This is a genomic window from Falsiroseomonas sp. HW251, assembly GCF_050563545.1.
Lineage (GTDB): Bacteria > Pseudomonadota > Alphaproteobacteria > Acetobacterales > Acetobacteraceae > Falsiroseomonas.
In genome coordinates this window covers 1-55,449 of the sequence record NZ_JBNXUM010000038.1, presented here as the reverse complement: position 1 = coordinate 55,449, position 55,449 = coordinate 1, and the positions used below count along the sequence as shown (strand labels likewise).

The 55,449-nt window shown below is 69.9% G+C and carries 58 protein-coding genes and 1 tRNA gene (1 of these 59 only partly in view); 38 read left to right on the top strand and 21 right to left on the bottom strand.

The annotated features are described in order from the left end of the window. The 19 genes from ACLF3M_RS30810 to ACLF3M_RS30720 all read left to right on the top strand — a co-directional run. Positions 1-134 carry the final stretch of a hypothetical protein gene (locus ACLF3M_RS30810; protein WP_430660849.1) on the top strand. It extends 1,996 nt beyond the left edge of the window, so 134 of the gene's 2,130 nt are visible here — the last part of the coding sequence; its start codon lies off the left edge, out of view; its stop codon occupies positions 132-134. 108 nt (positions 135-242) lie between these two features. Further along, a complete protein-coding gene (locus ACLF3M_RS30805; protein ID WP_430660848.1) occupies positions 243-971 on the top strand; it encodes a GntR family transcriptional regulator in 729 nt (242 codons plus the stop codon). Between the two features lie 13 nt (positions 972-984). After that, the gene (locus ACLF3M_RS30800) at positions 985-2,151 is read left to right on the top strand and encodes an ABC transporter substrate-binding protein (RefSeq protein WP_430660847.1); all 1,167 of its coding nucleotides are present in this window, start codon (positions 985-987) and stop codon (positions 2,149-2,151) included. 3 nt (positions 2,152-2,154) lie between these two features. Further along, a complete protein-coding gene (locus ACLF3M_RS30795; RefSeq protein ID WP_430660846.1) occupies positions 2,155-3,018 on the top strand; it encodes a branched-chain amino acid ABC transporter permease in 864 nt (287 codons plus the stop codon). Then, complete coding sequence (locus ACLF3M_RS30790; RefSeq protein ID WP_430660845.1) at positions 3,015-4,025, top strand: branched-chain amino acid ABC transporter permease; 1,011 nt, start codon at positions 3,015-3,017, stop codon at positions 4,023-4,025. Before ACLF3M_RS30795 ends, ACLF3M_RS30790 begins: the two co-directional genes overlap by 4 nt. Then, positions 4,022-4,774, top strand: a complete 753-nt coding sequence (locus ACLF3M_RS30785; RefSeq protein WP_430660844.1) for an ABC transporter ATP-binding protein — start codon at positions 4,022-4,024, stop codon at positions 4,772-4,774. The genes ACLF3M_RS30790 and ACLF3M_RS30785 overlap by 4 nt, the downstream gene beginning before the upstream one ends. Further along, positions 4,767-5,471 (top strand): ABC transporter ATP-binding protein, encoded by a 705-nt coding sequence (locus ACLF3M_RS30780; protein WP_430660843.1) that lies wholly within the window; start codon positions 4,767-4,769, stop codon positions 5,469-5,471. Before ACLF3M_RS30785 ends, ACLF3M_RS30780 begins: the two co-directional genes overlap by 8 nt. A 52-nt stretch (positions 5,472-5,523) precedes the next feature. After that, positions 5,524-5,745 (top strand): hypothetical protein, encoded by a 222-nt coding sequence (locus ACLF3M_RS30775; RefSeq protein WP_430660842.1) that lies wholly within the window; start codon positions 5,524-5,526, stop codon positions 5,743-5,745. Positions 5,746-5,791: 46 nt separating this feature from the next. After that, positions 5,792-6,622, top strand: coding sequence for an urease accessory protein UreD (locus tag ACLF3M_RS30770; protein WP_430660841.1), 831 nt, complete (start codon positions 5,792-5,794; stop codon positions 6,620-6,622). A gap of 41 nt (positions 6,623-6,663) precedes the next feature. Continuing rightward, complete coding sequence (locus ACLF3M_RS30765) at positions 6,664-6,966, top strand: urease subunit gamma (protein ID WP_430660840.1); 303 nt, start codon at positions 6,664-6,666, stop codon at positions 6,964-6,966. Continuing rightward, positions 6,963-7,268, top strand: a complete 306-nt coding sequence (locus ACLF3M_RS30760) for an urease subunit beta (protein WP_430660839.1) — start codon at positions 6,963-6,965, stop codon at positions 7,266-7,268. The genes ACLF3M_RS30765 and ACLF3M_RS30760 overlap by 4 nt, the downstream gene beginning before the upstream one ends. Continuing rightward, positions 7,268-8,977, top strand: a complete 1,710-nt coding sequence (gene ureC / locus ACLF3M_RS30755; protein ID WP_430660838.1) for an urease subunit alpha — start codon at positions 7,268-7,270, stop codon at positions 8,975-8,977. The genes ACLF3M_RS30760 and ureC overlap by 1 nt, the downstream gene beginning before the upstream one ends. 8 nt (positions 8,978-8,985) lie before the next feature. After that, positions 8,986-9,531: an urease accessory protein UreE gene (locus ACLF3M_RS30750; protein ID WP_430660837.1), complete on the top strand. Its 546-nt coding sequence runs from the start codon at positions 8,986-8,988 to the stop codon at positions 9,529-9,531. Further along, the gene (locus tag ACLF3M_RS30745) at positions 9,506-10,210 is read left to right on the top strand and encodes an urease accessory protein UreF (RefSeq protein WP_430660836.1); all 705 of its coding nucleotides are present in this window, start codon (positions 9,506-9,508) and stop codon (positions 10,208-10,210) included. Before ACLF3M_RS30750 ends, ACLF3M_RS30745 begins: the two co-directional genes overlap by 26 nt. Beyond that, the gene (gene ureG, locus ACLF3M_RS30740; protein ID WP_430660835.1) at positions 10,207-10,830 is read left to right on the top strand and encodes an urease accessory protein UreG; all 624 of its coding nucleotides are present in this window, start codon (positions 10,207-10,209) and stop codon (positions 10,828-10,830) included. Before ACLF3M_RS30745 ends, ureG begins: the two co-directional genes overlap by 4 nt. Positions 10,831-10,900: 70 nt before the next feature. After that, entirely contained in the window at positions 10,901-11,362 is a 462-nt protein-coding gene (locus ACLF3M_RS30735) for a RidA family protein (protein ID WP_430660834.1), read from the top strand. A 125-nt stretch (positions 11,363-11,487) separates the two neighbouring features. Continuing rightward, positions 11,488-13,077, top strand: coding sequence for an ABC transporter substrate-binding protein (locus ACLF3M_RS30730; protein WP_430660833.1), 1,590 nt, complete (start codon positions 11,488-11,490; stop codon positions 13,075-13,077). Positions 13,078-13,082: 5 nt separating this feature from the next. Continuing rightward, positions 13,083-13,610 (top strand): cupin domain-containing protein, encoded by a 528-nt coding sequence (locus tag ACLF3M_RS30725; protein WP_430660832.1) that lies wholly within the window; start codon positions 13,083-13,085, stop codon positions 13,608-13,610. Further along, positions 13,607-14,992, top strand: coding sequence for an amidase (locus ACLF3M_RS30720; protein ID WP_430660831.1), 1,386 nt, complete (start codon positions 13,607-13,609; stop codon positions 14,990-14,992). Before ACLF3M_RS30725 ends, ACLF3M_RS30720 begins: the two co-directional genes overlap by 4 nt. Here the strand turns inward: ACLF3M_RS30720 and ACLF3M_RS30715 are convergent. Genes ACLF3M_RS30715 through ACLF3M_RS30685 form a run of 7 tightly spaced genes read right to left on the bottom strand, consistent with a single transcriptional unit; the run spans position 14,989 to position 21,039 of the window. Further along, positions 14,989-15,741 (bottom strand): SDR family NAD(P)-dependent oxidoreductase, encoded by a 753-nt coding sequence (locus ACLF3M_RS30715; protein WP_430660830.1) that lies wholly within the window; start codon positions 15,739-15,741, stop codon positions 14,989-14,991. The genes ACLF3M_RS30720 and ACLF3M_RS30715 overlap by 4 nt on opposite strands. Beyond that, positions 15,738-17,006 carry an ABC transporter substrate-binding protein gene (locus tag ACLF3M_RS30710; protein WP_430660829.1) on the bottom strand — a complete coding sequence of 423 codons (1,269 nt, stop codon included), beginning with the start codon at positions 17,004-17,006 and terminating at the stop codon, positions 15,738-15,740. Before ACLF3M_RS30710 ends, ACLF3M_RS30715 begins: the two co-directional genes overlap by 4 nt. 11 nt (positions 17,007-17,017) lie before the next feature. Beyond that, positions 17,018-17,851, bottom strand: coding sequence for a carbohydrate ABC transporter permease (locus tag ACLF3M_RS30705; RefSeq protein WP_430660828.1), 834 nt, complete (start codon positions 17,849-17,851; stop codon positions 17,018-17,020). Further along, a complete protein-coding gene (locus tag ACLF3M_RS30700; protein WP_430660827.1) occupies positions 17,844-18,713 on the bottom strand; it encodes a carbohydrate ABC transporter permease in 870 nt (289 codons plus the stop codon). The genes ACLF3M_RS30705 and ACLF3M_RS30700 overlap by 8 nt, the downstream gene beginning before the upstream one ends. 3 nt (positions 18,714-18,716) lie before the next feature. Beyond that, on the bottom strand, positions 18,717-19,064 hold the full coding sequence (locus ACLF3M_RS30695) for a hypothetical protein (protein ID WP_430660826.1): 348 nt from the start codon (positions 19,062-19,064) through the stop codon (positions 18,717-18,719). Between the two features lie 5 nt (positions 19,065-19,069). Continuing rightward, positions 19,070-19,909, bottom strand: a complete 840-nt coding sequence (locus ACLF3M_RS30690; RefSeq protein WP_430660825.1) for a DUF6772 family protein — start codon at positions 19,907-19,909, stop codon at positions 19,070-19,072. Then, a complete protein-coding gene (locus ACLF3M_RS30685) occupies positions 19,906-21,039 on the bottom strand; it encodes a mandelate racemase/muconate lactonizing enzyme family protein (protein ID WP_430660824.1) in 1,134 nt (377 codons plus the stop codon). Before ACLF3M_RS30685 ends, ACLF3M_RS30690 begins: the two co-directional genes overlap by 4 nt. 83 nt (positions 21,040-21,122) lie before the next feature. Here ACLF3M_RS30685 and ACLF3M_RS30680 point away from each other — a divergent pair, with 83 nt between their 5' ends. Genes ACLF3M_RS30680 through ACLF3M_RS30670 form a run of 3 tightly spaced genes read left to right on the top strand, consistent with a single transcriptional unit; the run spans position 21,123 to position 23,871 of the window. Next, positions 21,123-21,863 carry a FadR/GntR family transcriptional regulator gene (locus ACLF3M_RS30680; protein ID WP_430660823.1) on the top strand — a complete coding sequence of 247 codons (741 nt, stop codon included), beginning with the start codon at positions 21,123-21,125 and terminating at the stop codon, positions 21,861-21,863. A gap of 26 nt (positions 21,864-21,889) precedes the next feature. Beyond that, entirely contained in the window at positions 21,890-23,182 is a 1,293-nt protein-coding gene (locus tag ACLF3M_RS30675) for an ABC transporter substrate-binding protein (protein ID WP_430660822.1), read from the top strand. Continuing rightward, positions 23,179-23,871: a ribonuclease activity regulator RraA gene (locus ACLF3M_RS30670; RefSeq protein WP_430660821.1), complete on the top strand. Its 693-nt coding sequence runs from the start codon at positions 23,179-23,181 to the stop codon at positions 23,869-23,871. Before ACLF3M_RS30675 ends, ACLF3M_RS30670 begins: the two co-directional genes overlap by 4 nt. Here ACLF3M_RS30670 and ACLF3M_RS30665 read toward each other — a convergent pair. The 6 genes from ACLF3M_RS30665 to ACLF3M_RS30640 form a co-directional block, all read right to left on the bottom strand. After that, the gene (locus ACLF3M_RS30665) at positions 23,864-24,253 is read right to left on the bottom strand and encodes a putative quinol monooxygenase (protein WP_430660820.1); all 390 of its coding nucleotides are present in this window, start codon (positions 24,251-24,253) and stop codon (positions 23,864-23,866) included. The genes ACLF3M_RS30670 and ACLF3M_RS30665 overlap by 8 nt on opposite strands. Further along, a complete protein-coding gene (locus ACLF3M_RS30660) occupies positions 24,253-25,068 on the bottom strand; it encodes an alpha/beta fold hydrolase (RefSeq protein ID WP_430660819.1) in 816 nt (271 codons plus the stop codon). The genes ACLF3M_RS30665 and ACLF3M_RS30660 overlap by 1 nt, the downstream gene beginning before the upstream one ends. A gap of 104 nt (positions 25,069-25,172) precedes the next feature. Further along, positions 25,173-25,907, bottom strand: a complete 735-nt coding sequence (locus tag ACLF3M_RS30655) for a DUF899 domain-containing protein (RefSeq protein ID WP_430660818.1) — start codon at positions 25,905-25,907, stop codon at positions 25,173-25,175. Positions 25,908-25,912: 5 nt separating this feature from the next. Then, the gene (locus ACLF3M_RS30650) at positions 25,913-26,860 is read right to left on the bottom strand and encodes a DUF1579 family protein (RefSeq protein ID WP_430660817.1); all 948 of its coding nucleotides are present in this window, start codon (positions 26,858-26,860) and stop codon (positions 25,913-25,915) included. 48 nt (positions 26,861-26,908) lie between these two features. Next, entirely contained in the window at positions 26,909-27,346 is a 438-nt protein-coding gene (locus tag ACLF3M_RS30645; RefSeq protein ID WP_430660816.1) for an SRPBCC family protein, read from the bottom strand. After that, a complete protein-coding gene (locus ACLF3M_RS30640; RefSeq protein ID WP_430660815.1) occupies positions 27,343-27,675 on the bottom strand; it encodes an ArsR/SmtB family transcription factor in 333 nt (110 codons plus the stop codon). The genes ACLF3M_RS30645 and ACLF3M_RS30640 overlap by 4 nt, the downstream gene beginning before the upstream one ends. A gap of 126 nt (positions 27,676-27,801) precedes the next feature. Here ACLF3M_RS30640 and ACLF3M_RS30635 point away from each other — a divergent pair, with 126 nt between their 5' ends. The 4 genes from ACLF3M_RS30635 to ACLF3M_RS30620 all read left to right on the top strand — a co-directional run bounded on the left by ACLF3M_RS30635 (position 27,802) and on the right by ACLF3M_RS30620 (position 32,462). Beyond that, positions 27,802-28,911 (top strand): amidohydrolase family protein, encoded by a 1,110-nt coding sequence (locus tag ACLF3M_RS30635; RefSeq protein WP_430660814.1) that lies wholly within the window; start codon positions 27,802-27,804, stop codon positions 28,909-28,911. Next, positions 28,908-29,321 carry a Rieske (2Fe-2S) protein gene (locus ACLF3M_RS30630; protein ID WP_430660813.1) on the top strand — a complete coding sequence of 138 codons (414 nt, stop codon included), beginning with the start codon at positions 28,908-28,910 and terminating at the stop codon, positions 29,319-29,321. The genes ACLF3M_RS30635 and ACLF3M_RS30630 overlap by 4 nt, the downstream gene beginning before the upstream one ends. Positions 29,322-29,403: 82 nt before the next feature. Further along, complete coding sequence (locus ACLF3M_RS30625; protein WP_430660812.1) at positions 29,404-31,197, top strand: feruloyl-CoA synthase; 1,794 nt, start codon at positions 29,404-29,406, stop codon at positions 31,195-31,197. 32 nt (positions 31,198-31,229) lie between these two features. Beyond that, positions 31,230-32,462 (top strand): ABC transporter substrate-binding protein, encoded by a 1,233-nt coding sequence (locus tag ACLF3M_RS30620; protein WP_430660811.1) that lies wholly within the window; start codon positions 31,230-31,232, stop codon positions 32,460-32,462. A 196-nt stretch (positions 32,463-32,658) separates the two neighbouring features. Here the strand turns inward: ACLF3M_RS30620 and ACLF3M_RS30615 are convergent, their stop codons facing one another. The 3 genes from ACLF3M_RS30615 to ACLF3M_RS30605 are packed head-to-tail and all read right to left on the bottom strand — an operon-like array spanning position 32,659 to position 35,530. After that, positions 32,659-33,633: a Bug family tripartite tricarboxylate transporter substrate binding protein gene (locus ACLF3M_RS30615; protein ID WP_430660810.1), complete on the bottom strand. Its 975-nt coding sequence runs from the start codon at positions 33,631-33,633 to the stop codon at positions 32,659-32,661. Between the two features lie 11 nt (positions 33,634-33,644). Next, positions 33,645-34,673, bottom strand: coding sequence for a D-2-hydroxyacid dehydrogenase (locus tag ACLF3M_RS30610; protein WP_430660809.1), 1,029 nt, complete (start codon positions 34,671-34,673; stop codon positions 33,645-33,647). A gap of 2 nt (positions 34,674-34,675) precedes the next feature. Beyond that, on the bottom strand, positions 34,676-35,530 hold the full coding sequence (locus tag ACLF3M_RS30605; RefSeq protein ID WP_430660808.1) for a TauD/TfdA dioxygenase family protein: 855 nt from the start codon (positions 35,528-35,530) through the stop codon (positions 34,676-34,678). Between the two features lie 137 nt (positions 35,531-35,667). Here ACLF3M_RS30605 and ACLF3M_RS30600 point away from each other — a divergent pair, with 137 nt between their 5' ends. After that, positions 35,668-36,345, top strand: coding sequence for an RraA family protein (locus tag ACLF3M_RS30600; protein ID WP_430660807.1), 678 nt, complete (start codon positions 35,668-35,670; stop codon positions 36,343-36,345). A 30-nt stretch (positions 36,346-36,375) separates the two neighbouring features. On the opposite strand, the gene ACLF3M_RS30595 is transcribed toward ACLF3M_RS30600, so the two are convergent. The 3 genes from ACLF3M_RS30595 to ACLF3M_RS30585 form a co-directional block, all read right to left on the bottom strand. Next, the gene (locus ACLF3M_RS30595) at positions 36,376-36,939 is read right to left on the bottom strand and encodes a DedA family protein (protein WP_430660806.1); all 564 of its coding nucleotides are present in this window, start codon (positions 36,937-36,939) and stop codon (positions 36,376-36,378) included. Positions 36,940-37,233: 294 nt separating this feature from the next. Continuing rightward, positions 37,234-37,899 (bottom strand): hypothetical protein, encoded by a 666-nt coding sequence (locus ACLF3M_RS30590; RefSeq protein WP_430660805.1) that lies wholly within the window; start codon positions 37,897-37,899, stop codon positions 37,234-37,236. An 854-nt stretch (positions 37,900-38,753) separates the two neighbouring features. Continuing rightward, a tRNA-Gln gene (locus ACLF3M_RS30585) sits at positions 38,754-38,827 on the bottom strand. A 157-nt stretch (positions 38,828-38,984) separates the two neighbouring features. Here ACLF3M_RS30585 and ACLF3M_RS30580 point away from each other — a divergent pair. Beyond that, entirely contained in the window at positions 38,985-40,061 is a 1,077-nt protein-coding gene (locus ACLF3M_RS30580) for a Ppx/GppA phosphatase family protein (protein ID WP_430660804.1), read from the top strand. A gap of 18 nt (positions 40,062-40,079) precedes the next feature. Then, entirely contained in the window at positions 40,080-40,748 is a 669-nt protein-coding gene (locus ACLF3M_RS30575; protein WP_430660803.1) for an RlmE family RNA methyltransferase, read from the top strand. Here ACLF3M_RS30575 and ACLF3M_RS30570 read toward each other — a convergent pair. Both ACLF3M_RS30570 and ACLF3M_RS30565 read right to left on the bottom strand, forming a co-directional pair. Beyond that, a complete protein-coding gene (locus ACLF3M_RS30570; protein ID WP_430660802.1) occupies positions 40,745-40,954 on the bottom strand; it encodes a hypothetical protein in 210 nt (69 codons plus the stop codon). The two genes, ACLF3M_RS30575 and ACLF3M_RS30570, sit on opposite strands and share 4 nt — an antisense overlap. Positions 40,955-40,964: 10 nt before the next feature. Continuing rightward, entirely contained in the window at positions 40,965-41,708 is a 744-nt protein-coding gene (locus ACLF3M_RS30565) for a TSUP family transporter (protein ID WP_430660801.1), read from the bottom strand. A gap of 70 nt (positions 41,709-41,778) precedes the next feature. On the opposite strand from ACLF3M_RS30565, the gene ACLF3M_RS30560 reads away from it, so the two are divergent. The 9 genes from ACLF3M_RS30560 to rpsG all read left to right on the top strand — a co-directional run bounded on the left by ACLF3M_RS30560 (position 41,779) and on the right by rpsG (position 55,393). Beyond that, a complete protein-coding gene (locus ACLF3M_RS30560; protein WP_430660800.1) occupies positions 41,779-42,687 on the top strand; it encodes a LysR substrate-binding domain-containing protein in 909 nt (302 codons plus the stop codon). Positions 42,688-42,935: 248 nt separating this feature from the next. Further along, positions 42,936-43,370, top strand: coding sequence for a 50S ribosomal protein L11 (gene rplK, locus ACLF3M_RS30555; RefSeq protein WP_430660799.1), 435 nt, complete (start codon positions 42,936-42,938; stop codon positions 43,368-43,370). A 4-nt stretch (positions 43,371-43,374) separates the two neighbouring features. After that, positions 43,375-44,073: a 50S ribosomal protein L1 gene (rplA, locus tag ACLF3M_RS30550; RefSeq protein ID WP_430660798.1), complete on the top strand. Its 699-nt coding sequence runs from the start codon at positions 43,375-43,377 to the stop codon at positions 44,071-44,073. A 353-nt stretch (positions 44,074-44,426) separates the two neighbouring features. Next, the gene (gene rplJ, locus ACLF3M_RS30545; RefSeq protein ID WP_430660797.1) at positions 44,427-44,954 is read left to right on the top strand and encodes a 50S ribosomal protein L10; all 528 of its coding nucleotides are present in this window, start codon (positions 44,427-44,429) and stop codon (positions 44,952-44,954) included. A gap of 77 nt (positions 44,955-45,031) precedes the next feature. Beyond that, entirely contained in the window at positions 45,032-45,415 is a 384-nt protein-coding gene (gene rplL / locus ACLF3M_RS30540) for a 50S ribosomal protein L7/L12 (RefSeq protein ID WP_430660796.1), read from the top strand. Positions 45,416-45,661: 246 nt separating this feature from the next. Further along, positions 45,662-49,849: a DNA-directed RNA polymerase subunit beta gene (gene rpoB, locus ACLF3M_RS30535; RefSeq protein WP_430660795.1), complete on the top strand. Its 4,188-nt coding sequence runs from the start codon at positions 45,662-45,664 to the stop codon at positions 49,847-49,849. A 100-nt stretch (positions 49,850-49,949) separates the two neighbouring features. Beyond that, positions 49,950-54,218 (top strand): DNA-directed RNA polymerase subunit beta', encoded by a 4,269-nt coding sequence (rpoC, locus tag ACLF3M_RS30530; RefSeq protein ID WP_430660794.1) that lies wholly within the window; start codon positions 49,950-49,952, stop codon positions 54,216-54,218. Between the two features lie 311 nt (positions 54,219-54,529). Then, positions 54,530-54,901: a 30S ribosomal protein S12 gene (gene rpsL / locus ACLF3M_RS30525; RefSeq protein WP_430660793.1), complete on the top strand. Its 372-nt coding sequence runs from the start codon at positions 54,530-54,532 to the stop codon at positions 54,899-54,901. A gap of 15 nt (positions 54,902-54,916) precedes the next feature. Further along, a complete protein-coding gene (rpsG, locus tag ACLF3M_RS30520) occupies positions 54,917-55,393 on the top strand; it encodes a 30S ribosomal protein S7 (RefSeq protein WP_430660792.1) in 477 nt (158 codons plus the stop codon). Positions 55,394-55,449 lie beyond the last annotated feature (56 nt).

The following is a 55,449-nucleotide window of genomic DNA, read 5'->3' as shown; positions in this document are numbered from 1 at the left end:
CGGCTGGCGCGGCGGGTGATCTGGTCCTGGTGTTCACGCCACGGGGTCTCCGCGAAGGGACCGTTATGATGCTTGTCGCAGTGGTCGCCGCCTGTGCCGTGGCAGGCCCGATGCGGCGCCTCCGCCGGACATGACGGGATCGGGCCGCCCCGCCTTGCATGCAGCGGAAGGCCGATGGTATGCGGCCCGCCAGGGAGACGTCGGATGCGCCGGGCAACGTTCTGCAACCACGGGATCCATGCATGGCCGTGACGGGCCAGGCGTCGCGCGCGCTGATCGAGTTGCGCGCGCGCATCTTCACAGGGCAGCTGCGCGCCGGCGAACGCCTGGCCGAGATCCCGCTGGCCGAGGCGCTCGGCATGTCGCGAACCCCCGTCCGCCTGGCGCTGGCCGAACTGCAATCCGAGGGGCTGGTCGTCCCCGCCTCGGGCGGCGGCTTTGCCGTGCGCGCCTTCACCGCGCGGGAGATCGACGATGCCATCGCGGTTCGCGGGCAGCTCGAGGGCATGGCCGCCCGGCTGGTCGCCGAGCACGGCGTCGCGCGCGGCCTGTCGCGCCGGCTGCATGACGCGCTGGACCAGGGCGACGCGGCGCTCGCCCGCGGAGTGATGGATGCCGAGGCGACCGACGCCTATGTCGCGATGAACGCCGCGTTGCACGGCGCTATCCTGGAGGCCGCGGGCAACGCCGCGCTGTCGCGCGCCGTCGCCATGGTGGAGGCGCTGCCCTTTGCGGGCGCCTCGGCCCTGGTGCCGAGCCCGGCCAGCGGGCCGCAGCGCCACCGGCTGTTGACCTTCGCGCATCAGCAGCATCATCTGCTCGTCGAGGCGCTGGAAGCGGGGCAGGGGATGCGCGCCGAGGCGCTGGCGCGGGAACATGCCGACAATGCCCGCCGCAACCTGCGGCTGATCCTGGAATCCGGCGATGCCGAGGGACCTGCGGCGCTGATCGCCCGCGAGGACGCGGCCTGAGGAAGGAGAACCCATGAACGCCATCATCACCCGCCGCGCGCTCGGCGGCGCCGCCGCCGTGGCGCTCGCGCGTCCGGCGCTGGCGCAGGGCCTGGCCTTCCGCATCGGCCTGATCCTGCCGATGACCGGGCCCTTCGCCAGCACCGGCCGCCAGGTCGACGCGGCGGTGAAGGCCTATCTCCGCCAGCACGGCGACACCTTCGGCGGCCGCAAGGTGGAGATCCTTTTGCGCGACGACACCGGTGTCGCGCCCGACGTGACGCGCCGCCACGCGCAGGAACTCGCCACGCGCGAACGCGTGCGGACGCTGATGGGCTTCGGGCTGACGCCGCTGGCGCTGGCGGCGGCGCCGGTCGCCACCGAGGCGAAGCTGCCGATGATCGTGACCTGCGCCGCGACCAGCTTCATCCCGCAGCGCTCGCCCTTCATCCTGCGCACCGCCTTCAGCCTGCCGCTCGCCTGCCAGCCCATGGCGGACTGGGCCTTCCGCAACAACATCAAGTCCGTCGTCACGCTGGTGACGGATTTCGCGCCGGGCCTCGATTCCGAGAAGGCCTTCAAGGAGCGGTTCGAGCGCGCCGGCGGCCAGGTGCCGCTCACGCTCCGCACGCCGTTGCGCAACCCGGACTACGCGCCCTTCCTGCAGCGCGTGCGCGATGCGCGGCCGGATGCGCTGTTCATCTTCGTCCCCTCGGGCGAGGGCGCAGCGCTGACGAAGCAGTTCGCGGAGCGCGGCCTGCCGGAGGCCGGGGTGAAGCTGATCGGCACCGGCGACGTGGTCGACGACGACATACTGAACGACATGGGCGATTCGGTGCTGGGCGCGATCACCTGCCACCACTACTCCGCCGCGCATGACAGCGCGGAGAACCGCGCCTTCGCCGACGCCTTCCGCGCGGTCGCGCCCGGCATGCGCCAGAACTTCATGGCCGCCGGCGGCTATGACGGCATGCACCTGGTCGGCGAGATGCTGAAGCGCACCAATGGCAGCGACGACGGCGAGCGCCTGCTGGCCGCCGGCCGCGGCCTGTCCTGGACCAGCCCGCGCGGCCCGGTCACCATCGACCAGCAGAGCCGCGACATCGTGCAGGACATGTATATCCGCCGCACGGAGCGCCGCGACGGGCAGATCTGGAACATCGAGTTCGACACCATCCGCCAGGTCCGCGACGAGGGCTGACGCTTGACCGCGTTTCTCAGCGTCCTGCTGGACGGTGTCGCCAGCGGGATGCTGCTTTTCGTGCTGGCGGTGGGGCTCTCCGTCACGCTCGGGCTGATGAACGTGGTCAACCTGGCGCATGGCGCCTTCGGCATGGCCGGGGGCTATGTCTGCGTGGTGCTGCTGAACCAGTGGGGCGTGCCCTTCGTGCCGGCGGTCATCGCCGCGGCCTTCGCCGCCGCGGCGCTGGGCTGGCTGCTGGAACGCACGCTCTATGTCCGGATCTACCGCAGCGACCACCTGGAGCAGGTGCTGTTCTCCATCGGGCTGGTGTTCATCCTGGGCGCGGCGGTGGACTGGCTGATGGGCGCGCGGCAGCAGCTGATCCAGCTGCCGGGATGGCTGTCGGGGCGCGTGGAATTCGCCGGCGTCGGGCTCGGGCGCTACCGGATCTTCCTGATCCTGCTCTGCGGCGCGGTGGTCGCGGCGCTGCATTTCGGGCTGGTGCGCACGCGCTTTGGAGCCCGCCTGCGCGCGGCGGTGGATGACGGCACGGTGGCGCGCGGCATGGGCCTGCCGGTGCCGCGCATCTTCACCCTGACCTTCGCGCTGGGATCGGGCCTGGCGGGCCTCGGCGGCGCGCTGGGGGTGGAGGTGCTGGGCCTCGATCCGACCTTCCCGCTGAAATACATGGTCTACTTCCTGATCGTGGTCGCCGTGGGCGGCACCAACACGGTCATGGGTCCCTTCGTCGCGGCGCTGCTGCTCGGCGTCGTGGATGTGCTGGGCAAGTACTACGTGCCTGAGGTCGGTGCCTTCGTGATCTACACCGCCATGGTCGTGCTGCTGCTGCTGCGCCCGCAGGGGCTGCTGAAGAAGGCGGCATGACCCCGTTCGATCGCCAGAGGGCGGAGCCGCCGCAGGCGGCGAGCACCGGCGGCGTGAATCGGACGGGCCGATTCACCATTCTGCTCGAGGCGGTTCCCTGGGTCGTGGCGGTTGCGGCCTATTTCATCTTCCCTGACCAGTTGCCGCTGCTGAGCGCGATCGCGATCGCGGCGCTGTTCGTGGTCTCGCTGGATCTCATCGTCGGCTATGCCGGCGTGGTCACGCTGGGGCACGCGGCGTTCTTCGGCCTCGGCGCCTATGTCGCGGGGCTGCTCGCGCAGCAGGGCTGGGGCGAGCCGATCAGCGGGCTGCTGATCGCGATGGCGGCCGCGGCGTTGCTCGGGCTGGTCACGGCACCGCTGGTGTTGCGCGCGGGCGACCTCGCGGGGCTGATGGTCACGCTCGGCCTGTCGCTGATGCTGTACGAGGCCGCGAACAAGGCAGCCTTCGTGACCGGCGGCGCCGACGGCCTGCAGGGCGTCGAGGTCTGGGACGTGCTGGGCATCTGGCGCTTCGACCTGTTCGGCCGCACGGCCTATCTCTACAGCCTCGCGGTGCTGTTCGTGCTGTTCCTGGTGGCGCGGCTGATCGTGGCCTCGCCCTTTGGCCTGTCGCTTCGCGCAATCCGGCTGAATCCCCGTCGCGCGGCCGCGCTCGGCGTGCCGGTGAAGCGGCGGCTCGGCGTGGCCTATGTCATCGCGGCGGCCTATGCGGGGGCGGCGGGGGCGGTGCTGGCGCAGACCACGCAGTTCGTCTCGCTCGACGTGCTGTCCTTCCAGCGATCGGCGGACGGGCTGCTGATGCTGGTCCTCGGCGGGCTCGGCAGCCTGTATGGCGCGCTGCTGGGGGCCGTGGCCTTCACCGTCGCGCATCACGCGCTGTCGGAGGCGAGCCCCCAGTTCTGGCAGTTCTGGCTGGGCGTCGCGCTGGTGGCGCTGGCGCTGGTCGGGCGCGGAGGGCTGATGGGGCTGCTCAGGCGGCTGCGGCCGAAGGGGGAGCGATCATGAGCGCGCTCGTCACGCGCGGGCTGACGCGCGCCTTCGGCGGCTTCGTTGCCGTGGACAAGGTGGACTTCACGCTGGAGCCCGGCGCGCGCCACGCGCTGATCGGCCCCAACGGCGCGGGCAAGACGACCTTCGTCAACCTTCTCTCGGGCGCGCTGCCCGCGACGCGCGGCACCGTCGCGCTGTTCGGCGAGGACATCACCACCCTGCCGCAGCACCGCCGCGTCCGCCGCGGCCTGGCGCGCACCTTCCAGGTCAACCAGCTCTTCCCGGACTTCACGCCGGAGGAGGCCTTGACCTTCGCGGTCGCCGAGCGCCAGGGCCTCGGCGCCACCTGGTTCCGCCTGGTGTCGCGCATGGCGGCACCGCGGGACGAGGCCGCGCGGCTTCTCGACAACCTGCACTTCCCCGACGCCGACCGGCGCCGTCCGACCAGCGAGCTTCCCTATGGCCGCCAGCGCCTGCTGGAGATCGCGCTCGCGCTCGCGATGAAGCCGCGCGTGCTGCTGCTGGACGAGCCCGCCGCCGGCGTGCCGCCCGCCGACAGCCGGGAGGTCATGGCGGCGATCGCCGCGCTGCCCGAAGACGTCGCCGTGTTGCTGATCGAGCACGACATGGACCTGGTCTTCCGTTTCGCGCGCCGCATCACCGTGCTCGCCTTCGGCGCGGTTTTGGCGGAGGGCGCGCCGGACGCGATCGCCCGCGACCCCCGCGTGCGCGAGGCGTATCTCGGCGAGCCCGCCCATGGCTGAGCTGCTGACCGTCCACGGCCTCTCGGCCGGCTGGGGCGAGGGCATGGTGCTGCAGGACGTCTCGCTGACCGTGAATGAGGGCGAGGCGCTCGCCCTGCTCGGCCGCAACGGCGCGGGCAAGACGACGCTGATCTCGGCGCTGATGGGCGTGGCGCGGCACCGCGGCGGGTCGGTCGCTCTCGGCGGCGTCGCGCTGGAGCGCGCGCCGCCGGAACGCCGCGCTATCGCGGGCCTCGGCTGGGTGCCGCAGGAGCGCAACGTCTTCCGCTCGCTGACCGTCGAGGAGAACCTGACCGCCGTCGCACGGCCCGGGCGCTGGACGCTCGACGCCGTCTACGGCCTGTTCCCGCGCCTGGCCGAACGCCGTTCCAACCTCGGCAGCCAGCTCTCGGGCGGGGAGCAGCAGATGCTGGCGATCGCGCGCGCGCTGATGCTGAACCCGCGCCTGCTGCTGCTGGACGAGCCGCTGGAAGGCCTGGCGCCGGTCATCGTCCAGATGCTGCTCGTGGCCATCCGCCGCCTGGTGCGCGAGGAAGGCATGGCCGCGATCATCGTGGAGCAGCATGCGAGCCAGGTGCTGCCGGTGACCGATCGCGCGGTGCTCCTGGAACGCGGCCGCGTCGCCGTGACGGCGCCGTCCGAGACGCTGCGGCGGGATGCGGCGCTGCTGGAAAGGCACCTTGGCGTCGGGCATTGACCATCGCCGGCTTCTGCCCAATGGAGAGGCGCCGACAAGGGGGATCAGAGGGATGAGCCAGGGACCCTTCTACCTGCGCTTCCGCGCGGACAGCGCGCCGAAGCCGGAGATCGAGCAGTTTCCCGACCTCGACGCCGCGCTGGACGCGGTGGAGGCGCGCTGGGCGACGCTGCGCGACCAGGCGCCGCAGATCCTGGATGGGCGGAAGGTGCTGATCCTCAGCACGGACGAGCTTCGCGGCGAGTTCGACGCCGCAGAGCAGGACAAGCAATAGCCGCTTCGCCTTGCCAGGGTGGGGTGGGGTGGCCACACTCGGCCGGATGCCCCGCGACGTGCCTCCCCAGCCATCGCACCAGCGCGCCCAGGGACGGGCGGAGCTGGGGGTCGTGGCCGCGCCGGGCGGCGCGCGGCTGAAGCACCTGTTCCAGGCCGCGCCGTCGCGCATCCTGTTCCCCGACACCGACGCCGGCGATCCCACGCTCGGCGCTTTCGTGAACGTCGCCGGCGGGCTGGCCGGCGGCGATTCCGTTGCGCTGTCGCTGGTGCTGGAGGAGGGCGCGCGCTTCACCGCGACGACGCCGGCGGCCGAGAAGGTCTATCGCAGCCTCGGCCCCGCGACGGAGATCGCGACGCGGATCGATGTCGCGGGCGGCGCCGTCTGCGAATGGCTGCCGCAGGAGACCATCCTGTTCGACGGCGCGCATCTGCGCCGGCGCCTCGACATCCACCTGGCGGACGACGCGCGCCTGCTGGCGAGCGAGATGCTGGTGCTGGGCCGCGCCGCGCATGGCGAGCGCTTCCGGCGCGGCGCGGTGCTGGACCGCTGGCGCGTGCGCCGCGGCGGGCGGCTGTCCTGGGCGGACGCGTTGCGGCTGGACGATCCCGCGGCGGCCGAGGCCGGGCGCTTCGTGCTGGACGGGGCGAACGCGATCGCCACGCTGCTGCTCGCCTTGCCCGACGCGGCGGCGCATCGCGACCGTGCGCGGGAGCTCAGCGACGGCGGCGCCAGCCTGATCGCGCCGGGCCTGCTGCTGCTGCGCTGGATGGGCGAGGCCGGGGCGGTGCGTGCCGGGATATCCGCCGCCCTGCCTGTTCTGCGGGCAGAAGCGCTGGGCCACCCCGCGCGCCTGCCGCGGCTCTGGCGCAGCTAGGGCGGCATGTTCCATGCTTCGCGGGACCGAGGGATGACCGGATGAACCTGACACCACGCGAGAAGGACAAGCTGCTCGTCGCCATGGCCGCGATGGTCGCGCGCCGGCGGCTCGAGCGCGGCGTGAAGCTGAACCATCCCGAAGCCGTGGCCCTGATCACGGACTACGTGGTGGAGGGCGCGCGGGACGGACGGACGGTCGCGGAGCTCATGCGCGATGGTGCCACGGTGATCACGCGGGCGCAGGTGATGGAGGGGGTCGCGGAGATGATCCACGATATCCAGGTGGAGGCGACCTTTCCCGACGGAACGAAGCTCGTCACCGTGCACGAGCCGATCCGATGATCCCCGGGGAATTGTTCCCCGCGGATGGGGAGATCGAGATCAATGCCGGGCGCCCGGCGATCGCGCTCGACGTGTCCAACACCGGCGACCGTCCCGTGCAGGTCGGCAGCCACTACCATTTCTTCGAGACCAACCCCGCGCTGTCCTTCGATCGCGCCAAGGCCCGAGGGATGCGGTTGGATATCGCGGCCGGCACGGCGGTGCGCTTCGAGCCCGGGCAGTCCCGCACCGTGCGGCTGATCCCCTTCGCGGGATCGCGTATCGTCCACGGCTTCCGTGGCGATGTGGAGGGCAAGCTCTGATGCCGACCAGGCTTTCCCGACGCGCCTATGCCGGCATGTACGGCCCGACCACGGGCGACCGCCTGCGCCTGGCCGACACCGACCTCATCATCGAGGTCGAGCGCGACCTCACCACCTATGGCGAGGAGGTGAAGTTCGGCGGCGGCAAGGTGATCCGCGACGGCATGGGCCAGTCGCAGGTCACGCGCGCGAATGGCGCGATGGACACCGTCATCACCAATGCACTGATCCTGGACTGGACCGGCATCTACAAGGCCGATGTGGGCCTGCGCGACGGCCGCATCGCCGCGATCGGCAAGGCCGGCAACCCCGACACCCAGCCCGGCGTGACCATCGTCATCGGCCCGGGCACCGAGATCATCGCCGGCGAGGGCCGCATCCTGACCGCAGGCGGGATTGACCCGCATATCCACTTCATCTGCCCGCAGCAGATCGAGGAGGCGCTGGCGTCCGGCATCACCACCATGTTCGGCGGCGGCACCGGCCCCGCGCACGGCACGCTGGCGACCACCGTCACGCCGGGGCCCTGGCACATGCAGCGCATGCTGCAGGCCGCCGAGGCCTTCCCGATGAATCTCGGGTTCCTCGGCAAGGGGAATGTCGCGCTTGCCGCTGGGCTGGAGGAGCAGGTCCGCGCGGGCGCGGCCGGCTTCAAGCTGCATGAGGATTGGGGCACGACGCCGAAGGCGATCGACTCATGCCTTCGCGTCGCGGATGCCTTCGACGTGCAGGTCGCGATCCACACGGACACGCTGAACGAGAGCGGCTTCGTGGACAGCACCATCAAGGCGGTTGGCGGCCGCGCCATCCAGGCCTTCCACACGGAAGGCGCCGGCGGCGGCCATGCGCCCGACATCCTGCGCGTGGTGGGCGAGCCGAACTTCCTGCCGTCCTCCACCAACCCGACGATGCCCTACACCCGCAACACGGTAGACGAGCATCTCGACATGCTGATGGTCTGCCATCACCTCGACCCGCGCATCCCCGAGGACGTGGCCTTCGCGGAATCTCGCATCCGGCGCGAGACCATCGCGGCCGAAGACATCCTGCACGACATCGGCGCGATCAGCATGATGTCGTCGGACAGCCAGGCGATGGGCCGCGTCGGCGAGGTCATCACGCGGACCTGGCAGACCGCGCACAAGATGAAAACGCAGCGCGGCCGCCTGCCCGAGGAGACCGGCGAGAACGACAATGCCCGCATCAAGCGCTACGTCGCGAAATACACGATCAACCCCGCCATCGCGCAGGGCATCGCGGACCATGTCGGCAGCGTGGAGGTCGGCAAGCTCGCGGACCTCGTGCTGTGGTCGCCGGCCTTCTTCGGCGCCAAGCCCGACTACATCCTGAAATGCGGGACGATCGCGATGGTGCCGATGGGCGATCCCAACGCGTCGATCCCGACGCCGCAGCCGATCCACTACCGGCCGATGTTCGGCGCGTTCGGGCGGGCGGGGCTGCTGTCGTCGGTGACCTTTGTGAGCCGCGCTGGGCTGGAGGCCGGGGTCGCTCAGGAATACGGTTTGACGCGTCCGCTGCTCGCGGTGTCCGGCACGCGCCACCTCGGCAAGAAGGACATGAAGCTCAACACCGCGCTGCCGAGGATAGAGGTGGACCCCGAGACCTACGAGGTCCGCGCCGACGGCGAGCTGCTGGTCTGCGAACCCGCGAGCGTCCTGCCGCTCGCGCAGCGGTACTTCCTGTTCTGAGGTTCCCGATGGAAGAGAGCATCCCGCGCGCGACGGCGGTGGCCGCCGCCGGCACCTGGCCGGAGAGCGAAGCGCGCGACACCGTCGCGATGGATTTCGATGACCGCTGGCGCCGCCGCAAGCTCTACACCGCGCAGGGCGGGCTGGCCTTCCTGCTCGACCTACCGGAGGCGCAGGTGCTGAAGGAAGGCGACGGGCTGCAGCTTGCCACCGGCGGCTTCGTCCGGGTGAAGGCGGCGCCGGAGCCGCTGGTGGAGGTCCGCGGCAAGGACCCACAGCACCTGCTGCGGCTTGCCTGGCACCTCGGCAACCGACACCTGCCGGCGGAGATCGCCGATGGCCGCATCCTGATCCGCTACGATCACGTCATCATCCGTATGCTGGAAGGCCTCGGCGCCGTGCTGGCGACGGTCGAAGCGCCGTTCAATCCCGAAGGCGGCGCCTATGGCGAGCACAACCGCGCGCCGGACCACCCGCACGAACATCACCATTATCATCACGGCCACGATCACCACGACCACGCGCATTGTGACGACGACCACCACCATCACTGACGGCGCGGCGCTGGCGCGGCTGCTGGCCTGGCTCTCGCCGGCCTACCCCGTCGGCGCCTTCAGCTACAGCCACGCGCTGGAGATGGCGGTGGAGGAAGGCGCAGTCACGAAGCGTGACGCGCTGGTGGACTATGTGCGTGCGGCCCTGCTGCATGGCGCGGGCGCGGTGGATGCGGCGCTGCTGGCGCTGGCCTGGCGCGCGGCCGATGCGGGCGACGACGCCGCGCTCGACGCGGTGACGGACCTCGCCGCGGCCTGGCGTGGCACGGCGGAGCTGGCGCTCGAGGCGACGCAGCCCGGCGCGGCCTTCGCGCAGGTCACCAACGCCGCTTGGCCAGAGGCTCGCTTCGCCGCCTATGCCGCGCGCCATCCCGGGCGGCTGACGCATGCGGTAGCAGTAGGCGCGGCCGCCGCCTTCCACAGCCTGCCGCTGCGCGCGGCGTGCCTGGGCTGGCTGACGGCATTCGCCGCCAACATCGTCTCCGCCGGCGTGCGCCTGGTGCCGCTCGGCCAGACCGACGGACAGATCGCGACCGCGGCGCTGGTGCCGGCGGTCGAGGCCGCAACGGACGCGGCGCTTGCCGTCACCGATGCGGACGAGATCGGCGCGGCCGCAATCGCCATCGATCTTTTCTCCATGCGTCACGAGACGCAATACACGAGGCTCTTCCGATCATGAGCAACGGACCTTTCAGGGTGGGCGTCGGCGGCCCCGTCGGCAGCGGCAAGACCGCGTTGGTCGATCGCCTCTGCAAGGCCATGCGCGACGGCAACGAGATCGCGGCGATCACCAACGACATCTACACCAAGGAGGACGCGGAATTCCTCACCCGCTCCGGCGCGCTCGACCCCGACCGCATCATGGGCGTCGAGACCGGGGGATGCCCGCACACCGCGATCCGCGAGGACGCCTCGATCAACCTCGCCGCCGTGGCGGAGATGACGGCGCGTCATCCGCAGCTCGAGATCCTCTTCATCGAATCCGGCGGGGACAACCTGGCGGCCACCTTCAGCCCGGAGCTTGCTGACCTCACGATCTACGTCATCGATGTCAGCGCCGGCGACAAGATCCCGCGCAAGGGCGGGCCGGGCATCACGCGCAGCGACCTCCTTGTGATCAACAAGACCGACCTCGCCCCGCTGGTTGGCGCCGACCTGTCCGTCATGGATCGTGACGCCCGAAAGATGCGGGGCCAGCGGCCCTTCATGTTCACCAACCTCAAGGAGAACAAGGGCGTCAGCGAGATCGCCGGCTTCATCCTGAAGGCGGGTGGCCTCGTGTCGCGCAGGGCGGCCTGATACGCCGGAGTGCTTGCCGCGCGGCCCTGCGCCGCGCGATGCTTCGACCCGGGAAGAGGAGGGAACCGCCATGTCCGCCGAGAAGCGCCTGGCCGAACTGGGCATTACGTTGCCGACCGCGCCGACGCCGATGGCGAACTACGTTCCCTGGCGCATCGGCGGCGGCCTGCTGTTCCTCTCCGGCGTCGGACCGCGGCGTGCGGACGGAGGCTCCATCACGGGCGTCGTGGGCGATGACCTCACGGTGCAGCAGGGCTACGACGCGGCGCGGCTCTGCGGCCTGAACCTGTTGGCCAACATGCAGTCCGCGCTCGGCTCGCTCGATCGCGTGGACACCATCCTCAAGGTGCTCGGCATGGTGCGCGGGACGCCCGAATTCGGGCACCACCCTGAGGTCATCAACGGCTGCACCGACCTCTTCGTCGAGGTCTTCGGCGATCCCGGGCGGCCCGCGCGATCGGCGGTCGGCATGGGCAGCCTGCCACGCGGCATCGCGGTGGAGATCGAGGCCGTCGTCCTCCTGCGGGGGTGACGCGCACGACCCATTGTTGACGCGCTCCACCATCGCGCCATAGCCTCGGCGATGACGAGTATCGGGCCGGGTGCGGCCGCTCGCGCCAGTGCCCCCTCGTTCCGCGGGAGAAGGTGGGCGTCGCCATGAAGCGTTCGGGGTTGCTCGGGCTGGGATTGAGCCTCGGCCTGGGATTGCTGGCGGGCGGCGATCCCGCCGCGGCGCAGGGCAACAGCCGCGTGCTCCGGGTGGTGCCGAGCGCGGATCTGGCCGAACTCGATCCGACGCGCGGGCCGAACCTGGTCGCGCGCATCTACCAGCAGATGGTGTTCGACACACTGTTTGCCTTCGACAGCAATCTCCAGCCCCGGCGCATGATGGTGGAGGACCACGGCGTCTCGGCGGACGGGCTCACCTATCGCTTCACGCTGCGGCCCGACCTGCGCTTCCACGACGGCAGCAGCGTGACGACGCGCGACGTCGTCGCCACGATCGAGCGCTGGATGAACGGCACCTCCATCGGGGGGCAGTTGAAGTCCCGCCTGGCGTCGCTGGACATCGTGGACGAGCGCACCTTCACGCTGACGCTGAAGCAGCGCTTCGGTCTTGTGGAGTTCATGCTGGCCGGCCCCGGCGCGCCGATCGCCGGCATCATGCGGGAAGCCGATGCGCGCCGGCCGGAAGGCGCACCGCTGACGCGCCCGATCGGCTCCGGCCCCTTCCGCTACCTCGCGGACGAACGGCGCGAGGGCAACCGCGTCGTGTTCGAGCGCAACCCCGACTACATCCCGCGCAGCGAGCCCCCCGATGGCGTCGCGGGCGCGCGCGTGGTCAAGGTGGACCGCGTGGAGTGGATCATCATGCCGGATGCCACGACCGCGGCGAATGCGCTGGCGACCGGCGAGGTGGACTTCCTGGAAGCGGTCGGCCCCGACCTCACGGGCTTCCTCCGCCGGCGCAACATGACGGTGCGCCGGATCGCCGCACTGCCCTCCGTCGCCTTCGTGCGTACCAACTTCCAGATCCCGCCGTTCAACGATGTCCGCGCGCGCCAGGCGCTGGCGCTGCTGATCGACCAGAAGGAGATGATGCCGGCGGTCGCCGGCGCCGACGGGCGCTGGGGCGAGTGCCATTCCTTCAGCGTCTGCGGCTCGGTGCTCGCCACCGATGCCGGGTCGGAGCCCTTCCGCGCGACCGATGTCGCGCGCGCGCGACAATTGCTGCAGGAAGCGGGCTATCGCGGCGAGCCGCTGATCCTGCTCGGCACCACCACGCTGGCGCCGATCAACAGCATGACCCAGGTTCTGGCGCGCCGCCTGCAGGACGCCGGCGTGAACGTGGACGTCCAGATGACGGACTTCCCGACCATGCTGCAGCGGATGCACGCGCAGGACCGGCCGATCGGGCAGGGCGGCTACCACCTCTTCACCTACTATGCCATCGGCACCAGCTGGTTTCATCCGCTGATGAACCTGTCGCTCGACGTGTCATGCGGCACGCGCAACTGGGCCGGCTATCCCTGCGACGAGCAAGGGGAGCGGTTGCGCCAGGCCTTCTTCGAGGCACCGGACGACGTCTCGCGCCGTCAGCGCTTCGAGGCCTTCCAGCGCCGCATGTGGGAATACCTGCCCTATGTGCCCGCGGGCACCTTCGACGTGTTCAGCGCGCACAGGCCGAACATCCAGGGCGTGCTGGACGCCTATTTCATCGCCTATTGGAACATCGAGAAGAGGTGAGTGCGATGGCCAACCTCCAGATCTCCGTCGAGGAGATGAAGAAGCGCGTCGCGCTGTTCCGCGACCTCAAGCCATCCAGCCGGCCGCTGGTGGATGCGGTGCTGCCGCAATACCACCGCGAGATCTACCAGGTGATCGGCGGTGGCGTGATCGAGGACCCCGCCATGAAGGCGCCGATCCCGGCCGACGGCTTCCACCTGTCCATCGTCAAGGCCGGTCCGGGCAAGGGCACCGGCCTGCACAACCACAAGACCGTCGAGGTCTTCATGGTGCTGACGGGCAAGTGGTCCGTCATCTGGGGCGACGAGGGCGAGAACGAGCTGCAGATCGGGCAATACGACACGATCTCCATCCCGCCCGGCGTGCTGCGCGGCTTCCGCAATGACAGCGAGGAGGAGGCGCTTCTGCTGGCCCTGGTCGGCGGGCAGGATCCGGGCAAGGTCGCGTGGATCGGTTCGGTGCTGGACGCCGTGAAGGAGAAGGGCTTCGGGCTGGACGAGAAGGGCCAGATCGTGGAGCTCGCCGCGCGTTGAAGCACGAATTCTGGCGGCTGCCCGCCACTGATGTCGCGGCGATGGTCGCGGCGCGCCAGGTCTCGCCAGTGGACGTGATGGACGCCGTGCTGGCGCGGGCCGAAGCGATGCAGCCCGTGCTGAACCTCTTCGTCCAGCCGCTCTTCGACCAGGCGCGGGACGCGGCGAAGGTCGCCGAGGCGCAGGTGATGAAGGGCGAATCGCTCGGTCCCCTGCACGGTGTGCCCTTCACCCTGAAGGACAATGTCGCGATGCGCGGCCTGCCCACGCTCAACGGCACCGTCGCGGTCACGCCGCCGCCGGCCGAGGAGGATTGGGCGGTGCTCGCGCGGCTTCGCGCCGCGGGCGGCATTCCGATCGGCAAGACGACGCTGCCGGAATTCGCGCACAAGGTGCTGACCGACAGCATCCAGTGCGGCGTGACGCGCAACCCATGGAACCTGGAGCGCACGCCGGGCGGCTCGTCCGGCGGCGCGAGCGCGGCGCTGGCGGCGGGCGTCGCGCCGCTCGGCATCGGGACGGATGGCGGGGGATCGATCCGTTGCCCGGCCTCCTGCGCGGGCCTCGTCGGACTGAAGGCGACGCTCGGGCGCATCCCGAACGAGACCTTCCCCGATCCCTTCGGCAACTACGCCTTCGTCGGGCCGATGGCGCGGACCGTCGCCGACGCCGCGCTGATGTTCTCCGTGATGGAGGGAGCGGAATCGCGCGATCCCTGGTCGCTCGGCCTGCCGCCGCACCCGCCGGCGGCGCCGGTGAAGGGCCTGCGCATCGGCTGGATCGAGCACTTCGGAAAATACCGCACGCATCCCGAGGTGCTGGCGGCGATCACGACCGCCCGCAAGGCGCTGGAGGAGGCAGGCGCGATCATCGAGCCGCTGGCCGACCCGTGCTTCGACGACGTCTTCGACACCTACATCGTCGTCGCGACCACGGCGCATGCCGCGCGGCTTGGCCCGCTGGAGGAGCGCGCGGGTGAGAAGATGACTGATTCCATGCGCGATAGTATCGGCATCGGCCGGCGCTTCTCCGCCGCTGACCTGGTGCGCGCGATGGACCGCCGCGGCGCGCTGCATCGCGCGGTGCAGCGACTGTTCGGACGCTTCGACCTGATCGCGACCCCGACCATGCTGGCACCCCCAGCGCCGCTGGATGCGGGCGGATCGGTGGCGAGTGCCTTCTACGCGGAATGGGCGGCGCCGCTCTATCCTTTCAACCTGACGGGCCACCCCGCGGCGTCGGTGCCCTGCGGCTTCGGGTCGGAGGGCACGCCGATCGGGCTGCAGCTCGTCGGACCCTGGCATGGCGAGCGTCGCATCCTGACGGTGGCCCAGGCGCTGGAGGACGCGCTGGACTGGCCCTCGAGGTGGCCGGCCATCTAGCCGGTCGCGAGCCCGCCATCCACGATGAGTTCGGCGCCGGTCAGATAGGCTGCGGCCGGGCTGCAGAGAAAGACCGCAGCACCGGCCACGTCGTCCGGCACGCCGATGCGACCGGCGGGAATGCGCGCCTCGGCCGCCGCGCGATAGGCGGGGTCGGCAAGCGCCTGGGCATTGCCCTCGGTCTCGATCGCGCCGGGGGAGAGGATGTTCACCGCGATGCCGCGCGGCGCGAGTTGCTTGGCCAGATCCCGCCCCATGTTGCACAGTGCGGCCTTCGTCGCGGCATAGGCCAGTTGGTGGGGATTCGGCTTCATCGCCTGCACGCTGCCGAGCAGCAGCACGCGCCCGCCCTGGTCCAGCAGCGGTATCGCAGCCCGCACCAGGCCAAGCGTCGCGCGGACGTTCACGGCCCATAGCAGGTCCATGCCTTCGGGCGTGATCTCCGTCAGGGATTCACGCCGCTCCGCCGCTGCGTTGCAGACGAGGATGCGCAGGCCGCCGAGCGCCGCGGCGGCCTCCGCGATCAGCTCTGCAGGGGCGTTCGGGCGGCGCAGATCGCCTGGCAGCATGGCGACCGCGCCGATCGCCCTTGCCGTCGCCTCCGTCTCCTCCGAGTCATGCGCGCCTTCATGAGAGATGGCGACGCGCGCGCCGCAAGCGACGAGCGCCGCGGCGATCGCGCGGCCCAGCCCGCGCCGCCCGCCGGTGACGAGCGTCGGCGCGCCGTGCAGCCCGAAATCGGGCGTCACGCCGGCAGCAGCGGGCGCACGCGGGCGATGGTGTCGTCCACCGCCTGCGCCGGCGTCTTGCGGCCGAGCACCGCGGACTGCATCTCCTCCACGAAGACCGCCTCGGCGCGGTTGGCTTCGGGGAAGGCGGGGAAGGGAACGCGGGCACGGGACAGCGCGGCCGCTTCCAGCGCCGCGACCGCATTGTCCGCCGCGAAGGCGGGATCGGCATAGGTCGAGACGCGCACGGGGCCATTGCCATTGCGCGCGGAGCCCAGCGTCACGGCCTTCGACGACATCGCCTGGATGAAGGACCAGCCGAGCCGCTTGTCGCGCGCGTTCCGGGGGATGGACATGGACCAGAACTCGACGCTCGGCGCCATGCGCGTGCCGGCGGGCGCGGTGGAGGAGACCGGGAAGTCCATGGCCTGCAGCTTGCCCGGGAAGCGCGACTGGTCGGGGCGATTGAGCTGGGCGTGGCGCGCATAGGGCAGGATCGCGAAGGCGGCGCGCCCCTGGGCGAGCCAGGTCACCTGGTCCTCGTTGGTGATGGTCGCGAAGCTGCGGGGCAGGCCGCCATTCTCGAACAGCGTGCGGATGGCCGACAGCGCGCTGACCATGGCGTCACGGTTCGGGATGACCTTGTAGTCCTCGGTGATGAAGTCGCCGCCGAAGGCGCGGGCGAAGATGACGGGATACGCGGCGAGCGAGGCTGTCATCACCAGCCCCGTCACAGGTGGTCCATCGCCGCGGCGGCCTGCGACGCGGCGGCACTGGTCGAGGAATTCCTCGAAAGTGGCGGGCGGGGCGGTGATGCCGGCCGCAGCCAGCATTTCCGTGTTGTAGAGGAGCGCGTTGGTGGCGTGTCGGACAGGGATCGCAACGGTGCGGCCGCCGATGTTCATGGCGGCGCGCAGGCCGGGCGCGATGTCGTCATAGGCCTCGATCGGCTCGGACTGCAGCAGCGGGTCCAGCGGCTCCAGCAGGTTCGCGGTCTGCGCGGTGGCGCGACTGTTGAGGAGATAGCCTACGCCGAAATCGGTCTGGGGCAGGGAGGCTTCGCGCAGCAGGCGGTCCTGCATCGGACCGATGTCGAGCGTGGTCCAGCCGATCTCGGTGTTGTTGGTGCGGCGCCAGGCCTCGGTCAGGTCGCCCGCGGCACCCTGCGTCAGCACGGCCTGGTGGACGCGGTGCGACAGGATGTCGAGTTTTCGGGACTGCGCGCGCGCGATGCGCGGCGCGGTGAGCAGCGCGGCGGAACCCAGCAGCAGGCGGCGTGAGATCATGATGTCCTCCCTCATCCCTTCGTGGCGCCGGCCGTCAGCCCGGCGACAAGGTGTTTCTGCATGAGCCAGACGAAGACCAGCACCGGCGCGAGCTGGACGGAAGCTGCGGCGAACAGCACGCCCCATTCCACGCCATCGAAATTGCCGACGATCTCCGCCAATACCAGCGGCGCGGTGCGGGCCCGCGTGCTCGTGAAGATGAAGGCAAAAAGGAACTCGTTCCAGGCATAGACGATCACGAAGACCGCGACCGCCAGCATCCCCTGCGCCGCGAGCGGCGCGATCACGCGGAACAGGGTGCGCAGCCGGCCCGCGCCGTCCACCGCGGCGGCCTCGTCCAGCTCTCGCGGGATCTGGTCGATGAAGGCGCGCATGACGAAGGTGCCGAGCGAGACGAAGAAGGTGGCGTAGAGGACCGCGAGCCAGACATGCGTGTCCTGCAGCCCGAGCGCGTTGGCAGCCGGGAACAGCGGCAGGGTGCAGACGATCGGCGGGATCAGCCGCACCGCGATCAGGAACAGCGCGGAGGCGTCGATCCAGCGCCCGCGGAAGCGCGAATAGGCGTAGCCCGAGCACAGGCTGGCCGCGACCGCGAGGACCGTCGCCAGCGCAGTGACGATCAGGCTGTTGCCGAGCGCATGGAAGAACTCCGGCCAGCGCGCCCAGAGCGCCTGGTAGTGCTGGAAGGTCGGGGTGAATGTCAGGCGCGGCGGCACCGCAAAGATTTCGCGTTCCGGCTTCAGGGACGACGACAGGATCAGCGCGATCGGCGCGAGCGACCAGACCAGGATCAGCGCCACCGCGCCGCCCTTCAGCAGGCCGACCAGTGCGCGCCCCTTACGCATCGGCTTTCTGCGCGCGCGACAGGCGCCACAGATAGGGCGCGGCCAGCAGCAGGCTGCCCACCACCATCAGCCAGCCCGTCGACGCCGCGGCGCCGAAGGCGTTGTACCGGAAGGCCTCGAGGTAGAGGTAGACGGCGACCACCTCCGTGCTGCGCGCGGGACCACCGCCGGTGAGCAGCCATACTTCGCTGAACAGGCGGAAGGCGAAGATCAGGCGGAAAAGGGCGGCGATCAGCAGCGCCGGCACCAGCAGCGGCAGCGTCACGCGCCGGAAGGCCTGCCAGGGGCTGGCACCGTCGATGCGCGCGGCCTCGTAGAGCTCGAGCGGCAGCGCGAGCCGCGCGGCGTAGAGGATCATGAAGGTGAAGGGCAGGTGCAGCCAGACACTCAGAAGCGCCACCAGGAACAGCCCCGCCGCGGGGCTGACGGCCCAGTCGAGCGGCGGCAGCCCGAGCGCCTGCAGCGCGTAGGTGACGTGCCCGACCTCGGGGTCGAAGAGGTAGCGCCACATCACGACCGCCGCGACCTCGCTGACGGCATAGGGCGCAAGCACCACGGCCAGCATCAGCCGCCGCATCGGCAGCCCGGAGGCGAAGAGCAGCGCCATGCCCAGGCCGAGCAGCAGCTCCACATGCACGACGATCACGACCAGGATCGCGGTGTTGCCGAGCGCCCGCCAGAAATAGGCGTCACCCAGGATATGAGCGTAGTTCGCCAGCCCCACGAAGCGCGGCTGCAGCCCGAAGGAAGAGACGTGCAGCGACAGCCAGACGAGGTAGAGCGCCGGCACCAGCAGCACCGCCAGCACCAGCAGCTGCGCCGGTGCGAGCAGCGCGAGCCGTGTTGCCAGGCTCTCCTTCACCTCTCAGGCCTTGAGGTGGAGCGAGACCAGCACGGTGATGCTCTCGCCGTCATGCATAGGGCCCGCGACGCGCAGCCATCCCCCGAAATGGGTGACACGTGCGACGGTCATCTCCGTCTCGTCCTTCGGCAACGCGATGGTCGTGCCGTGCGGCGCCCAGTGCATGCCGTCCGGGCTGATCTCGACGGCAAGCGGATGCGGACCGTGCGGCCACGCCGCGGGCTTCAGCAGGCGGACGAAGATCACGGCTTCCTTCGCCCAGCCCACCTCGTGAGGCTCGGTCGCGACCTCGCCGGGGCCGGTCCAGGCGACGTTGCGGGCGATGACGGCCAGGTGGCTCTGCGGCAGCATGCGCATCACTCCGCGGAGGAGAGGCAGACGGAATCGATCGCGGCCCAGGCGCGCTTGTCCACGTCCGTCTCGACGAAGAACAGCACGTTGAGCATGCACCAGAGGTTCCGCCAGGCCGGCATGCGCATCTCGGCAAACGCGCCCATGTCGTGCACGCGATCGTTGATGCGAAAGCCCGTGACGCGGAGCGTGGCGAGGTCGATGTCGATGCGGCCGTAATGCCAGTTCACCTTGGTCGCGATCTCGTTGTAGCAGAGTTTCTGGTCGCCACCCGGCAGGTCCTCCCAGCCGGAATCCGCCATGTGATCATGCGTCGCGGTCTTGTTGGACAGCGTCGCGGCGTGCTCGACCGCGCGCTTGAACTGCCACTTCTGGACGTGATCGCCGTCGCGGGCGTTGAGGAAGCGGAGGTGCGGCATCACGCGCTCGCCGTTCGGCGTGCGGTCGCCGGACTGCAGGTCGAAGAGCAGGCCGAAGGCGCGTACATCGCTCTCCGACAGGGTCAGCTCCGACGCCTCGGGCTTGAAGGTGAAGTAGAATTCCAGCCGGATAGGACAGGCGTCGCGGAAGGTCAGGCGCTTGACCGCGGAGCTTCGCGCACCGGCGACGGGCAGCGTCTGGATCTTCATGACGTACCCGCCGTCAACGCCGCCATGACTCCCGAAATCCCAGTTCGGCAGGGTTGAGAGCATCGGCGGCTGCATCTGCGCATAGCCCGGCAGGACGGAATCCAGGCTGCCTTCGTAGTTGCCCTGGTGCTGCGCCCAGCCGCAGAATCCGCGGTCGAAATCGTCGAAGGCGAGGATCCGCTTCAGCGGATCGAAGCGGGAAAGCTCTGGCGTCATGGGGAGATCCTGAACCGTTCCAGGGCATCGGACGCGAGCACGACCCCGAGGCCGGGCGCGTCCGGCACAGCGAGCGTGCCGTCGGCTCGCAAGCCGCCGACATCGCCGCTGACCGGCACCGTCAGCGCCTGGCGCAAGGGGTTGTCGAAGACCATGCATTCGAAGGTCAGGAAGTTCTCCGCTGCCGCGGCCAGGTGCACGGAGGCCGCGGAGCAGATGCCGCCGGACCAGCCGACATGGGGGGCGTAGCTCACGCCATGGATCGCGGCGTGTTCCGCGATGCGCCAGCTCTCGGTGATGCCACCGGCCCGCGCGACGTCGGGCTGGATGAGGCCGAGCGCGTGCTCGCGAACGAGATCCGCGCTGTCTGCGGCCGTGAAATCGGACTCGCCTGCCGCGAGGCGGATCGGCAGGTGTTGCGCCAGGCGGCGATAGCCCGCGTGGTCGCCGGGGTGCAAGGGTTCCTCGAAAAACCAGTAGCCCTCGTCGCACATCGCCTTGCCCAGCAGCAGCGCGTCGTCCGCGTCATAGGCCCAATTGGTGTCCACGCCGAGCAGCACCTCGTCGCCGGCCAGGCGCCGCACCTGCTTCACCCGCGCGATCGCGCGCGGCAGGGGGCGACCGATCTTCACCTTGATCTGCCGGAAGCCCTTGGCGCGGGCGGAGGCGACCTCGGCCTCCACCCGCGCGTCGTCGGCCCAGTTGATGGAACTGGCATAGGCGTCGATGGATTGCCGCCCCGCGCCGCCGAGCAGCCGCCAGATCGGCTGCGCCGCCGCCTGGCCTGCCAGGTCCCAAAGCGCGGTGTCCACGCCGGCGATGCATTCCACCAGCATGCCGCCGAGGCGCCCGGTCAGGGTGTTGCGCATCGCCGACCACAGGGCGCGGCGGTCATGCGCGCTGCGGCCGATCAGCTTCGGGGCGAGGGCGTCGTTGATGAAGGCGGCGTAGCCGAGGGCGCCGCGGCGGCCCAGCACCTCGCCGATGCCGGTCAGGCCGCTTTCAGTGCGGATCTCCACCACCGCGATCTCGAGGCTCGGCCAGTCGCCCTGGCTGGTCACCTGCACGGTCGGCAGGAAGGCGCGCAGGGGGTGGGCGATGACCTCCCGGATCGTCAGCGCATCGGCCATGCCGGTCCTCCCTCTGGCTGGACAACATATCGGATAGGTGGATCAGTTGCAAGGCGAAGGCGCAAACGGCTAGGCTGGCTGCCATGGATGGGCTCGCCATGACGGATGACGCCTTCGGCCCTCTCGCTCCGGTGAGGCTGGCCGACGGCGTGCTGGCAGCGCTGAGCCAGGCGATCCTGGACGGGCGGCTGAAGCCGGGCGAGTCACTCCCGTCCGAGGCTACGCTCGCCGCGCGCTTTGGCGTCTCCAAACAGGTGGTGCGCGAAGCGGTTCGGCAATTGGCGGCACTCGGCGCGGTGCAGATCGGCCAGGGCCGCGCGACGCGCGTGGTGGAGATGACGGATGCGCAGCCGCTGGCGCGCTTCTGGCGCTTCGCCGTCGGCAGCACGCGCGAGGGCCTGGCGGAGGCGGTGGAGCTTCGCCGCATCCTGGAGCCGCAGGTCGCCAGGCTCGCGGCGCTGCACGCGACAGCGGACGGCGTCGCCCGGCTGCGTGACGCGCTGAAGCGGATGGAAGCGGCGCTCGGCGACGTGCCGGCCTGGATCCCGGCCGACCTCGACTTCCACGAGCAGCTCGGGCGCATGAGCGGAAACCGCCTGGTGCGCCTGCAGGTCCAGGGCCTGCGCCCGGTGCTGGAGGAGGTGCTGCGCCACTTCAACTCCGCCCAGCGCAGCAAGGCGGACTGGCAGCGCACCCTGGCGCGCCATCGCCGGGTGGCGGATGCTGTCGCGGCGCGGGACGCGGATGCGGCCTTCGCGGCCATGCTGGAGCATTTCAAGGCGGCCGATGCGCGGCTGACGCAGCTGTTTCCGCGCGGGGGCTGAACCACAAGAACAGGAGGAAACGCGCCATGACGATGACCATTCCGCGCCGCGTCCTGCTCGGCGGGCTTGCCCTGCCCGCTGTGATCGGCAGCCAGGCCCGCGCGCAGAACGCGGCACCGCTGCAGGTGCTGGCGCATCGCGTGCACCAGACCGTCGCGATCGGCACGCAGGGCGGCGACATCACCCAGCCCTGGCAGCGCGCCCACAACAGCCAGGTGCAGTGGACCACCTTCGACACCGGCCCGCTGTGGGAGAGGCTGCAGCGCGAGGCGACGCTGCCGCAGACCACGATGGATGTCGGCTTCGTGCTCAATACCCAGGTCGCGCCCCGCGCCGCATCCCTGTTCGAGCCGCTGGACGAATGGCTGCGCCGCGACCCCATCGACGACGTGCCCGACATCTTCCCCGGCCTGATCGAAGGCTACCGCGTCGGCGGCGCGCTGGTCGCGATCCCCTTCCGCCACGCTTCTTCTGGCCTGCACTACAACGAGGAGCTCTTCGCCGAGCGGGGCCTCACCGGCGCGCCGCGCACGATCGAGCAGATGGCGGAGATGGCGCGCCGCGCGACCTATCGCCGGTCCGACGGCACCCCGGTGACGGGCCTCGTCATGCCCGGCGTGACCTATCCCAACGTCATCGACATCGCGCGCGCCTGGGACGGCGACTTCATCACGGCCGATTTCCGCTGCACCGCGGACCAGCCGCCGATGCTGAATGCGATCCGCATGCTGCGCGAGCTGTTCCAGGCCAATGCCTTCCCGCGCAACTTCGCTTCCATCCAGTCGGAGGACGTGAACACGCTGGTGCAGCAGGGCCGCGGCGCGATGGCGCTGAATTCCATGGGCCGCAACCGCATCTACAACGACCCGCAGCGCAGCAAATTCCCGGGCAAGGTGCAGACCGTCGCGGTGCCCATCAGCGAGACGCTCCGCAGCCGCTATGAGGTCGCACCGGCGAAGGTCGAGTTCTGGGGCATGGCCATCCCGCGCAACAGCCGCCGCAAGGACCTCTCCTGGTCCTTCATCAAGGCAATGCTGACGAAGGAAGCGACGCTCGGCGCGGCGCTGAACGGCAACGGGCCCGTGCGCAACTCCACCTATGACGACCAGCGCATGCGCGAGCTGATCCCCTATGGCGACGAGGAGCGGCGCGTGCTGCGCGTCGCCCGCGTCCCGCTGCCCGCCTTCGACGAGGCGCCGCGCGCCGGCGACATCTTCAAGGAGGAGGCGGAGGCCGCGGTGCTGGGGATGAAGACGCCGGAAGCGGCGATGGCCAGCGTCGTTCAGCGCGTGACGCCGCTGCTGCCGCGCAACTCGTGAGCGTCCCGGCGACCGCCTCGCTTGCCTCGGTGCTGCTGAAGCGCTGGGGTATCAGGGCGCTGTCGCCGACGGGCATCGCCCCGCTCGATCCGGCGCGCTGCCGCTTCGCGGGGCGCGCGGTGACGATGCGCTACCTGCCGCTGCGCGAGGACCTCGTCGCGCGTTTCCACCCCGTGAGCCCGCAGGCGCAGAGCCATGACGCCATGGAGAGCGTGGGCGCCGGCGACGTCGTGGTGATCGAGGCCGAGGGGCGTGCGGAGGCCGGCATCCTCGGCGAGTTCATGGCACTATCGTTGCAGCGGTCGGGCGCCGCCGGCGTGGTCTGCGATGCCGGGATGCGCGACGTCGTGGAGTTGCGGGCCCTCGGCCTGCCGATCTGGTGCCGCGGGCCGGCGCCGGCCTCGTCCAGCGCTGGGCTGATGCTGGTGGAGCATGGGCGGCCGGTCGCGCTCGGCGGCACCACCTTCATGCCTGGCGACATGATCGTGGGCGACGAGGACGGCGTCGTCGTCTGCCCCGCCGCGCTGTGGGACGACGCGCTGGAAGAGGTTGCGCAACGCGAGGCCATGGAGCGCTTCGTCCGCCAGCGCCTGGCGGCCGGCGCGGCGCTCCGCGGCCTCTATCCCCCGGGCGAGGCGACGCAGCGCGACTTCGAGGCCTGGCGCGCGGCGGGCGAACCACTCACCTGACCGGCGCGACGTCCATGCGTAGGGGCTGCCAGACCTGCACCTCGCGCGGCGCAGCCAGCAGCGCCGGCAGGCGCGCCCAGTAGGCGTCACGGTAGGGCCGCTTCATCTGCACCTCGACCAGGTCTTCCTTGTCGGCCCAGGTCTCGTAGAGCAGGAAGCGCGAGGGATCCTCGGGGTCGCGGTGCAGCGCGGCATTGATGAAGGTCGGCTCGTGCCGCATGGCGTCCAGCACGGGCGTGAGCAGCGCGAGGAACTCGTCTTCCATACCCGGGCGGACGCGCAGTACCACCAGCGCGACGATCGGGCCGGAGCCGGTGGGCTGCGCGGTGGCCGGCGCGGCAGCCAGGGCGAGCGGGGTGTGCAGCATGGTGGGGCGGCGCATCACAGCCCTTCCCGCGCGAAGGCCAGCAGGTCGGCGGAGAGCCGCCCGGCATGAGTCACGAAGAGCCCGTGCGGCGCGCCGTCATAGACCTCCAGCCGCGCACCTGGAATCAGCGCCGCCGAGGCCGCGCCGCAGAGCGGCAGCGGCGCGCTGGCGTCGGAGTCGCCATGGATCACCAGCGCGGGCAGGCGCAGGCCGCGCATCTCCGCGCGGAAATCCGCCATCTCGATCGCTCGGTTCAGCGCGACCAGCGCCTGTAGCGATGCGCCGAGCGGCATGGCGCGCAGCCAATCGCGCGTACCTGGTGACGTGTCGGGCATGACGAAGGGCGGCAGGTTGGCATCCACCCAGGCCGGCAGATCGTTGCGCAGCGCGTCTCGCACCGCTTCGAACACGGCGGGGTCGAGGCCGTCGGGATTGTCCGCGCCGCGGCGCAGGCAGGGCGTCGTCGGCGCGACCAGCGCGATCCGCGCAATGCGATCCATGCCGTGGCGGGTGAGGTAGCGGATGATCTCTCCGAACGCCATGGAGTGGCCCACCAGCGTCGCGCCTCGCAGGTCGAGCGCATCCATGACCGAAGCAAGGTCGTCGGCGAGGGTGTCGAAGTCATAGCCGCGGCCGGAATCGGCGGAGCGGCCATGCGCGCGGCGGTCATAGGCGATGCAGCGCAGCCCGCGATCCGCCAGCGCCAGCATCGGGCGCGACCAGGAGTCCGACGGCATGGACCAGCCCGCGAGGAACACCACGGGCGGGCCGCTTCCCCAGTCGCGATGGAACAGCGCGACGCCGTCGCGCGTATGGATCATGCCCGTCATCCTGGCGTCCTCCTCCGGGCGGGATGCCCGCGATGACATCAGGGTGGGCGGGATCCGGCCGCGGGACGATGACCTCGGGGGTAATCATCCCGCGGCGGCGGGGCTCAGCTGCAGCAGGTCCCGCCGAGTTTCGCGCCCTCGTACTCGTCGTGCAGCTTCAGCCAGCTCATCGTGCTCGTCTCGTTGCGGCCCTTCGGCACCAGGTCGAGCCAGGCGAAGGCGCCGACCAGCGTCTCGTTGCCGCGCGCGAAGCAGGAATAGGTGTGGAAGATCCGCCCCGCCGCGTCGCGCGCGAAGATGGTGGTGCCGTGTATGTCGCGCCCGAGCCCCGGCGTCGTGCCGAAATTGTAGAGCGGCTCGCCGGCCGCGATCTGTTCCGGCGTGAAGGAGGTGCCGTAATCCTCCTTGAAGCTGTTGCGGCCCGAGGAGACCCAGGGAAAGCGCCAGCCCATGCGACGCTTCACGGCCTCGATGCGCTCGACCGGCGCGCGGGAGACCGCGGCGAAGGACAGGTCCGCCTGTTCGAAATGCTGGCGGGCAGCGTCCACGTGGTCCCCGATGAAGGCGCAGCCCGGGCAGATGTGGTCGTTCTCCGGCGCCAGCATGAAGTGATAGACCGCGAGCTGGCTGCGGCCGGCGAAGAGGTCGGCCAGCGCCACGGGGCCGGACGGGCCGTCGAAGACGTAGTTCGTCTCGACCGGCACCCAGGGCAGGGCGCGGCGCGCGGCGCGCAGATCGTCCAGCGCGTGGGTCAGTTCGCGCTCGCGCGCCAGCAGCGCCTTGCGTTCGGCCAGCCAGGTGTCGCGGTCGGCGATGCGGGGCATCATCTGCGTGTCCATGGTTCTCACCCGATCCGCTGGAAGCGGGACGACATGATCTGCGTCCAGGACCCGTCCGGCCCTTGCACGCGCGAGATCAAGGTCCGCTCGTCGTCGCCGAGCATCGTGACGATGTCCTGGAAGCGCGCCATGCCCGGCCTGTCCATCGCGGGGCCTTCGGTGTCGAGCGTCAGCGTGCGGCCATCGGCTTCCAAGGCGCCGTCGTAGACGAACATGTGCGGCATCATCGAACCCACGAAGGTGCCGCGGAAACGCTGCGCCGCGACGTCGAAGCCCATCGTCACGATCCATTTCGCCTGGCCGCCGCCGGGCATGCTGCCCTCGCTCTCGCCAACGACCCAATAGGCACCGAGCGATCGCACGCGTTCGACGCCGCTCGCCTTCTGGACGTCACCGCCGGGCATCACGCATTCCGTCTCGAAGCGCCATTCCCCGAGCAGCCGGTGCAGCCAGCCATGATCCGGCGTCGGCGGCGCGGCGAAGGGGCAGCCGGCAGGCCCGGTCGCGGCATGCGCGCCGAGCTTGTCGATCGTCTCGCCCCAGAGCCGTTCGAAGCCCATCTCCTCGTGCTGGCGTCGCATTGCCTCGGTCGGGTGGTCCCAGCGGACCTCGAAGCGTGTGCCGAGCGGATCGGGCAGAAACAGCAGCGTGCCGACCGCGCCAGGCAGGGGGCAGGCGGAGCCCTCCTCGATCCGGAGGACGAGGCGGCCCGGTGCGTCCACCGCCTCGATCAGCATGGGGTTCGCGTAGTCCGTGCCGTCAGCATCGCGCACCACCGTGCGGTGAAGGCCGCCGGGGCGCAGGTCTACTGACGCCTCGGGGCAGGTCATGCTGCGCCCGCCGAACCAGGCCTTGATGCGATCCGGCTGCGTCCAGGCCGCGAAGACCTCCTCCGGCGATGCGGGCACGAGCCTGGTCATGCCGAGGGTGTGCCCGGCCACATGCGTGTCCATGGATGCATCCTTCCTTCGTGGTGCCGCGTCGTCGCGCGGCGGTTGCGCTCAGGCCTCGCCGAACAGGGCGACGAGACGCTCGAGCGATTCCGTCCAGCCGCGCCGGTGCCGCGTGGCCGTGTCGGCATCGGCGAAGCGATCGTGGGTGAGGGTGACTTCCGTGCCCTCCGGGATCGGGCGCAGCACCACCGTCACGCGGCTGACGCGTTCGGGCGTGCTGATCCAGTTCCAGTCGAACACCAGGCGCGTCGGGGGCTCGACCTCGGTGTACTTGCCCTGCACGCCATGCGTCGCGCCGGTGTCCTCCCGCACCGTGATGCGGAAGCCGCCGCCGAGGCGGAGATCGCACTGCGCGTCCTCGGCCTTCGTGTGGTGCGGGCCGAACCACAGCACCATCACCTCGGGCCTCGTCCAGGCGTCCCAGACGCGCGTGGGCGGGGCCTTCATGCGCTTGACCAGCGTCAGGCTCGGGACGGCGAGGTTCACGGCTTCTCCTCCACCAGCGCGGCCAGGCGATCGAGGCTCTCGGTCCAGAAGCGCTGGTAGCGCGTCAGCCAGGCCATCGCGTCCTCCATCGGCGCGGCTGTCAGCCGGCAGGCGACGGTGCGCCCGGTCTTGTGCCGCGCGACGAGCCCCGCGCCTTCCAGCACGTCGAGGTGCTTCATGACCGCGGGCAACGAGATCGGCAGCGGGGCGGCGAGCTCGCTGACGGACGCCGTCTGCTGCTCCGACAGCCGCGCCAGGATCGCGCGCCGCGTCGGGTCCGACAGGGCGGCGAAGACGCGGTCCAGGGCGGGCTCGCTATACTTAACCATGTGGTGAAGTATGGCGAGGGCCGCGCCCGGCGTCAATGGCGGCTTGTGGCGTCGCGCAGCCGTGAAGCCGCCGGATTGATCGCGGGGCGCGCGTGGACCTAGGCTCGGCGCCTGGAGGGCAAGCGCATGGACCTGCCGCCGCCGACGACGCCGGGCCGCATCGCCACCGAGGTCATCGATTGCGACGTGCATCCCCTGGTGCCGAACGCGCTCGAGACGCTGTCGCCCTATATCCCCGCGGCCTGGAACGAGCGCTTGCGGCGCAAGGGCGCGCAGTTCCAGGGCACCTCGGGCGTGCCGCTGCGCTTCCAGCACCCCAACGGCAGCGTGCCGCGCATGGACGCGCGCGGTCCGACCGGCAGAACGGCGGGATCGGACCCGCACCACATGATCGCCGACCTGCTCGACGGCAACGGCGTGGATATTGCGCTGCTGAACTGCATCCAGGCCGGCGCGGTCAGCGCGGCGCTGTCGGGCGTCGAGGAATCCATTGTCATCGCGCGCGCGTACAACGACTACTTCATGCAGCAATGGCTGCCGCTGGATCCGCGCTTCCGCTACGCGCCGACGGTCCCCGTGCAGGACCCTCAGGAAGCCGCGAAGGAGGTCGCGCGCGTCGCGACGAACCCGCAGGTCGCCGCGATCTCGCTGCCGCTGCTCAACATCCAGATGGGCAACCGCTGGTACTGGCCGATCTACGAAGCGGCGCAGGAAGCGGGCCTGCCGATCTTCCTGCACGTCACCGGGATCGAGAGCCTCATCGCCGGCACGCCGCAGATCACCGCCGGCACCTTCGACCACTACATCGACCGCTACCTCGCCATGCCGCAGCTCGCGGAATCCTCCGTGCGCAACCTGGTGTTCAGCGGCACGCTGGAACGCTTCCCGCGGCTGAACTTCCTCTTCGCGGAGTTCGGCTTCCTCTGGCTGCTGCCGCTGCTGTGGCGGATGGACCGGGTCTGGCGCGGGCTGCGCCACGACGTGCCCTGGGTGCAGCGCCCGCCGAGCCAGACGGTGCGCGAGCGCATCTTCCTCACGACGCAGCCCGTGGACGAGCCCGACGATCCCCGCGACCTCGAACGCATGATGACGCTGATCGGCGACGACGTGCTGTGCTTCTCCTCGGACTACCCGCACTGGGACAACGACATGCCGGGGAGCACGCTGCGCTTCCTTCCGCCGGAGACGCGGCGGAAGCTGTTCTCCTCCAATCCGCGCCGGGCGCTGCGGCTGTGAGCACGACGCGCCGCACGACGCGCGTGGATGCCGGCCCCGCGGAGGCGATCGTGGCGGGCCGCTTCACCTATGTCACGGCCGGCACGCGGCGCATCGGCGTGACGCGGCTCGGGAACGGCGAGCTCCGCGCGCTGCGCGACCGCTGCCCGCACAAGGCGGCGGCGATCTGCCAGGGCATCCTCGGCGGCACCTGGCTGCCGTCGCAGCCGGGCGAGCTGACCTATGGGCGGGAAGGCGAGATCCTCGCCTGCCCCTGGCATGGCTACGAATACGACCTGGCCACGGGCGCGGAACTGTTCTGGCCAGGCGCGCCGGGGCTGCGGCTCTATCCGACCGAGGAAGCGGAGGGCCGCGTCTGGGTCATCGTGCCGGAACGCGGGGGCCCGACACGGGACTGGCCTTCGGCCTGATCGTTATGCTTTATAACAATAGCTGGGCGAGGCCGGGGCAACCGGCCGGCCCGCGCCCTCGACGTCCAAGGGAGGCTCCGTCATGGATGCGCTCGACCGCGTTCGGATCTTCGCGCCGCCCCGCATCGGCGTGACGCAGCGCGCCGACGGCGCCTTCATCGTCCGGTCCGAGGATGCGCTGCCGCCCGACCTGCCGCGCGTCACCGACCACCTCTTCGCCTGGGCACGACGCGCGCCCGACCGGCCCTTCCTGATGGAGCGCGCGGGCGAGGCCTGGCGCGGCGTCACCTATGCCGAGGCCGCGGATGCCGTGCGGCGGATCGGCGCGGCGCTGCTCGCGCGCGGGCTGACGCCGACGCGTGGCCTGGCGGTGCTGTCCGGCAACTCGGTGAACCACGCGCTGATCGGGCTCGCCGCGCAGGCGATCGGCGTGCCCTATGCGCCGGTCTCGCCGCCCTACAGCCTGCTGAGCGAGGACCTGGCCAAGCTGCGCCACATCCTCGGCCTGCTGAAGCCCGGGCTGATCCATGTCGAGCGGGCCGCACCCTTTGCCCGCGCGCTGGCGATCCCGGAAGCTGCGGTGGAGGTCGTCGCGACCGATCCCGCTGGCGTGGACCGCGCGCGTCCCTTCGCGGAGCTGCTGGCCCACGACGCCGATACCGCGGTGGAGGCCGCGATCGCCGCCGTGGATCCGGAAGCGGCGGTGAAGGTCCTCTTCACCTCGGGCTCGACAGGCCTGCCAAAGGGCGTGATCACCAACCACCGCATGATGGCCGCCAACCAGGCGCAGATCGCGGCCGCCTGGAGCTTCCTCTCGGCCGAGCCGCCCGTGCTGCTGGACTGGCTGCCCTGGAGCCACGTCTTCGGCTGCAGTCACAACGTCAACATGATGATGCGCAACGGCGGCACGCTCTGGATCGACGCGGGCAAGCCGCTGCCGGGCGAGATCGAGCACACGATTCGCAACATCCGCGAGGTTCCCGCGACCATCAGCATGAACGTGCCCAAGGGCTACGAATTGCTGATCCCGCGGCTGGAGCAGGACGAGGCGCTGGCCCGCGCCTTCTTCGCCCGGCTTCGCGTGATGCTCTATGCCGGCGCCGCGCTGGCGCCGCCGCTGTGGAAGCGGCTGGAGGACCTCGCGCGCCGCCACGCGCCCGACCGCGTCGTGCCGATGATCTCGTCCTGGGGCCTCACGGAGACGAGCCCGGCCATCACCTCCGCGCATCTTGAAGACGCAGCGCCGGGCTGCATTGGCGTGCCGCTGACGGGTCTCGAGATCAAGCTGATCGCCGAGGACGACAAGCTCGAGGCGCGCGTGCGCGGCGCCAATATCTTCCCCGGCTACTTCAAGAACCCCGAGGCGACGGCGGCCGCCTTCGACGAGGAAGGCTTCTTCCGCACCGGCGACGCCATCGCCTGGATCGACCCGGCCGATCCCAACAAGGGCTTCCGCTTCAACGGCCGCCTCACCGAGGACTTCAAGCTGTCCTCTGGCACGCGCGTCAACGCCGGCGAGGTGCGCATCTGCGCGCTGGCCGCACTCAGCGAGATCGCGCGCGACGTGCTGGTCGTCGGCGAGAACAAGGACGACATCGGCCTGCTGCTGATCCCGCACGATCACCGCCGCGCCGAGCTCGGCACGCCGGCGCTGGCCGAGGCGACGTCCGCGGCGCTGCAGGCCCTGAACTCGCATGGCCACCACGCATCGTCGAGGGAAGTCGTCCGCGCGCTGTTCCTGGTGGACCCGCCTTCCCTCGACGCCGGCGAGATCACGGACAAGGGCTCGCTGAACATCCGCGCGATCCTGCGGCGCCGCGCCGCGGATTACGAACGGCTCTTCGACGACGGAGACGCTGCCGTCATCCGTCCCTGAACGACACGGGCAAGAGAGGAAGGTCCAGGACCATGAGCACGATCAGCATTCCCCGCCGCACCCTGATGGCCGGCGCCGCCGCGGCCACGCTGCTGCCGGCCCGGCCGCGCGCGCAGAACCGGCCCTACAGGATCGGCGTGCTGAGCGACTTCTCCGGGCCGTTCCGCGACGACAGCGGGCCGACCTCGCTGGCCGCGGTGCGCCAGGCCGTGGAGGATTTTGGCCCGGCCGCGCGCGGGATGACTGTCGAGGTCATCATGGCCGACCACCAGAACCGGCCCGACACGGGATCGGCGATTGCGCGCCGCTGGTTCGACGTGGACGGCGTGGATGCCGTGGTGGATCTCGTGGGCTCCGCGGTCGCGCTGGCGGTAGCGGGCGTCGCGCGGGAGAAGGACAAGGTCTGCATTGTCAGCGGCGCCGGCACGGTGGACCTCACGGGGGCGCAGTGCTCGCCCAACACGGTGCACTGGGCCTACGACACCTGGATGCTGGCGAAGTCCAACGGCGGCACGACGGTGCGCACCGGCGGCGACACCTGGTTCTTCATCACGGCGGACTACGCCTTCGGCCAGGCGCTGCAGCGCGACACCACGCCCTTCATCGAGGCGGCCGGCGGCCGCGTGATCGGCACGGCGCGCCACCCCTTCCCGGGGACGACCGACTTCTCCTCCTACATCGTGCAGGCCGTGTCGTCGCGGGCGAAGGTCCTGGGCATCGCCAATGCGGGATCGGACCTGTCGAACACGCTGCGCCAGGCCGCGGAGTTCGGCGTGACCCGGCGCGGCATGCGCGTCGTGGGGCTGGTGATGGTGCTGACCAACATCAAGGCGCTCGGGCTCGACGCGACGGCCGGGCTGCAGTTCACCGAGACCTTCTACTGGGACCTCAACGAACGTACCCGCGCGGTGTCCAACCGCATCGCGCCGAAGATCGGCGGCAACCGCATGAACATGCTGCAGGCCGGCTGCTATGGCGGGACGGCGCATTTGCTGAAGGCGCTGGCCGACATGCCGCCGGCGGAGCGGTCGTCGGGCCGCGCGGTGGTGCAGCGCATGAAGGCGATGCCGACCGACGACGATGCATTTGGCCCCGGGCGCATCCGGGAGGACGGGCGCAAGCTGCATCCGGCGTATCTGCTGCAGGTCAAGACGCCGCAGGAAAGCACGGGTGGCTGGGATTTCTGCAAGCTGGTCGCGACCACGCCGGCCGACGAGGCGTTCCGGCCGATGAGCGAAGGCGGCTGCGCGTTCGTGCGGGGGTGAGAGCGGCTCGCGGTGTTCTGCATCTTCCTCCCACGCAGCAGCGCCTCCCTCCCCCGCAAGCGGGGGAGGGATGGGGTGGGGGTGTGGAAGGCAAGGGGCGCGCTGGACAAAGTACCCACGCCCTGACCCTCCCCCGCCAAAGGGGAAGGAATCCAAGGGGCGATGAAGGAAAGCTCTTGGCCAGGGAGGGTAAGGCCTACGTCCTCCGCAACCCCGCCGCCGTCAGCAGCCTCTCGTACAGCGGCGTCTCGCGTTCGATCTGCTGCTGCACGGCCTCGGGCGTCGAGCCTTCCTGCTCGATCCCCAGCGCCTGCAGCCGCGCGATCACCTCGGGCTCGCGCGACGCGGCGATCAGGTGGCGCGCCATCAGGTCGATGGCCGGGCGCGGCGTGCCGGTCGGCGCGAAGAAGGCGTTCCAGGCGACGACCGCACCGCCGCCATAGACCTCGTTGACCGTCGGCACGTCGGGCAGGTCGCGCGCTCGCCGTTCGCCCGAGCCGGCCAGCACGCGCAGATTGCCCGCCTGCACCTGCGGCAGGATGTCGGCGGGCGAGCCGAAGTGAAGCTGCAGCCGGCCGGCGATGAGGTCGGCGATGATCTGCGGCACGCCGGCATAGGCCACGGGCGTGATGTCGAGCCCCGCGGCGACGTTGATGAGCACGGTGGCCAGGTGGCTCGACGTGCCGTTGCCGGTGTGGCCGCCATTCAGCTTGCCGGGGTTCGCTTTCCCGTAGGCCACGAATTCCTGGATCGTCCGCGCAGGGAAGTCTCGCGCGACGGCCAGCATGTTGCCGTTGCTGCCGACCATGCTGATGCCGGTGAAGTCACGCGCGGGATCGTAGGTCAGGGTCTGCATGCGCGGCGTCGCCAGGATCGCGCCGCCGGCGGCGAACATGATGGTGTAGCCGTCGCGCGGCGCGCGCAGCACCTGCTCGGCGCCGATCGCGGTGCCGGCGCCGGGCCGGTTCTCCACGGGGAAGGGCTGGCCGAGGAGTTGCGACAGGCGCTGGCTGAAGATGCGGGCCTGGGTGTCGGTGGCGCCGCCGGGACCATAGGGGCAGACGACGCGCACCGGCCGGTTCGGGAAATCCGACGGCTGCGCCAGGGCAGGGCGCGCCAGCGTCCCGGCGGCGAGCAGCGCGCCGACCTGGCGCCGGGTGATGCCGATCATCGCCTTCCCCCTCAGTACATCAGTTGCTTGTCGAGCAAGTTCTTCATGCCGGCGCGATCGCCCGCCAGCCAGCAGCGCAGATTGTGGATGAAGAGATCGGTGATCCGCGCATTCTCGCTCGGCGGCGTGCTGGCGGAATGCGGGGAGATCAGCACGTTCGGCAGGTTCCAGAGCGGGCTGTCCACGGGCAGCGGCTCGACCTCCGTCACGTCGAGGGCGGCGAAGCCGATGCGGCCGCTGCGCAGTGCCTCGATCAGCGCGGGCTCGTCCACGATCTGACCGCGGCCGATGTTGATGAAGACGGCGCCCGGCCTGAGCGCCGCCAGCGCCTTCGCATCGATGATCCGCTCGGTCTCCGGCGTGTGCGGCACCGTCAGCAGCAGCGCGTCGGCCCGCGCCAGCGCCGCGTGCAGTGCGGCCGTCGGCACGACTTCGTCGAAGAGATGCCCGTGCGCGCGCGACTTCGAGGGATCGCGCGTCACCGCGACGACGGTCATTTCGAAGGCCTTCGCCACCTTCGCCGCCCCACGCGCGAGGTCGCCGGCGCCCAGGATCACCAGCGTCTTCCCGGCGACCTCGTCCGTGCAGTACCGCTCCCACCGGTGCGCGCGCTGCTCGGCCTGCAGATGCGCCAGGCCCCGCCAATGCGCGAGCAGCGCCATGAAGACGAACTCCGCGAGCGGTCGTGCGTGCACGCCGCGCGCCGTCGTCATCAGGATGTCGCGCGCATCGAGCCCGAGCCGCTTCGCATGCTGCCCGATCCCGGTGCTGGTGCCCTGGATCCAGCGCAGCCGATCCATGACCGCGAGGTCCTCGGCCGAGGGGATGTCCCAGCTGATCGTGGCGTCGCGCGCCATCGCCTGCCAGCGCTGGCGCTGCGCGTCGCTGCGGGTGAAGGGCGCGCCCTTGTGGTCGCCACGGTAGCGCGTCGGCGGCAGCAGGTCGGGCGCGTAGAGCACCTCGATGCCGGCGGGATCCACCGCGCGGATCCGCTCGACATGCTCGGCCTCCAGCGGGGAGGAGATGAGGATCCGCTCCACCGTTACGCCGCCTGCGCCAGCAGCGGAACCTCGCCTTCCAGCGTCGTGCGGTGCATGCGGCGGACGTAGCGCTCCTGGTCGAAGTCCGTAGCGCAATGCTGCGTGCAGCGGTTGTCCCACAGCACCGCGTCGCCCGGCCGCCAGCGATGGCGATGGAGGAAGGCCGGGCGCTGCGCATGAGCGCATAGCTCGGCGATGAGCTGCTGGCCTTCGTCCTTCGGCATGCCCTCGATCTCGACGGCCCAGCGCCCGACATAGAGCGCCGTGCGGCCGCTGCGGGGGTGCCTGCGTGCGACGGGATGCCAGACATCCGGCCGGTCGCGCTTCTGCTCCTCGGTCAGGGCGGGCAGGTGGGGGTAGTGGACATGGTGCATCTCGATCCGGCTGAAACGCGCGCGCCTGCCCACCAGCTTGCGCTTCGTGGAGGCGGGCAGGGTGTCCCAGGCCGCGTACATGTCGGCGAAGATCGTGTCGCCGCCCTCGGGCGGAACCTGCACGGCATAGAGGAAGGAGCCGGCGTTCGGGATCGCCTTGTCCTCGCCGTCACTGTGGAAGCCGAAGCCGGCGCGGCGCATGCCGACGGCCTTGCCGCCTTCCTCCGCGTTGCCGACGACGAAGATCTCGGGATGGCCGTCGAGGTTGTATTGCAGCGGCACCATGATGTGCAGCGGGCCGAGCCGGCGGGTGAAGGCGATCTGCTGGTCGGGCGTCATCGAGAGATCGCGGAAGACGAGGATCGAGTGGTCGAACCAGGCCTGCTCGATCCGGCCGAAGGCGGCGGCGTCGAGTTCCAGACCGGCATCGGCGCCCGTGACCTCGGCGCCGAAGCCGCGACCAAGCGGCGTGATCGTGACCATCAGCTGCCCCCACTGTGAAGTCCCCCGGGGCGCGATGTTAACGAAGGACGCGCCGGGCTCAATGGCTGAAGGCGAATGCGGCTTGCCCGGCGATGGCGCGAGGCGTTCCATGGCATCACCTTACGAAGGGGGAAGCGATGTTCATCGTGAAGGATTTGCCACCGACGGTTGAGCCTGCGCTGCTAGAGCTGCTCGTCCGGGCGGAGCCCGCGACCATCGGGCATTTCCGCCATACGGGGTTCATGGATCCTGGCATCCGGGCGCTCCTGCCCGACAGGCGCATCGCCGGCACCGCGGTGACGGTCCGCTGCTACGGCGCCGATGCGAGCATCGTCCACTATGCCCTGGGCAAGCTGCGCAAGGGCGACATCCTGGTCATGGATCGCGCCGGGGACCATCGGCACGCGACCTGCGGCGGCGGCGTCGCGCTGGCCGCACGGGAGGCCGGCTGCATCGGCATCATCATCGACGGCATGGCCACCGACATCCAGGAGCTCCGCGACTTCGGCCTGCCGGTCTGGGCGCGCGGCCTGTCGGCGGTGACGGGCAAGCGGCAGTTCGTCCAGGGCGATTTCTGCGTCCCCGTCTCCTGCGGCGGGGTGCCGGTGGCGCCTGGCGACGCGATCGTCGCCGACGAGAACGGCGTGCTCGTCCTGAAGCCCCATGAGGTGAAGGAGGCCGCGGATCGCGCCATCGCAATGCAGGAAGCCGAGAAGAAGATGTGGCCGCGCCTGATCGCGGGTGAGCGGATGCCGGACATCAACGGCACCAATGCGCGCATCGCGGAGATCCTCGCGGCGCAGCAGGCGAAGTAGGCGCCCTGCCGCGCCGGCCGGCGCCGCCGGTCAGGCGGCGCCGGCTGGCGCCCGGCGGCGGAACACGGTCCGCCGAAGGATCACCACGGCGATGACCGTCGCCGCGATGCCGCCGAGACCGTAGAGCAGCCGGTCGGGCCCGAGCAGCGCGCCGAGGAACCAGCCCGCCGTGACGAAGGTGCCGGCCCAGATGCCGGCCGCGAAGAAGTTCAGGAACGCAAAGCGCTTCGGGCACATCCCGGCGATGCCCATCGCCGCGGAGGCGAAGTTGCGCACGCCATAGAGGAAGCGGAAGGTCAGCACGAAGAGCGTGCCGTACTTCTCGAGCAGCATGTTGGCGCGCGCCACCTGCGGCTCTGCCTTCGGCCAGCGGCGCAGCGCCGCAGGACCCAGCTTGCGGCCCAGCGTGAACCACGTCTGGTCGCCGGCATAGGAACCGATCCAGACCGCGATCATCAGGATCCACGGATCGACGATGCCTGTCGCGGCGCCCGCCGCGGAGGCTACGAGGACGAAGGTCTCGCCTTCGAAGAACGCCCAGATCGCGGCCGCGACGTAGGCGAGGGCGCCCCACTCGGCCCAGAACTCCGCCACCCGTTTTCTCCCATGACGCGTCGTTCATTATGACGATCGCGGAGGCGTTATCCTAGCCGAAAAAACCGGTCGCCGACCGCAAGTTTTGGAGACTTCTGTCCTGTTGCGCTGCGGCAAAGGCTTTGCCCCTTGGCGATATCGGCGCGAAATCATTGATTTCCGTCAAGGTTATCGCAATCTGGACCAGGAGGCCTGACTGGACGAACGCGCAGGACAATCCCGTGCACCGTGCCAGGCGCCGCAGGCCGGGCAGAGCGTTGCGCCTGTCCGCCGCGCTGGCAAGCCGCGCCGGGGTCAGACGACCGGGAAGGGCTCGATCTTCGCGCTGACGAGGATCGGGCGGCCGCGCTCGAAGCGCTTCAACAGCGTGGCGTAGGCGATGCCGGTGGTCTCGGCGAGCTCGCGGAAGCTCATCGTTCGCCCGCGGTACCGGACCTGCCAGCGCGGGCTGCCCGGACGCGACGGTTCCTCGACCCAGGCCCAATGCTCCGCCAGCCGGCCGCCACGCCGGGAGACGCGCCGAAGGCGGAAGCCTGCGGCCGGGCGCGTGCCGATGGCCTCGATGAAGGCGGTGAAGCCGTTCTCGCCGGCCCAGGCCCTGGGGATGCGAAGCCTGCCCTCCCGATCGGCTTCGCGGAGTTCCGCCCAGACCAGGTATTCGTAGCTGCGCTTCCCGCCCGACCGCGCGCCGTGGCGCCAATGCGTGTCGGCGGCCACGCGCACCTTCTCGCACCCGCAGCTCATCGTGTGTCCGCTGGTCAGTGCGTCCTGGCGGACGACGCTGTCGTTCCCGCAATCGCATCGGCAGAGCCAGCAGCGATGGGTGACCTGGCCGCGCCAGACATAGGGCTCGGCCTCGTCGATCACGCGCAGAAGTCCGTACCGCTCCCCGACCAGGCTCTGGGCGGTGGTCCTGCCGGTGGAGCCGGCCTTGCGGGCTGGAGGGGCCGATCGCCGCATGGATCCCTGTCCCCAGGATAGCTAGCGAACATACAGAAACATTCTTTCCTGACGGAAGGCTTTCGTGACCAGCGCCGGAAGCGGTGACCGCGGGCGCGGTGACCGCGGGCGCGGTGGGCGGCGGGAGGGGAGGCCAGCTTCGCGGCACTGCTTCGCGGGAACGAGTGGCAGCCGGTGTCCGGCCACCGGCAGCAAAGTGATCGGCGTCTGGCCATCAAATTTTGCTTCCTGGTGAAACCCAGGCGCATTAGAATAGGCAGCTACAAACCAGCGGTCGCGGCGCGCGAAGATTTGCCGCCAGGGGGACGTGACGTGCGGATCATTGCGATTGCACTTGTCAGTGCCTTGGGATGGTGGTTGGCGTGGCTCGCTGTTGCACGGTCAGGAACTTGGCCCTACTTCGTTGCGTATCTCATAGCGATGCCGGTTCTCATGTTCGGTTGGGGCTGGATGGAAGAAAGGCTTGGCATTGCGCCTCCGGCCCGGCCCGACGATGAGGTGTCTGCAAGCGCGGTCTCTGCTCCTGTCGGCGAGAGCGAGCGCGAGGCTGGTGCGGACTCGGGCCCTGGCGTCCCAGATGCTCAACCGAAGGCGGACCAGGATCACACGGAAGCGTCCAGACGCCACGGGCGCGCAGCAGCAGACGTGGCTGTGTAGGGCTGCCTGCTTCAACGACCCGGGAATCCTGCCTGGCGTGTCGCGGGGATGTGCGGTAGCGGCGTAGCGGGCGGGCCCGAAGGACTCTAGGTCGCCGACGCGGCGGTGCGGCCGCAGGGCGGCCCTTGCTTGGCCATGCACAGGCGCTTCTGCGCGAGAATCCGGTGCTCAGTTCGGTTTGTCGGACAAGGACAACGTGGCTGGGGGACCTGGATTCGAACCAAGGCTGCCGGAGTCAGAATCCGGAGTTCTACCACTAAACTATCCCCCACCGCCCGGCGGTGGCGCCGGAGCCCTGCGGCTTCCGGTTCGGGCGGGGGAGGTAGCACGGCGATCCGGGGCGTTCAACAGCTGGCGCATGTGATGGGTGCGGAAATGCCTTGCCCCCGGCGCGGCCCGGCCGGATCATGCCGTGCTGCAAGCAGGCCATGCCACAGGACGCCATCCCCCCCGATCGCCCCGAGCCCTGCGCCGCCCTCCCGCGGCGCGATTGGGCCGTGCCGGCCTATGCGGCGCTCGACCTCGGCACGAATAATTGCCGGCTGCTGGTGGCGACGCCGACCGCGGGCGGCTTCCGCGTGGTGGACAGCTACAGCCGCATCGTTCGCCTCGGCGAGGGCCTGGTCGCGACGGGCCGCCTGTCCGAGGACGCGATGGACCGCGCCGTCGCCGCGCTGCGCGCCTGCGCGGAGAAGCTGTCCCGACGGCCCGTCCGCGCCCTGCGCGCGGTGGCGACCGAGGCCTGCCGTCGGGCTGCCAACGGCCCGGCCTTCCTCGCCCGGGTGGAGGCCGAGACCGGGCTGCGCCTGCATGCCATCTCGGCGCGAGAGGAGGCTGAGCTCGCGGTCGAGTCCTGCGCCCCGTTGATTGAGGAGGGCGACCGCCGCGCGCTGCTGTTCGACATCGGCGGCGGCTCGACCGAGATCGCCTGGGTGCGCGTGGATCCGCAGCGCCGCGCACCGGAACTCATCGGCTACGTGTCGCTGCCTCTGGGCGTGGTGACGCTCGCCGAGCGCTGCGGCGAGGCCTGCTTCACCGAGGCCGGCTTCCACGCCGTCGTGGAGGAGGTGGCGGATTGCCTGGCGGGCTTCGAATCCGTCCATCGCATCGGGCAGGAGATCCGCGCCGGCGGGGTGCGGCTGATGGGGACCTCGGGCACCGTCACGACGCTGGCGGGTGTCGCGATGGCACTGCCGCGCTATCGCCGGCCGCTGGTGGACGGGCAGACGCTGGATGCCTGCCTGGCGGACCAGGCGCTGGGCGACCTGTTCGCGCTCGGGCGTGAGGGGCTGGCGGCACATCCCTGCGTCGGGCCGGATCGCGTGGAGTTCGTGCTGCCGGGCTGCGCGATCTATGCGGCGATCCGACGTCTCTGGCCGGCGCCGCGGCTGACGGTGGCTGATCGCGGCCTGCGGGAGGGCATGCTGCTGCGCCTGATGCGCGCGGACCGCGTGGCGCCCCGGCGGCCGGCGCCGCGCGGCCAGGGCTGGCACGGGCACGCCTGACGCGCGATATCCCCGGGCATGACCAAGCCACCGCCCGGGCGTTCGATGTCGGCGCGTTTGCGCACGGCCAAGGGGCGCAGCCCGCAGAGCCAGCGCTGGCTCGAGCGTCAACTGAACGACCCCTATGTGCAGGCGGCGAAGGCCGCAGGCTGGCGATCCCGCGCCGCATTCAAGCTGATCGAGCTCGACGACAAGTTTCGTGTGTTGAAGCGGGGCGCGCGGGTGGTTGACCTCGGCTGCGCGCCCGGAGGCTGGACGCAGGTGGCGATGCGCAAGGTGGGCGACCGCGGGCATGTCGTGGGGCTCGACCTCCTGCCGGTGGATGTCGTGCCGGGCGCGGTGATCCTGCAGGGCGACTTCCAGGACGCCGAGGCCGAGAAGCGGGTCGAGGACGCCCTGGGCGGCCAGGCCGATGTCGTGCTGTCGGACATGGCGCCGAACACCACCGGCCATGCCGCGACCGATCACCTCCGGATCATGGCGCTGGCCGAGCTCGCGTTGGATTTCGCGCTGCGCGTGCTGGCGCCCGGCGGCGCTTTCGTCGCGAAGGTCTTCCAGGGCGGGTCCGAGAAGGACTTCCTCGACACGCTCAAGCGCAACTTCGCCGTCGTCCGCCATGCCAAGCCGCCCGCGAGCCGCAAGGACAGCGCGGAGCTCTACGTCGTGGCGACCGGCTTCAAGAGTTAGCGGTTCCGCAGCGCGGCCCGGCCGGCGTCGGTCGCCCGCACCATGCCCTCGTCCAGCCGGACCAGCCCGGCCTCCGTTGCGTCCTCCCACACCGTCAGGCGCGGGCAGGAGGTCCGCCAGGCGTCCAGCACCTCGGCATAGGGGCGCGGGCGCTCGGCCACGAAGGCGACGAGGTCGAGCATCAGGGGGCGGATCGTCTCCGACATGGCTTCCTCCTCAACGCATCACCATCAGCCAGCTTCCCTGGGCGATGTAGAAGCTGCCGATCACCGTGATGATGCGGTTCGCCCAGACACGGTACTGCGCGTCGCTCATCGCCTCCAGCACGCGCTTGGCGAGCGTGGTGCCGAGCATGGAGGCGATGATCGCCAGAACGGCCACGACCGGGTCCACGCTGCCGGTGTCGGCGACCAGCACGCCGAAATAGAGCAGCTTGGCCGCGTGGCTCAGCATCTGCATCGCGGCCTTGCTCGCCACTATCTCGCGCCGGTCGAGCCGGCCGCCAAGGAAGAAGCGGTCCAGCAGCGGGCCCGTGACGCCCGTCATCAGCATCAGCGTCATCCCGACCGCGCCCACTGCCGCGCCATGGGAGAGCCGCATCGGGTCGGGCTGCCAACGGTCGGGCAGGGCACGCACCGCGAAGGGGCTGAGGCCGAGCATCAGCAGCGCGACCGCCCGATCCGGCACCACCAACACCAGCGACCAGGCACCGAGCGCGAGCGCGTTGCCGATCATCAGCCCCATCACCGGCCGCACCTTGATGTGCCGCCACCACAGCGCCGCCCGCCATCCGTTGGACGCGATCTGCGTCACGGCATGCAGCGCCATCGCGTCCGGCACGGGCAGCAGGAACAGCAGCACGCCGATCAGCACCAGGCCGCCGGCCATGCCGAAGACCCCCGACAGCAGCGAGGTCCCGACCATGGTGAGGAGGACGACGGCGATGACCAGCGACGACATGCCGCGTTGATGCGCCCGTTGCCGGCGCAGGACAAACGGCGTTATCTCAGGGTCAGCCTGAGTTTTCCTGATGCTGATCCAACGCCGCCTGCCGTCGCTCAACGGCGTCCGCGCCTTCGAGGCCGCGGCACGCACCGGCTCCTTCGTCGCGGCCGCCGAGGAACTCGGCGTCACGCCGGCCGCCGTCAGCCGCCTGGTGCGGCTGCTCGAGGAGCGGCTCGGCATCGCGTTGTTCGACCGCCATGCCAACCGCCTGGCCGCGACCCCGGCGGGCGAGGCCTATCGCGCGGGGCTGACCCCGTTGCTGGACGGGCTGGCGCGGCTGACGGCGGAGGTGGTCGCGCGGCCGGCCTCGCCCGTGCTGACGGTCGGCGTCGGGCCGAGTTTCGCCATCCGCTGGCTGATCCCGCGCCTCGCCTCCTTCACCCGGATCCATCCGGGGATCGAAGTCCGCATCGCCACGGGCGGGCCGACCGTGCCTTTCTCCGCGGACTGGACCTGCGGCATCCGGTCGGGCCCCGGCCCGGAGGCCTGGCCGGGCTTCGCGGCGGACCGGTTGGTCGCGGCGGACCTGCTACCGGTCTGCACGCCGGCGATCGCCGCGCGGCTCGGGGCACCGGCCGACCTCGCGCGGGAGACGCTGCTGCGCGTGACCCATGCGCCGGAGGACTGGGCGGACTGGGCCGCGGCGGCCGGGGTCCAGCTTCGCGCGGCCGGCCCGGCCTTCGACCAGTATGGCCAGGCGCTGCAGGCTGCGGCCGACGGGATCGGCGTCGCGATGGGGATCAGGCCCTATATCGACGACGACCTCGCCGCCGGGCGGTTGGTTGCCCCCTTCGCGGTCCGGAGCCCCAAGCGGACGAACTGGTGGCTGGTCTACCGGCCGGAACGGGCCGGCGAGCCTGCCTTCGTCGCCTTCCGCGGCTGGATCCTCGAGGCGGCCGAGCCGCCCCCGGGGCCGACGGACAGCGCGCGTTGACCGGGCATCGCTCCGCAGCAGGGCTGCGCGACGCGCCTCGGATGACGGTCGGCCACCTGCATGGCGCCGTACGCCTTGCAGCGTCCGACAACACCCCTGGACAACCTTCGGGGCCCGGACTATAGGCCGCCGCTCGCCGCGGTCCGGGTTCCCTGGGCCGCGCGCGACGTTTTGCAGGGAACGCGGGAGAGACGCCTCGGCGTCTCGCCAGGACCGCGGGCCTCTGTGACGGAACAGAGGACTGGACAGTGGCAAAGAAGATCGTCGGCTACATCAAGCTGCAGATCCCGGCCGGCAAGGCGAACCCCTCGCCGCCCGTCGGTCCCGCGCTCGGTCAGCGCGGCCTGAACATCATGCAGTTCGTCAAGGAGTTCAACGCTGCGACGCAGCAGATGGAGCCGGGCACGCCGACGCCCGTCGTCATCACGGCGTACAGCGACCGCACCTTCTCCTTCATCACCAAGACCCCGCCGAACACCTACTTCCTGCTGAAGGCCGCCAAGATCGAGAAGGGCAGCCAGACGCCGGGCAAGGGCGGCAGCGTCGGCCGGGTCACCAAGGCCCAGCTGCGCGAGATCGCGGCGGTGAAGATGAAGGACATGAACTGCACCGACGTCGAGAGCGCGGTGCGCATGCTCGCGGGATCCGCCCGTTCGATGGGCATGACCGTGGTGGAGGGCTGAGGCCATGGCGAAGATCGGCAAGCGCCTCAAGGCCGCCAACAGCGCCTTCGACCGCGAGAAGAGCTACGCGCTGGCTGAGGCCGTGAAGCTCGTCAAGGCGAACGCCAAGGCGAAGTTCGACGAAACCGTCGAGATCGCCATGAACCTCGGCATCGACCCCCGCCACGCCGACCAGATGGTCCGCGGCGTGGTCGGCCTGCCTGCCGGCACGGGAAAGACGCTGCGCGTTGGCGTCTTCGCCCGCGGCGCCAAGGCCGAGGAAGCCAAGGCCGCCGGCGCCGATGTGGTAGGCGCGGACGACCTCGCCGCCCTGGTGCAGGAAGGCAAGATCGAGTTCGAGCGCTGCATTGCGACGCCGGACATGATGGCGCTCGTCGGCCGGCTCGGTAAGGTGCTCGGCCCGCGCGGGCTGATGCCGAACCCGAAGCTCGGCACGGTGACCATGGACGTGAAGGGCGCTGTGACCGCGGCGAAGGCCGGCCAAGTCGAGTTCCGCGCGGAGAAGGCGGGCATCGTGCATGCCGGCATTGGCAAGGCCTCCTTCGGGGAGGACAAGCTGCTCGAGAATGCGCGCGCCTTCATCGACGCGATCCAGAAGGCCCGCCCGACGGGCGCGAAGGGCACCTATGTGAAGAAGGTGTCGCTGAGCTCCTCGATGGGCCCGGGCGTGAAGGTGGATCTGGGCTCGCTGACCGCGGCCTGATCCCACGAGATTCGGCGGCTTCGGCCGCCGGGCAGGGCAGGGGAGCGATCTCCTGCCCGACCTGTCGGAGACCCTCTGTGGTCTGGCCTTCGGGCCGGCCTTGAAGCGGCCGAAAGGCCCGCAGGGGATAGATGGGGTGCCGAGAAGTTTGCCGGTGGGGCGCGAACCCTGATCGGCTTGGCTTGACGGTCCCTTCCAACAGGCGACTGACGCATCGGGCGGCCGGTGCGGAGGAACCGGCTTTCACCCTTCCAGAAGGTGGAGCCCCGCTGCGATCGCCGGAGGGCGCAGAGGGCCGGAGGCCCCGAGCATCGAAGGCGTGAATCGCTGCGGCAAACTACAGGAGACGGGACGTGGACCGTACGGAAAAGCGCGCCTTCGTGCAGGCGCTGCAGGCGGTGTTCGCGGATACGTCGTTCGTCCTCGTCAGCCAGAACAAGGGGCTGACGGTGGCCGATGCGACGACGCTGCGGCAACGCATGCGGGACGCCGGTGCGAACTACAAGGTGGCGAAGAACCGGCTGGCCTCCCTCGCCCTCGATGGCACGAAGTTCCAGGCCATCCAGCCCCTGCTGAAGGGTCCGACCGCGATCTCGTGGTCGAAGGATCCGGTGGCGGTGGCGAAGACGGCCGTGGACTTCGCCAGGACCAACGACAGGTTCGTGATCCTGGGTGGGGCCCTCGGGACCCAGCAGCTGAACGCCGATGGCGTGAAGGCGTTGGCCGAGTTGCCCTCGCTCGAGACGCTGCGTGCGCAGCTGCTCGGCCTGATCCAGACCCCGGCGACACGGATCGCCGGCGTGCTGCAGGCCCCCGGCAGTCAGCTCGCGCGGGTGTTCTCGGCCTATGCCAAGAAGGACGAGACGGCGGAAGCCGCCTGAACCAAGCATGAACACCCCGGGATGGCCCAGGGTGTTGCAAACCCCAAGCCAAGCGACTAGATCGAGGATACCCGAAAATGGCTGACCTTGCGAAGCTCGTTGACGAGCTGTCCACCTTGACCGTCCTGGAGGCTGCCGAGCTCTCCAAACTGCTCGAGGAGAAGTGGGGCGTTTCCGCCGCGGCGCCCGTCGCCGTGGCCGCCGCTCCGGCTGCCGGCGCTGCCGCCGCGGCCCCTGCCGCCGAGGAGAAGACGGAGTTCACCGTCGTCCTGAAGGCCGGCGGCGACAAGAAGATCAATGTGATCAAGGAGATCCGTACCATCACGGGTCTCGGCCTGAAGGAAGCCAAGGACCTCGTCGAGGGCGCGCCGAAGACCGTCAAGGAAGGCGTGAACAAGGACGAGGCGGCGAAGATCAAGAAGGTGCTCGAAGAGAACGGCGCGACCGTCGAGATCACCTGATTCGGCGGCGCGGCCGGGGCCACCCGGGCGCGCCCCCAGGCTCCCGCCGCCGGGCGGGGGCCGGACTACCATGGTCGGGAACGGGCGGGATTCCGGAGACGGAGTCCCGCCCGCGCCCGCGTTTGATGTCAGCGCCTTCGCGCGCCGCCCCCGGCGGCGGTGCGAGGGGGCAACGAGACTAGCGGCACCAGGTTTCAGGCCGCGCGGTCCAGTACGGGGCCGGCGGACGAGGGAAGCGGGACACGCATGAACGCTATCACGAAGTCGTTCACCGGGCGCAAGCGCATTCGGAAGTCCTTCGGGCGGCTGCCCGAAGTGGCGCCGATGCCCAACCTCATCGACGTGCAGCGCGCCTCCTATGAGGGGTTCCTGCAGATGGGCGTTGACCCCGATGCGCGGCTGCACGCCGGCCTCCAGGAGGTCTTCAAGTCCGTCTTCCCGATCGACGATTTCGGCGGGCGCGGCCGGCTGGAATTCGTGCAGTACGAGCTCGAGGAGCCGAAGTACGACGTCGAGGAATGCATCCAGCGCGGCCTGACCTTCGCGGCGCCGCTGAAGGTGCGGCTGCGCCTGATCGTATGGGACGTGGATGAGGACACGGGCAGCCGCTCCGTCCGCGATATCAAGGAGCAGGACGTCTACATGGGCGACATGCCGCTCATGACGGACAACGGCACCTTCATCATCAACGGCACCGAGCGCGTCATCGTCTCGCAGATGCACCGCAGCCCCGGCGTCTTCTTCGACCACGACAAGGGCAAGACGCACTCGTCGGGCAAGTACCTGTTCGCGGCGCGCGTCATTCCCTATCGCGGCTCCTGGCTCGACTTCGAGTTCGACGCCAAGGATATCTGCTACGTCCGCATCGACCGGAAGCGGAAGCTGCCGGCGACGACGCTGCTCTATGCGCTCGACAGCACCTGGACCGAAGGCGAGCGCAAGCGCCGCGCGGCCGAGGGTCTGCCGAACCTGGAGCCGCACGAGATCCGCGGCATGGACTCCGAGGAGATCCTGAACGCCTTCTACGGCCAGGTGGTCTTCAGCCGCTCGCCCAAGGGCTGGTCGCGCCCCTTCGACCCCGAGGCCTTCAAGAACCTGAAGCTGGCCGAGGCGCTGGTCGATGCGAAGACCGGCCAGGAAGTGGCCGCCAAGGACAGCAAGATGACGGCGCGCATCGCGCGCAAGATCGCGGAAGGCGGGACGACCGAGGTGCTGGTCGGCCGCGCCGACATCCTCGGCCGCTTCGTCGCCGAGGACCTCGTGAACTGGCAGTCCGGCGAGATCTGGGCCGAGGCCGGCGAGGAGCTGACCGAGGCGAAGCTGACGGCGATCGAGGAGGCGGGCCTTGACCGCCTGCCGACGCTCGCCATCGATCAGGCGACCGGCCCCTGGATGCGCAACACGCTCGCGGTGGACAAGAATTCCAATCGCGAAGAGGCGCTGATGGACATCTACCGGGTGATGCGCCCGGGCGAGCCGCCGACCGCCGAGACCGCGGAGACGCTGTTCCGCGGCCTGTTCTTCGACCCCGAGCGCTACGACCTCTCGGCCGTCGGCCGGGTGAAGATGAACATGCGCCTCGGCTTCAGCACCGACGAGGTGCCGGACCATGTCCGCACGCTTCGGAAGGAGGACATCGTCTCGACGATGCGCGTCCTGCTGCAGCTGAAGGACGGCAACGGCTCCATCGACGACATCGACAACCTCGGCAACCGCCGGGTGCGCTCGGTTGGCGAGCTCATGGAGAACCAGTACCGCGTCGGCCTGCTGCGCATGGAGCGTGCGATCAAGGAGCGCATGGGCTCTGTCGATATCGACAGCGTCATGCCGCATGACCTGATCAACGCGAAGCCGGCCGCGGCGGCGGTGCGGGAGTTCTTCGGCTCCTCCCAGCTCAGCCAGTTCATGGACCAGACCAACCCGCTGTCCGAGGTGACGCACAAGCGCCGCCTCTCGGCGCTTGGCCCGGGCGGCCTGACGCGCGAGCGGGCGGGCTTCGAGGTGCGCGACGTGCACCCCACGCATTACGGCCGCATCTGCCCGATCGAGACGCCGGAAGGCCCGAACATCGGCTTGATCAACAGCCTCGCCACCTTCGCCAAGGTGAACAAGTACGGCTTCATCGAGACGCCGTACCGCCTGGTGAAGGACGGCAAGGTCACGGGCAACCCGCGCTACCTCTCCGCCATGGAGGAGGAGCGTCTGGTCGTCGCGCAGGCCGACGCCGAGCTCGACACCGACGGCAACTTCCGGTCGGAGCTGGTGTCGGTGCGCGACGGCGGCGACTTCCGGCTGGTGAAGCCGGAAGAGGTCACCGCGATCGACGTCTCGCCGAAGCAGCTGGTCTCGGTCGCCGCGGCGCTGATCCCGTTCCTCGAGAACGACGACGCCAACCGCGCGCTGATGGGCTCCAACATGCAGCGCCAGGCGGTGCCGCTGATCCGCGCCGATGCGCCGCTGGTCGGCACCGGCATGGAAGCGGCTGTGGCGCGTGACTCCGGCGCGACGATCGTCGCGCGCCGGGATGGCGTGATCGACAGCATCGACGGCGCGCGCATCGTGGTGCGCGCGACGGGCGATGACGGCACGACCCGCGGCGTCGACATCTACCGGCTACGCAAGTTCCAGCGCTCCAACCAGTCGACCTGCATCAACCAGCGCCCGCTGGTGAAGGTGGGCGACACGGTGGCGGCCGGCGACATCATTGCCGACGGCCCGTCCACGGAGCTCGGCGAGCTCGCGCTGGGGCGCAACGTGCTCTGCGCCTTCATGCCGTGGAACGGCTACAACTTCGAGGACTCGATCCTGATCAGCGAGCGCATCGCCAAGGACGACGTCTTCACCTCGATCCACATCGAGGAATTCGAGGTGATGGCCCGCGACACCAAGCTCGGCCAGGAGGAGATCACCCGCGACATCCCGAACGTGGGTGAGGAGGCGCTGCGCAACCTCGACGAGGCCGGCATCGTCTATATCGGCGCCGAGGTGCAGCCCGGCGACATCCTGGTGGGCAAGGTCACGCCGAAGGGCGAAAGTCCGATGACGCCGGAGGAGAAGCTGCTCCGCGCCATCTTCGGCGAGAAGGCGTCCGATGTGCGCGACACCTCGCTGCGCCTGCCGCCCGGTGTGGCCGGCACGATCGTGGACGTGCGCGTCTTCTCCCGCCGCGGCGTGGACAAGGACGAGCGCGCCATGGCGATCGAGCGCGCGGAGATCGAGCGGCTGGCCAAGGACCGCGACGACGAGAAGGCGATCCAGGAGCGGTCCTTCTACTCGCGCCTGCGGGAGCGCCTGCTCGGCAAGAAGGCCTCGGGTGGCTTCAAGGGCATCAAGTCGGGGACCGAGATCAACGACCAGGTGCTCGACGAATACGCCAAGGCGACCTGGCGGCAGATCGCCGTGCAGGACGACGCGGCGATGGCCGAGATCGAGGCGCTGAAGCGCGAATTCGACGCCGCGGTCGAGAAGCTGCAGAAGCGCTTCGAGAGCAAGGTGGAGAAGCTGCAGCGCGGCGACGAGCTGCCGCCCGGCGTGATGAAGATGGTCAAGGTCTTCGTCGCGGTGAAGCGGAAGCTGCAGCCCGGCGACAAGATGGCCGGTCGTCACGGCAACAAGGGCGTGGTCAGCCGCGTCGTGCCGGTGGAGGACATGCCGTTCCTCGAGGACGGGACCTCCGTCGACCTCGTGCTGAACCCGCTCGGCGTGCCGTCGCGCATGAATGTCGGGCAGATCCTCGAGACGCATCTCGGCTGGGCCTGCGCCAATTTCGGCAAGCAGGTCGGCGAGCTCGTCGAGGAGTATCGCCGCGGCGGCCTCATGCGGGAGGAACTGCGCGCAAAGCTGGTGGAGGCCTATGGCGAGGAGATCGTGGCGCGCGACGTCGACCAGCTCGACGACGATGCGCTGATCGAGCTCTGCGACAACCTCAAGAAGGGCATCCCGATCGCGACGCCGGTCTTCGACGGCGCGCGCATGGCCGACATCGAGGGCATGCTGGAGCGTGCCGGCCTCGACCGGTCGGGCCAGGTGTGGCTGCACGACGGCCGCACCGGCGAGAAGTTCGAGCGCAAGGTGACGGTCGGCTACATCTACATGCTGAAGCTGCACCACCTCGTGGACGACAAGATCCACGCGCGCTCGATCGGCCCCTACAGCCTGGTCACCCAGCAGCCGCTGGGCGGCAAGGCGCAGTTCGGCGGCCAGCGCTTCGGCGAGATGGAGGTCTGGGCGCTGGAAGCCTACGGCGCGGCCTACACGCTGCAGGAGATGCTGACCGTGAAGTCGGACGACGTCTCCGGCCGAACCAAGGTCTACGAGGCGATCGTGCGCGACCAGGACAACTTCGAGGCCGGCGTGCCGGAATCCTTCAACGTGCTGGTGAAGGAGCTCAAGTCGCTCGGCCTGAACGTGGATCTCGAGACCCGCCCGACCTGACGCGGCGGTTCGACTTTCCGCGCCGCTTCGCGGCGGCGCGGCTTCCCTTTGTCGCGGCGCACCCTTGCCGGGGTGCTGCCTGCCGGACGGAGACGACGGCATGAACGAACTGATGAAGATCCTCGGCCAGACTGGCCAGGCCATGACCTTCGACCAGATCAGGATCTCGATCGCCTCGCCCGAGACGATCCGGTCCTGGTCCTATGGCGAGATCAAGAAGCCCGAGACGATCAATTACCGCACCTTCAAGCCGGAGCGGGACGGGCTGTTCTGCGCCCGCATCTTCGGGCCAATCAAGGACTACGAGTGCCTCTGCGGCAAGTACAAGCGGATGAAGTTCCGCGGCATCATCTGCGAGAAGTGCGGCGTCGAGGTGACGCTGGCGAAGGTCCGGCGCGAGCGCATGGGCCACATCGAGCTCGCCTCGCCCGTCGCTCACATCTGGTTCATGAAGTCGCTGCCCAGCCGCGTCGGCCTGATGGTCGACATGTCGCTTAAGGAGCTGGAGAAGGTCCTCTACTTCGAGAGCTATGTGGTGCTGGAGCCGGGCCTGACGGACCTGAAGCTCCATCAGCTGCTGACCGAGGACCAGCTGCAGAACAAGCAGGACGAGTTCGGCGACGACGCCTTCAGCGTCGGTATCGGCGCCGAGGCCGTGAAGCAGATGCTCGCCGGCATCGACGTTCAGAAGGAAGCTCCGAAGCTGCGCGGCGAGCTGAAGGAGACGACCTCCGAGGCGAAGCGCAAGAAGCTCGTGAAGCGGCTCAAGATGCTGGAGAGCTTCGCGGAAAGCGGCGCGCGTCCGGAGTGGATGATCCTCGACGTCGTGCCGGTGATCCCGCCGGAGCTGCGCCCGCTGGTGCCGCTGGATGGAGGCCGCTTCGCGACGTCCGACCTGAACGACCTCTATCGGCGCGTCATCAACCGGAACAACCGGCTGAAGCGCCTGATCGAGCTGCGCGCGCCCGACATCATCGTGCGCAACGAGAAGCGCATGCTGCAGGAGGCGGTTGACGCGCTGTTCGATAACGGCCGCCGCGGCCGCGCGATCACGGGTGCCAACAAGCGCCCGCTAAAGTCGCTGTCCGACATGCTCAAGGGCAAGCAGGGCCGCTTCCGGCAGAACCTGCTGGGCAAGCGCGTCGACTATTCCGGCCGTTCGGTCATCGTCGTCGGGCCGGAGCTGAAGCTGCATCAGTGCGGCCTGCCGAAGAAGATGGCGCTCGAGCTCTTCAAGCCCTTCATCTATTCGAAGCTCGAGAAGTACGGCCACGCCACCACCATCAAGGCCGCCAAGCGGATGGTGGAGAAGGAGCGGCCGGAGGTGTGGGACATCCTCGAGGAGGTGATCCGCGAGCACCCGGTCCTGCTGAACCGCGCGCCGACGCTGCACCGGCTGGGCATCCAGGCCTTCGAGCCGATCCTGGTCGAGGGCAAGGCGATCCAGCTGCACCCGCTGGTCTGCACGGCCTTCAACGCGGACTTCGACGGCGACCAGATGGCCGTGCACGTCCCGCTGTCGCTCGAGGCGCAGCTGGAAGCCCGCGTGCTGATGATGTCGACCAACAACATCCTCAGCCCCGCCAACGGCAAGCCGATCATCGTGCCGAGCCAGGACATCGTGCTCGGGCTCTACTACCTCAGCCTGGAGACGCCGGAATTCATCGCTGCCCGCAAGCGCGTCGATGAGGTGAAGGCGCTGATCGCGTCCGCCGACGCGAAGAAGGGCAAGGGGCTGACGCCGGATGAGCTCGAGGCGCTGAACCACCGCCCGCATGTCTTCGGCGGCTTGGGCGAGGTCGAGCAGGCGCTGGCCACGGGCGCGATCACGATCCACAGCGCGATCCATGCCCGCGTCCCGGCGCCGAAGGAGCCGGACGGCCCTGGGCTGACCACGGTGCTGACCACGCCGGGGCGGATGATGATGGGCTCGCTGCTACCGCGCGACCCCCGCACGCCGTTCAGCCTGGTCAACCGCCTGCTGACGAAGAAGCTGATCTCCGACGTGATCGACGCGGTGTATCGTCACCGCGGCCAGAAGGAGAGCGTGATCTTCGCCGACCGGCTGATGGGTCTCGGCTTCCGCAACGCGGCGCGGGCCGGCATCTCCTTCGGCAAGGACGACATGGTCATGCCGGGGAACAAGTATGACCTGATCAACACGACGAAGGAGCAGGTGAAGGAGTTCGAGCAGCAGTACCTCGACGGCCTGATCACCGCCGGTGAGCGCTACAACAAGGTCGTGGACGCGTGGTCGCGCTGCACCGAGGAAGTCGCGCAGGCCATGATGAAGGAGATCCAGAAGCAGGAGGTGGGCAAGCCCGCCAACTCCGTCTGGATGATGTCGCACTCCGGTGCGCGCGGCTCGCCGGCGCAGATGCGCCAGCTCGCAGGCATGCGCGGGCTCATGGCCAAGCCTTCGGGTGAGATCATTGAGCAGCCCATCATCAACTGCTTCAAGGAAGGCCTGACGGTCCTCGAGTACTTCAACTCGACCCACGGCGCCCGCAAGGGCCTCGCGGACACCGCGCTGAAGACGGCGAACTCGGGCTACCTGACCCGCCGCCTGGTGGACGTCGCGCAGGACTGCATCATCGTCGAGGATGATTGCGGCACCGAGCGCGGCATCACCGTCCGCGCGGTGATGGATGGTGGCGAGGTCGTCTCCTCGCTGTCGGAGCGCATTCTCGGCCGCACCAGCCAGGAGGAGGTGATCGACCCCGCGACGGGCGAGGTCCTCATCCCCAACAACCACCTGATCGAGGAAACCGACGCGGAGAAGATCGAGAAGGCCGGCGTGGAGGCGGTGAAGATCCGCTCCGTGCTGACCTGCGACTCGCGCGTCGGCGTTTGCGGCCATTGCTACGGCCGTGACCTCGCGCGCGGCACGCCGGTCAACACCGGTGAGGCTGTCGGCGTCATCGCCGCGCAGTCCATCGGCGAGCCCGGCACGCAGCTTACGATGCGCACCTTCCACATCGGCGGTGCGGCGCAGCGTGGCGCCGAGCAGTCGGCGGTGGAGGCGGTGACGGACGGCACGGTGAAGTTCGCCAACCGTCAGGTCGTCACCAACAGCACCGGTGCGACGATCGTCATGAGCCGCAACTGCGAGGCCATCGTGCTCGACGCCAACGGGCGCGAGCGTGCGCGGCTGCGCGTGCCCTATGGCGCGCGTCTGCTGCTGGAGGAGGGGGCTTCCGTTACCCGCGGCCAGAAGCTCGCGGAATGGGATCCCTTCACCCTGCCGATCATCACCGAGAAGAACGGCAAGGTGGAGTTCGCCGACCTGATCGACGGCATCACCCTGATGGAGCGGACGGACGAAGTGACCGGCCTCTCCTTCAAGGAGGTCGTGGAATACAAGTCGACGGGCCGCGGCGCCGACCTGCGCCCGCGCCTGATCCTTCGCGACGAGAAGAACAACGTCGTCAAGCGCGACAGCGGGGCGGAGGCCATCACCTTCCTGCCGCCGGGCTCGCTGCTCTCGACCGAGAACGGCAAGGAGGTCTTCGCCGGCGACGTCATCGCCCGCATGCCGCGCGAATCGTCGAAGACGCGCGATATCACGGGCGGCCTGCCGCGCGTGGCGGAGCTCTTCGAGGCGCGTCGTCCGAAGGATGCGGCGATCATCGCCGACATCGACGGGCGCGTGGAGTTCGGCAAGGACTACAAGGCCAAGCGCCGCATCCTGGTGGTGCCGGAAGCGCCCGCCGGCAGCGACGAGCCGCCGACGCCGCGCGAATACCTGGTGCCGAAGGGCAAGCACGTCTCGGTGCAGGAAGGCGACTACGTGAAGGCCGGCGACCCGCTGGTGGACGGCCCCCGCGTGCCCCACGACATCCTGCGCGTGCTCGGCGTCGAGGCTCTCGCGAACTACCTAGTGAACGAGATCCAGGACGTCTATCGACTGCAGGGCGTGAAGATCAACGACAAGCACATCGAGGTCATCGTCCGGCAGATGCTGCAGAAGGTGGAGATCCTGGATCCAGGCGACACCACCTTCCTGATCGGCGAGACGGTGGAGCGCATCGAGTTCGAGATCGAGAACGAGAAGCGACTCGCCGCCAAGGAACGTCCTGCCCGGGCCGAGCCCGTGTTGCAGGGCATCACCAAGGCCTCGCTGCAGACGACGTCCTTCATCTCCGCGGCATCGTTCCAGGAGACGACCCGCGTGCTGACCGAAGCCGCGACGGCAGGCAAGGTGGATACACTGGCCGGCCTGAAGGAGAATGTGATCGTCGGGCGCCTGATCCCGGCGGGCACGGGCTCCGTCATGAACCGCCTGCGGGCGCTCGCGGCCCAGCGGGACCGCGGCCGCCTGCCGGTCGCACCGGCGCCCCTCCCTGGTCCGGCGAAGGCCGCGGAGTAGGGCAGGGGACGTCAACCCCGAAAAAGTTGAAGGCCGGCCCCCTGAAAAGGGCCGGCCTTCTGCTTTCCGGGCCGTCACCTTCGCTTGACTCCCCCCAGGGCGCGGCGTAGATAGCGCGCCCTCGGCCAAGGGTGGCGCCACGCGGTGCCCGACTTGGCTGGGCTGTTTTTGGTCCGACAGCGCAGCGTCGGCGGCGCCGCCTTCCCGCAGGGATGGCTGAGGCCGTTGATGGGACAGGTGCCCGCAGGGAACGCAGACGCGTGTCCCAGGCGGGCATAAGCGTTTGGCGGATAGGTAGGCAAAGGGGCGTCATGCCGACGATCAACCAGCTCATCGCCCAGGGGCGGGAGCCGAACCCGAAGCGGAACAAGGTGCCCGCGCTGAAGGGCAGCCCGCAGAAGCGCGGCGTCTGCACGCGCGTCTATACGACGACCCCGAAGAAGCCGAACTCGGCGCTTCGCAAGGTCGCCAAGGTGCGCCTGACCAACGGCTTCGAGGTGGTGAGCTACATCCCTGGCGAAGGCCATAACCTTCAGGAGCACTCCGTGGTGCTGATCCGCGGCGGCCGCGTGAAGGACCTTCCGGGCGTGCGCTACCACATCCTCCGCGGCGTGCTCGACACGCAGGGCCTGCCGAAGCGGCGCAAGCGGCGCTCGCTCTACGGCGCCAAGCGGCCGAAGTAAGGGAGACGGGATCAGATGTCGCGCCGTCACCGCGCCGAGAAGCGCGAGGTCCTGCCGGATCCGAAGTTCGGGGACCTCGTCCTCAGCCGTTTCATGAACGTGCTGATGTATGACGGGAAGAAGTCCGTCGCGGAGAACATCGTCTACGGGGCGATGGACACGCTGAAGCGGAAGGGCGGCGCGAATGCCGACCCGCTGCGCCTCTTTCACGAGGCGATGGAGAACGTGAAGCCGGCGATCGAGGTGCGGTCGCGGCGTGTCGGCGGCGCCACCTACCAGGTGCCCGTCGAGGTCCGGCCGGAGCGCCGCCAGGCGCTTGCGATCCGCTGGCTGATCGAGGCCGCGCGCAAGCGCGGCGAGAACACGATGGAAGATCGCCTCTCGGCGGAGCTGATGGACGCGGCGAACAACCGCGGCACGGCCGTCAAGAAGCGCGAGGACACGCACCGCATGGCAGAGGCCAACAAGGCCTTCAGCCATTATCGCTGGTAAGCCGCGCTCAGCGCGGACGGTAACGCACGGATCGATCAGGAAGCACGACGATGGCC

Coding starts and splice junctions, on each gene's coding strand:
- ACLF3M_RS30625 (WP_430660812.1), top strand. CDS start 29,404: ATGGATGCGCTCGACCGCGTTCGGATCTTCGCGCCGCCCCGCATCGGC.
- ACLF3M_RS30640 (WP_430660815.1), bottom strand. CDS start 27,675: ATGGTTAAGTATAGCGAGCCCGCCCTGGACCGCGTCTTCGCCGCCCTG.
- ACLF3M_RS30620 (WP_430660811.1), top strand. CDS start 31,230: ATGAGCACGATCAGCATTCCCCGCCGCACCCTGATGGCCGGCGCCGCC.
- ACLF3M_RS30775 (WP_430660842.1), top strand. CDS start 5,524: ATGAGCCAGGGACCCTTCTACCTGCGCTTCCGCGCGGACAGCGCGCCG.
- ACLF3M_RS30615 (WP_430660810.1), bottom strand. CDS start 33,633: ATGATCGGCATCACCCGGCGCCAGGTCGGCGCGCTGCTCGCCGCCGGG.
- ACLF3M_RS30690 (WP_430660825.1), bottom strand. CDS start 19,909: ATGACGCCAGAGCTTTCCCGCTTCGATCCGCTGAAGCGGATCCTCGCC.
- ACLF3M_RS30750 (WP_430660837.1), top strand. CDS start 8,986: ATGGAAGAGAGCATCCCGCGCGCGACGGCGGTGGCCGCCGCCGGCACC.
- ACLF3M_RS30805 (WP_430660848.1), top strand. CDS start 243: ATGGCCGTGACGGGCCAGGCGTCGCGCGCGCTGATCGAGTTGCGCGCG.
- ACLF3M_RS30560 (WP_430660800.1), top strand. CDS start 41,779: ATGCTGATCCAACGCCGCCTGCCGTCGCTCAACGGCGTCCGCGCCTTC.
- ACLF3M_RS30730 (WP_430660833.1), top strand. CDS start 11,488: ATGAAGCGTTCGGGGTTGCTCGGGCTGGGATTGAGCCTCGGCCTGGGA.
- ureG (WP_430660835.1), top strand. CDS start 10,207: ATGAGCAACGGACCTTTCAGGGTGGGCGTCGGCGGCCCCGTCGGCAGC.
- ureC (WP_430660838.1), top strand. CDS start 7,268: ATGCCGACCAGGCTTTCCCGACGCGCCTATGCCGGCATGTACGGCCCG.
- ACLF3M_RS30635 (WP_430660814.1), top strand. CDS start 27,802: ATGGACCTGCCGCCGCCGACGACGCCGGGCCGCATCGCCACCGAGGTC.
- ACLF3M_RS30790 (WP_430660845.1), top strand. CDS start 3,015: ATGACCCCGTTCGATCGCCAGAGGGCGGAGCCGCCGCAGGCGGCGAGC.
- ACLF3M_RS30600 (WP_430660807.1), top strand. CDS start 35,668: ATGTTCATCGTGAAGGATTTGCCACCGACGGTTGAGCCTGCGCTGCTA.
- ACLF3M_RS30710 (WP_430660829.1), bottom strand. CDS start 17,006: ATGATCTCACGCCGCCTGCTGCTGGGTTCCGCCGCGCTGCTCACCGCG.
- ACLF3M_RS30650 (WP_430660817.1), bottom strand. CDS start 26,860: ATGGACACGCATGTGGCCGGGCACACCCTCGGCATGACCAGGCTCGTG.
- ACLF3M_RS30675 (WP_430660822.1), top strand. CDS start 21,890: ATGACGATGACCATTCCGCGCCGCGTCCTGCTCGGCGGGCTTGCCCTG.
- rpsG (WP_430660792.1), top strand. CDS start 54,917: ATGTCGCGCCGTCACCGCGCCGAGAAGCGCGAGGTCCTGCCGGATCCG.
- ACLF3M_RS30705 (WP_430660828.1), bottom strand. CDS start 17,851: ATGCGTAAGGGGCGCGCACTGGTCGGCCTGCTGAAGGGCGGCGCGGTG.
- ACLF3M_RS30665 (WP_430660820.1), bottom strand. CDS start 24,253: ATGCGCCGCCCCACCATGCTGCACACCCCGCTCGCCCTGGCTGCCGCG.
- rplA (WP_430660798.1), top strand. CDS start 43,375: ATGGCGAAGATCGGCAAGCGCCTCAAGGCCGCCAACAGCGCCTTCGAC.
- ACLF3M_RS30605 (WP_430660808.1), bottom strand. CDS start 35,530: ATGGTCACGATCACGCCGCTTGGTCGCGGCTTCGGCGCCGAGGTCACG.
- ACLF3M_RS30765 (WP_430660840.1), top strand. CDS start 6,664: ATGAACCTGACACCACGCGAGAAGGACAAGCTGCTCGTCGCCATGGCC.
- ACLF3M_RS30760 (WP_430660839.1), top strand. CDS start 6,963: ATGATCCCCGGGGAATTGTTCCCCGCGGATGGGGAGATCGAGATCAAT.
- ACLF3M_RS30575 (WP_430660803.1), top strand. CDS start 40,080: ATGACCAAGCCACCGCCCGGGCGTTCGATGTCGGCGCGTTTGCGCACG.
- ACLF3M_RS30785 (WP_430660844.1), top strand. CDS start 4,022: ATGAGCGCGCTCGTCACGCGCGGGCTGACGCGCGCCTTCGGCGGCTTC.
- ACLF3M_RS30685 (WP_430660824.1), bottom strand. CDS start 21,039: ATGGCCGATGCGCTGACGATCCGGGAGGTCATCGCCCACCCCCTGCGC.
- ACLF3M_RS30565 (WP_430660801.1), bottom strand. CDS start 41,708: ATGTCGTCGCTGGTCATCGCCGTCGTCCTCCTCACCATGGTCGGGACC.
- ACLF3M_RS30725 (WP_430660832.1), top strand. CDS start 13,083: ATGGCCAACCTCCAGATCTCCGTCGAGGAGATGAAGAAGCGCGTCGCG.
- ACLF3M_RS30770 (WP_430660841.1), top strand. CDS start 5,792: ATGCCCCGCGACGTGCCTCCCCAGCCATCGCACCAGCGCGCCCAGGGA.
- ACLF3M_RS30695 (WP_430660826.1), bottom strand. CDS start 19,064: ATGCTGCCGCAGAGCCACCTGGCCGTCATCGCCCGCAACGTCGCCTGG.
- ACLF3M_RS30655 (WP_430660818.1), bottom strand. CDS start 25,907: ATGGACACGCAGATGATGCCCCGCATCGCCGACCGCGACACCTGGCTG.
- rplL (WP_430660796.1), top strand. CDS start 45,032: ATGGCTGACCTTGCGAAGCTCGTTGACGAGCTGTCCACCTTGACCGTC.
- ACLF3M_RS30680 (WP_430660823.1), top strand. CDS start 21,123: ATGGATGGGCTCGCCATGACGGATGACGCCTTCGGCCCTCTCGCTCCG.
- ACLF3M_RS30580 (WP_430660804.1), top strand. CDS start 38,985: ATGCCACAGGACGCCATCCCCCCCGATCGCCCCGAGCCCTGCGCCGCC.
- ACLF3M_RS30800 (WP_430660847.1), top strand. CDS start 985: ATGAACGCCATCATCACCCGCCGCGCGCTCGGCGGCGCCGCCGCCGTG.
- ACLF3M_RS30660 (WP_430660819.1), bottom strand. CDS start 25,068: ATGACGGGCATGATCCATACGCGCGACGGCGTCGCGCTGTTCCATCGC.
- rpoC (WP_430660794.1), top strand. CDS start 49,950: ATGAACGAACTGATGAAGATCCTCGGCCAGACTGGCCAGGCCATGACC.
- ACLF3M_RS30735 (WP_430660834.1), top strand. CDS start 10,901: ATGTCCGCCGAGAAGCGCCTGGCCGAACTGGGCATTACGTTGCCGACC.
- rpsL (WP_430660793.1), top strand. CDS start 54,530: ATGCCGACGATCAACCAGCTCATCGCCCAGGGGCGGGAGCCGAACCCG.
- rpoB (WP_430660795.1), top strand. CDS start 45,662: ATGAACGCTATCACGAAGTCGTTCACCGGGCGCAAGCGCATTCGGAAG.
- ACLF3M_RS30590 (WP_430660805.1), bottom strand. CDS start 37,899: ATGCGGCGATCGGCCCCTCCAGCCCGCAAGGCCGGCTCCACCGGCAGG.
- ACLF3M_RS30780 (WP_430660843.1), top strand. CDS start 4,767: ATGGCTGAGCTGCTGACCGTCCACGGCCTCTCGGCCGGCTGGGGCGAG.
- ACLF3M_RS30570 (WP_430660802.1), bottom strand. CDS start 40,954: ATGTCGGAGACGATCCGCCCCCTGATGCTCGACCTCGTCGCCTTCGTG.